The organism is Paenibacillus sp. FSL R5-0887, from assembly GCF_038002305.1.
Classification (GTDB): domain Bacteria; phylum Bacillota; class Bacilli; order Paenibacillales; family Paenibacillaceae; genus Paenibacillus_AQ; species Paenibacillus_AQ odorifer.
In genome coordinates this window covers 2,133,396-2,190,039 of record NZ_JBBOCE010000001.1, presented here as the reverse complement: position 1 = coordinate 2,190,039, position 56,644 = coordinate 2,133,396, and the positions used below count along the sequence as shown (strand labels likewise).

At 44.2% G+C, this 56,644-nt stretch carries 66 protein-coding genes (2 of these 66 only partly in view); 63 read left to right on the top strand and 3 right to left on the bottom strand.

Annotation, left to right across the window (positions count from 1 at the left end; genetic code table 11):
• The 5 genes from ffh to trmD all read left to right on the top strand — a co-directional run.
• Window positions 1–13, top strand: partial view of a signal recognition particle protein gene (gene ffh, locus MKY14_RS09850; protein WP_248548846.1) — the 3' end only. Its footprint begins 1,376 nt before the window's first position; only the last 13 of its 1,389 coding nucleotides appear in the window; its start codon lies beyond the left edge, outside the window; it ends in the stop codon at window positions 11–13.
• 54 nt (window positions 14–67) lie between these two features.
• Window positions 68–340, top strand: a complete 273-nt coding sequence (rpsP, locus tag MKY14_RS09845; protein ID WP_340976386.1) for a 30S ribosomal protein S16 — start codon at window positions 68–70, stop codon at window positions 338–340.
• 22 nt (window positions 341–362) lie between these two features.
• A complete protein-coding gene (locus MKY14_RS09840) occupies window positions 363–593 on the top strand; it encodes a KH domain-containing protein (protein WP_036688600.1) in 231 nt (76 codons plus the stop codon).
• Between the two features lie 89 nt (window positions 594–682).
• A complete protein-coding gene (rimM, locus tag MKY14_RS09835) occupies window positions 683–1,207 on the top strand; it encodes a ribosome maturation factor RimM (protein WP_076190860.1) in 525 nt (174 codons plus the stop codon).
• On the top strand, window positions 1,207–1,998 hold the full coding sequence (gene trmD / locus MKY14_RS09830) for a tRNA (guanosine(37)-N1)-methyltransferase TrmD (protein WP_076307759.1): 792 nt from the start codon (window positions 1,207–1,209) through the stop codon (window positions 1,996–1,998). The genes rimM and trmD overlap by 1 nt, the downstream gene beginning before the upstream one ends.
• A gap of 602 nt (window positions 1,999–2,600) precedes the next feature.
• On the opposite strand, the gene MKY14_RS09825 is transcribed toward trmD, so the two are convergent.
• The gene (locus MKY14_RS09825; protein ID WP_155288145.1) at window positions 2,601–2,777 is read right to left on the bottom strand and encodes a hypothetical protein; all 177 of its coding nucleotides are present in this window, start codon (window positions 2,775–2,777) and stop codon (window positions 2,601–2,603) included.
• Window positions 2,778–2,982: 205 nt separating this feature from the next.
• Here MKY14_RS09825 and MKY14_RS09820 point away from each other — a divergent pair, with 205 nt between their 5' ends.
• Window positions 2,983–3,213 carry a hypothetical protein gene (locus MKY14_RS09820; RefSeq protein WP_036688596.1) on the top strand — a complete coding sequence of 77 codons (231 nt, stop codon included), beginning with the start codon at window positions 2,983–2,985 and terminating at the stop codon, window positions 3,211–3,213.
• A gap of 59 nt (window positions 3,214–3,272) precedes the next feature.
• On the opposite strand, the gene MKY14_RS09815 is transcribed toward MKY14_RS09820, so the two are convergent.
• Entirely contained in the window at window positions 3,273–4,223 is a 951-nt protein-coding gene (locus tag MKY14_RS09815) for a hypothetical protein (RefSeq protein ID WP_076143833.1), read from the bottom strand.
• Window positions 4,224–4,635: 412 nt separating this feature from the next.
• Between MKY14_RS09815 and MKY14_RS09810 the strand changes: the two genes are divergently transcribed.
• From MKY14_RS09810 to MKY14_RS09755, 12 genes are all read left to right on the top strand, one after another.
• Entirely contained in the window at window positions 4,636–4,926 is a 291-nt protein-coding gene (locus tag MKY14_RS09810) for a hypothetical protein (protein ID WP_051491579.1), read from the top strand.
• Window positions 4,927–5,073: 147 nt separating this feature from the next.
• On the top strand, window positions 5,074–5,418 hold the full coding sequence (rplS, locus tag MKY14_RS09805) for a 50S ribosomal protein L19 (RefSeq protein WP_036688590.1): 345 nt from the start codon (window positions 5,074–5,076) through the stop codon (window positions 5,416–5,418).
• A gap of 298 nt (window positions 5,419–5,716) precedes the next feature.
• On the top strand, window positions 5,717–6,325 hold the full coding sequence (lepB, locus tag MKY14_RS09800; RefSeq protein ID WP_036688589.1) for a signal peptidase I: 609 nt from the start codon (window positions 5,717–5,719) through the stop codon (window positions 6,323–6,325).
• A gap of 29 nt (window positions 6,326–6,354) precedes the next feature.
• Complete coding sequence (ylqF, locus tag MKY14_RS09795) at window positions 6,355–7,215, top strand: ribosome biogenesis GTPase YlqF (protein ID WP_036688587.1); 861 nt, start codon at window positions 6,355–6,357, stop codon at window positions 7,213–7,215.
• 187 nt (window positions 7,216–7,402) lie between these two features.
• Window positions 7,403–8,014: a ribonuclease HII gene (locus MKY14_RS09790; protein ID WP_076100429.1), complete on the top strand. Its 612-nt coding sequence runs from the start codon at window positions 7,403–7,405 to the stop codon at window positions 8,012–8,014.
• Window positions 8,015–8,132: 118 nt separating this feature from the next.
• Window positions 8,133–9,617 (top strand): hypothetical protein, encoded by a 1,485-nt coding sequence (locus MKY14_RS09785; RefSeq protein WP_340976385.1) that lies wholly within the window; start codon window positions 8,133–8,135, stop codon window positions 9,615–9,617.
• On the top strand, window positions 9,572–10,303 hold the full coding sequence (locus MKY14_RS09780; RefSeq protein ID WP_340976384.1) for a hypothetical protein: 732 nt from the start codon (window positions 9,572–9,574) through the stop codon (window positions 10,301–10,303). The genes MKY14_RS09785 and MKY14_RS09780 overlap by 46 nt, the downstream gene beginning before the upstream one ends.
• A complete protein-coding gene (locus tag MKY14_RS09775) occupies window positions 10,300–10,602 on the top strand; it encodes an EscU/YscU/HrcU family type III secretion system export apparatus switch protein (RefSeq protein WP_038571992.1) in 303 nt (100 codons plus the stop codon). The genes MKY14_RS09780 and MKY14_RS09775 overlap by 4 nt, the downstream gene beginning before the upstream one ends.
• Complete coding sequence (locus MKY14_RS09770; protein WP_076127091.1) at window positions 10,599–10,985, top strand: YraN family protein; 387 nt, start codon at window positions 10,599–10,601, stop codon at window positions 10,983–10,985. The genes MKY14_RS09775 and MKY14_RS09770 overlap by 4 nt, the downstream gene beginning before the upstream one ends.
• A gap of 154 nt (window positions 10,986–11,139) precedes the next feature.
• Complete coding sequence (locus tag MKY14_RS09765) at window positions 11,140–11,556, top strand: hypothetical protein (RefSeq protein WP_081383206.1); 417 nt, start codon at window positions 11,140–11,142, stop codon at window positions 11,554–11,556.
• Between the two features lie 174 nt (window positions 11,557–11,730).
• Window positions 11,731–12,240, top strand: a complete 510-nt coding sequence (locus tag MKY14_RS09760) for a metallophosphoesterase (RefSeq protein WP_036688580.1) — start codon at window positions 11,731–11,733, stop codon at window positions 12,238–12,240.
• A gap of 207 nt (window positions 12,241–12,447) precedes the next feature.
• Complete coding sequence (locus MKY14_RS09755) at window positions 12,448–14,127, top strand: YifB family Mg chelatase-like AAA ATPase (protein WP_340976382.1); 1,680 nt, start codon at window positions 12,448–12,450, stop codon at window positions 14,125–14,127.
• Between the two features lie 369 nt (window positions 14,128–14,496).
• Here MKY14_RS09755 and MKY14_RS09750 read toward each other — a convergent pair whose 3' ends face one another.
• Window positions 14,497–14,925, bottom strand: a complete 429-nt coding sequence (locus MKY14_RS09750) for an organic hydroperoxide resistance protein (protein ID WP_036688575.1) — start codon at window positions 14,923–14,925, stop codon at window positions 14,497–14,499.
• Window positions 14,926–15,067: 142 nt separating this feature from the next.
• Between MKY14_RS09750 and MKY14_RS09745 the strand changes: the two genes are divergently transcribed.
• The 45 genes from MKY14_RS09745 to MKY14_RS09525 form a co-directional block, all read left to right on the top strand.
• Window positions 15,068–15,556: a MarR family winged helix-turn-helix transcriptional regulator gene (locus tag MKY14_RS09745; RefSeq protein ID WP_235219564.1), complete on the top strand. Its 489-nt coding sequence runs from the start codon at window positions 15,068–15,070 to the stop codon at window positions 15,554–15,556.
• A gap of 352 nt (window positions 15,557–15,908) precedes the next feature.
• Window positions 15,909–17,069, top strand: a complete 1,161-nt coding sequence (sucC, locus tag MKY14_RS09740) for an ADP-forming succinate--CoA ligase subunit beta (RefSeq protein WP_038571984.1) — start codon at window positions 15,909–15,911, stop codon at window positions 17,067–17,069.
• A gap of 62 nt (window positions 17,070–17,131) precedes the next feature.
• Window positions 17,132–18,061, top strand: a complete 930-nt coding sequence (sucD, locus tag MKY14_RS09735) for a succinate--CoA ligase subunit alpha (RefSeq protein ID WP_036688571.1) — start codon at window positions 17,132–17,134, stop codon at window positions 18,059–18,061.
• A 224-nt stretch (window positions 18,062–18,285) separates the two neighbouring features.
• Complete coding sequence (gene dprA / locus MKY14_RS09730; protein ID WP_340033269.1) at window positions 18,286–19,404, top strand: DNA-processing protein DprA; 1,119 nt, start codon at window positions 18,286–18,288, stop codon at window positions 19,402–19,404.
• Window positions 19,405–19,440: 36 nt separating this feature from the next.
• The gene (gene topA / locus MKY14_RS09725) at window positions 19,441–21,540 is read left to right on the top strand and encodes a type I DNA topoisomerase (protein WP_076190872.1); all 2,100 of its coding nucleotides are present in this window, start codon (window positions 19,441–19,443) and stop codon (window positions 21,538–21,540) included.
• Window positions 21,541–21,548: 8 nt separating this feature from the next.
• Window positions 21,549–22,931, top strand: coding sequence for an FADH(2)-oxidizing methylenetetrahydrofolate--tRNA-(uracil(54)-C(5))-methyltransferase TrmFO (gene trmFO / locus MKY14_RS09720; RefSeq protein WP_076100371.1), 1,383 nt, complete (start codon window positions 21,549–21,551; stop codon window positions 22,929–22,931).
• A 17-nt stretch (window positions 22,932–22,948) separates the two neighbouring features.
• Complete coding sequence (gene hslV / locus MKY14_RS09715; RefSeq protein ID WP_036688562.1) at window positions 22,949–23,491, top strand: ATP-dependent protease subunit HslV; 543 nt, start codon at window positions 22,949–22,951, stop codon at window positions 23,489–23,491.
• 33 nt (window positions 23,492–23,524) lie between these two features.
• Window positions 23,525–24,925: an ATP-dependent protease ATPase subunit HslU gene (gene hslU, locus MKY14_RS09710; protein ID WP_036688559.1), complete on the top strand. Its 1,401-nt coding sequence runs from the start codon at window positions 23,525–23,527 to the stop codon at window positions 24,923–24,925.
• 388 nt (window positions 24,926–25,313) lie between these two features.
• Window positions 25,314–25,721, top strand: a complete 408-nt coding sequence (gene flgB, locus MKY14_RS09705; protein WP_036688558.1) for a flagellar basal body rod protein FlgB — start codon at window positions 25,314–25,316, stop codon at window positions 25,719–25,721.
• Window positions 25,722–25,727: 6 nt separating this feature from the next.
• Window positions 25,728–26,174 carry a flagellar basal body rod protein FlgC gene (flgC, locus tag MKY14_RS09700; protein ID WP_340976381.1) on the top strand — a complete coding sequence of 149 codons (447 nt, stop codon included), beginning with the start codon at window positions 25,728–25,730 and terminating at the stop codon, window positions 26,172–26,174.
• Window positions 26,175–26,207: 33 nt separating this feature from the next.
• Window positions 26,208–26,519: a flagellar hook-basal body complex protein FliE gene (gene fliE, locus MKY14_RS09695; protein ID WP_036688553.1), complete on the top strand. Its 312-nt coding sequence runs from the start codon at window positions 26,208–26,210 to the stop codon at window positions 26,517–26,519.
• 34 nt (window positions 26,520–26,553) lie between these two features.
• Window positions 26,554–28,140, top strand: a complete 1,587-nt coding sequence (gene fliF, locus MKY14_RS09690; RefSeq protein ID WP_076182681.1) for a flagellar basal-body MS-ring/collar protein FliF — start codon at window positions 26,554–26,556, stop codon at window positions 28,138–28,140.
• Between the two features lie 4 nt (window positions 28,141–28,144).
• The gene (gene fliG, locus MKY14_RS09685) at window positions 28,145–29,161 is read left to right on the top strand and encodes a flagellar motor switch protein FliG (RefSeq protein WP_036688550.1); all 1,017 of its coding nucleotides are present in this window, start codon (window positions 28,145–28,147) and stop codon (window positions 29,159–29,161) included.
• The gene (locus tag MKY14_RS09680; protein WP_036688548.1) at window positions 29,154–30,002 is read left to right on the top strand and encodes a FliH/SctL family protein; all 849 of its coding nucleotides are present in this window, start codon (window positions 29,154–29,156) and stop codon (window positions 30,000–30,002) included. The genes fliG and MKY14_RS09680 overlap by 8 nt, the downstream gene beginning before the upstream one ends.
• Window positions 29,995–31,308: a flagellar protein export ATPase FliI gene (gene fliI / locus MKY14_RS09675; protein ID WP_036688546.1), complete on the top strand. Its 1,314-nt coding sequence runs from the start codon at window positions 29,995–29,997 to the stop codon at window positions 31,306–31,308. Before MKY14_RS09680 ends, fliI begins: the two co-directional genes overlap by 8 nt.
• A 9-nt stretch (window positions 31,309–31,317) precedes the next feature.
• Window positions 31,318–31,761: a flagellar export protein FliJ gene (gene fliJ, locus MKY14_RS09670; RefSeq protein ID WP_036688544.1), complete on the top strand. Its 444-nt coding sequence runs from the start codon at window positions 31,318–31,320 to the stop codon at window positions 31,759–31,761.
• Between the two features lie 39 nt (window positions 31,762–31,800).
• On the top strand, window positions 31,801–32,718 hold the full coding sequence (locus MKY14_RS09665; RefSeq protein WP_076127908.1) for a MotE family protein: 918 nt from the start codon (window positions 31,801–31,803) through the stop codon (window positions 32,716–32,718).
• A 24-nt stretch (window positions 32,719–32,742) separates the two neighbouring features.
• Window positions 32,743–34,221 carry a flagellar hook-length control protein FliK gene (locus MKY14_RS09660; protein ID WP_340976380.1) on the top strand — a complete coding sequence of 493 codons (1,479 nt, stop codon included), beginning with the start codon at window positions 32,743–32,745 and terminating at the stop codon, window positions 34,219–34,221.
• Window positions 34,222–34,254: 33 nt separating this feature from the next.
• Window positions 34,255–34,752 carry a flagellar hook capping FlgD N-terminal domain-containing protein gene (locus MKY14_RS09655; RefSeq protein WP_036688543.1) on the top strand — a complete coding sequence of 166 codons (498 nt, stop codon included), beginning with the start codon at window positions 34,255–34,257 and terminating at the stop codon, window positions 34,750–34,752.
• Window positions 34,749–35,132, top strand: coding sequence for a TIGR02530 family flagellar biosynthesis protein (locus tag MKY14_RS09650; protein WP_036688541.1), 384 nt, complete (start codon window positions 34,749–34,751; stop codon window positions 35,130–35,132). Before MKY14_RS09655 ends, MKY14_RS09650 begins: the two co-directional genes overlap by 4 nt.
• Before the next feature lie 104 nt (window positions 35,133–35,236).
• Window positions 35,237–36,055 carry a flagellar basal body rod protein FlgG gene (gene flgG, locus MKY14_RS09645; protein WP_036688538.1) on the top strand — a complete coding sequence of 273 codons (819 nt, stop codon included), beginning with the start codon at window positions 35,237–35,239 and terminating at the stop codon, window positions 36,053–36,055.
• 89 nt (window positions 36,056–36,144) lie between these two features.
• Window positions 36,145–36,369, top strand: coding sequence for a flagellar FlbD family protein (locus MKY14_RS09640; RefSeq protein WP_036688535.1), 225 nt, complete (start codon window positions 36,145–36,147; stop codon window positions 36,367–36,369).
• The gene (locus MKY14_RS09635; RefSeq protein ID WP_076100380.1) at window positions 36,366–36,833 is read left to right on the top strand and encodes a flagellar basal body-associated FliL family protein; all 468 of its coding nucleotides are present in this window, start codon (window positions 36,366–36,368) and stop codon (window positions 36,831–36,833) included. The genes MKY14_RS09640 and MKY14_RS09635 overlap by 4 nt, the downstream gene beginning before the upstream one ends.
• A 39-nt stretch (window positions 36,834–36,872) precedes the next feature.
• On the top strand, window positions 36,873–37,871 hold the full coding sequence (fliM, locus tag MKY14_RS09630; RefSeq protein WP_036688529.1) for a flagellar motor switch protein FliM: 999 nt from the start codon (window positions 36,873–36,875) through the stop codon (window positions 37,869–37,871).
• Window positions 37,861–39,165, top strand: coding sequence for a flagellar motor switch phosphatase FliY (fliY, locus tag MKY14_RS09625; RefSeq protein ID WP_076182668.1), 1,305 nt, complete (start codon window positions 37,861–37,863; stop codon window positions 39,163–39,165). Before fliM ends, fliY begins: the two co-directional genes overlap by 11 nt.
• Window positions 39,166–39,191: 26 nt before the next feature.
• Window positions 39,192–39,557 carry a response regulator gene (locus tag MKY14_RS09620; protein ID WP_076127811.1) on the top strand — a complete coding sequence of 122 codons (366 nt, stop codon included), beginning with the start codon at window positions 39,192–39,194 and terminating at the stop codon, window positions 39,555–39,557.
• A gap of 9 nt (window positions 39,558–39,566) precedes the next feature.
• A complete protein-coding gene (locus tag MKY14_RS09615; RefSeq protein ID WP_076127813.1) occupies window positions 39,567–40,091 on the top strand; it encodes a flagellar biosynthetic protein FliO in 525 nt (174 codons plus the stop codon).
• The gene (gene fliP, locus MKY14_RS09610; protein WP_340976379.1) at window positions 40,088–40,849 is read left to right on the top strand and encodes a flagellar type III secretion system pore protein FliP; all 762 of its coding nucleotides are present in this window, start codon (window positions 40,088–40,090) and stop codon (window positions 40,847–40,849) included. Before MKY14_RS09615 ends, fliP begins: the two co-directional genes overlap by 4 nt.
• A 21-nt stretch (window positions 40,850–40,870) precedes the next feature.
• On the top strand, window positions 40,871–41,140 hold the full coding sequence (gene fliQ, locus MKY14_RS09605) for a flagellar biosynthesis protein FliQ (RefSeq protein ID WP_340976378.1): 270 nt from the start codon (window positions 40,871–40,873) through the stop codon (window positions 41,138–41,140).
• Between the two features lie 9 nt (window positions 41,141–41,149).
• Window positions 41,150–41,935, top strand: coding sequence for a flagellar biosynthetic protein FliR (gene fliR / locus MKY14_RS09600; protein ID WP_340976377.1), 786 nt, complete (start codon window positions 41,150–41,152; stop codon window positions 41,933–41,935).
• A gap of 22 nt (window positions 41,936–41,957) precedes the next feature.
• A complete protein-coding gene (flhB, locus tag MKY14_RS09595; protein ID WP_340976376.1) occupies window positions 41,958–43,052 on the top strand; it encodes a flagellar biosynthesis protein FlhB in 1,095 nt (364 codons plus the stop codon).
• 17 nt (window positions 43,053–43,069) lie between these two features.
• Window positions 43,070–45,103, top strand: a complete 2,034-nt coding sequence (flhA, locus tag MKY14_RS09590; RefSeq protein ID WP_340976375.1) for a flagellar biosynthesis protein FlhA — start codon at window positions 43,070–43,072, stop codon at window positions 45,101–45,103.
• On the top strand, window positions 45,100–46,485 hold the full coding sequence (gene flhF, locus MKY14_RS09585; RefSeq protein ID WP_340976373.1) for a flagellar biosynthesis protein FlhF: 1,386 nt from the start codon (window positions 45,100–45,102) through the stop codon (window positions 46,483–46,485). The genes flhA and flhF overlap by 4 nt, the downstream gene beginning before the upstream one ends.
• The gene (locus tag MKY14_RS09580; RefSeq protein ID WP_076190887.1) at window positions 46,482–47,363 is read left to right on the top strand and encodes a MinD/ParA family protein; all 882 of its coding nucleotides are present in this window, start codon (window positions 46,482–46,484) and stop codon (window positions 47,361–47,363) included. The genes flhF and MKY14_RS09580 overlap by 4 nt, the downstream gene beginning before the upstream one ends.
• A gap of 33 nt (window positions 47,364–47,396) precedes the next feature.
• Window positions 47,397–48,728, top strand: coding sequence for a protein-glutamate methylesterase/protein-glutamine glutaminase (locus MKY14_RS09575; RefSeq protein ID WP_076127819.1), 1,332 nt, complete (start codon window positions 47,397–47,399; stop codon window positions 48,726–48,728).
• A gap of 34 nt (window positions 48,729–48,762) precedes the next feature.
• A complete protein-coding gene (locus MKY14_RS09570) occupies window positions 48,763–50,838 on the top strand; it encodes a chemotaxis protein CheA (RefSeq protein WP_248548837.1) in 2,076 nt (691 codons plus the stop codon).
• Between the two features lie 27 nt (window positions 50,839–50,865).
• Entirely contained in the window at window positions 50,866–51,327 is a 462-nt protein-coding gene (locus MKY14_RS09565) for a chemotaxis protein CheW (protein ID WP_036688501.1), read from the top strand.
• A 36-nt stretch (window positions 51,328–51,363) separates the two neighbouring features.
• Window positions 51,364–51,957 carry a chemotaxis protein CheC gene (locus MKY14_RS09560; RefSeq protein WP_282579874.1) on the top strand — a complete coding sequence of 198 codons (594 nt, stop codon included), beginning with the start codon at window positions 51,364–51,366 and terminating at the stop codon, window positions 51,955–51,957.
• Window positions 51,950–52,447, top strand: a complete 498-nt coding sequence (locus tag MKY14_RS09555; RefSeq protein ID WP_036688499.1) for a chemotaxis protein CheD — start codon at window positions 51,950–51,952, stop codon at window positions 52,445–52,447. The genes MKY14_RS09560 and MKY14_RS09555 overlap by 8 nt, the downstream gene beginning before the upstream one ends.
• Window positions 52,448–52,449: 2 nt before the next feature.
• Window positions 52,450–52,860, top strand: coding sequence for a hypothetical protein (locus tag MKY14_RS09550; RefSeq protein WP_370510671.1), 411 nt, complete (start codon window positions 52,450–52,452; stop codon window positions 52,858–52,860).
• A gap of 90 nt (window positions 52,861–52,950) precedes the next feature.
• Window positions 52,951–53,739 carry a FliA/WhiG family RNA polymerase sigma factor gene (locus tag MKY14_RS09545; protein ID WP_076127824.1) on the top strand — a complete coding sequence of 263 codons (789 nt, stop codon included), beginning with the start codon at window positions 52,951–52,953 and terminating at the stop codon, window positions 53,737–53,739.
• Window positions 53,740–53,768: 29 nt separating this feature from the next.
• Complete coding sequence (locus MKY14_RS09540) at window positions 53,769–55,172, top strand: DUF342 domain-containing protein (protein ID WP_036688497.1); 1,404 nt, start codon at window positions 53,769–53,771, stop codon at window positions 55,170–55,172.
• Window positions 55,173–55,223: 51 nt separating this feature from the next.
• On the top strand, window positions 55,224–55,538 hold the full coding sequence (locus tag MKY14_RS09535; RefSeq protein WP_076127826.1) for a hypothetical protein: 315 nt from the start codon (window positions 55,224–55,226) through the stop codon (window positions 55,536–55,538).
• A 49-nt stretch (window positions 55,539–55,587) separates the two neighbouring features.
• A complete protein-coding gene (locus MKY14_RS09530) occupies window positions 55,588–56,166 on the top strand; it encodes a hypothetical protein (protein WP_076279614.1) in 579 nt (192 codons plus the stop codon).
• A protein-coding gene (locus tag MKY14_RS09525) for an endolytic transglycosylase MltG (protein ID WP_340976371.1) crosses the window boundary here: on the top strand, window positions 56,163–56,644 show its 5' portion. The gene runs 175 nt beyond the window's last position; 482 of the gene's 657 nt are visible here — the first part of the coding sequence; it begins with the start codon at window positions 56,163–56,165; the stop codon falls past the right edge of the window. The genes MKY14_RS09530 and MKY14_RS09525 overlap by 4 nt, the downstream gene beginning before the upstream one ends.

Sequence of the window (56,644 nt, the reverse complement as noted above, 5' to 3'; positions counted from 1 at the left end):
CCCTTTTAAATGATCTTGAATGTCTGACCAACTAATGTTGGAAACTATTATAAGGAGGTGATTTTTCGTGGCAGTACGTATTCGTCTAAAAAGAATGGGAGCGCATAAAGTGCCTTTCTATCGTGTAGTGGTTTCCGATTCCCGGTCCCCTCGTGACGGTCGTTTTATCGAGGAAATCGGTTATTATAATCCGATTGAACAACCGGCAGTAGTTAAGATCGATGAGGAAAAAGCTCTTAAATGGCTTCAAACAGGTGCGCAAGCATCTGATACCGTCCGCAACTTGCTTTCCAAAGCAGGCGTGATGAAGAAGTTTCATGAGCTTAAGCAACAGAAATAATGACTGATTGCGAGGGTCCTCTATGGAAGAATTAGTTGGAGTAATTGCTAAGGCTTTAGTGGATCATCCAGAAGATGTGACGGTACGGGCTGTGGAGAAAGAGCATTTGATTGTCTATGAGCTGTCCGTACATCCAGATGATGTAGGAAAGGTCATCGGCAAGCAAGGCAGGATCGCCAAGGCGCTCCGTACAGTAGTCACATCTGCAGCAGTCAAGAGCGATAAACGCGTAACTGTAGATATTTTATCTTAAATAATGCGTACAATGAGGGGCTAGGGATAGTATATCCCGGCTCCTTTTTGTTCAAATATATAGATGAAGCTTGTAGAGGAGAGGGTTATATGACGGAAGAATTAACCGTAGGCCGGCTTGTGAATACACATGGAATTCGCGGGGAGATTAAAGTATTATCCCATACCGATTTTCCTGAGGTTCGTTTCGCTAAAGACAAGAAGCTGTTCGTCATTCCTGCGGATGGCAGTGCAAAATTCGAAGTGACTGTAGAATCCGCTCGAGAGCATAAGGGTATGTTTATCGTTAAGCTTAAGGGATATACCAATATTAACGAAGTGGAAAAGTATAAGGGAAGTTTGCTTAAGGTGCCAAGTAATGATCTGGTTGAACTGCCAGAGAACGAATATTACTTCCACCAAATCGTTGGCTGTGAAGTTTATACGGATGATGCTGGAAGTGAACCGCTTGGCACAATTACGGAAATTTTACAGCCAGGTGCAAATGACGTGTGGGTTGTTAAGCCTGCTAAAGGTCAAGACATCCTTATCCCTGTAATTAACGATGTAGTGCTGAACGTGGACATTGAGGCCAAACGAATTACGGTTCACTTAATGGAAGGACTATTGCCATGATCAGAATTGATGTGCTAACGCTCTTTCCGGAGATGTGCGAAGGCGTATTTAGCACAAGTATTCTTGGTAAGGCACGCGAAAAAGGGATTGTATCTTTGAATGCTGTGAACTTTCGTGATTTCTCAGGAAATAAGCACAACAGTGTGGATGATACACCGTATGGCGGGGGCGGGGGTATGGTACTAAAGCCTGACCCGATCTTTGCAGCGGTAGAACATGTATTGGGGATCGAGGCTAGTCCTTTGGAGAAGGGTTCTGAATCTGCAGTCCCGTCGCCTTCCTCTGTGAAGCCACGCATCATTCTTATGTGCCCACAAGGAAAGACCTATAATCAGAAGATTGCTGAGGAACTGGCACAAGAGCAGCATCTAATCTTTATATGTGGTCATTATGAGGGCTACGATGAGCGGATACGGGAGCATCTGGTTACAGATGAACTGTCGATTGGCGATTACGTGCTAACGGGTGGAGAACTACCAGCACTGACGGTTATTGATTCAGTAGTTCGGCTACAGCCAGGGGCGCTTGGAAATGAAACCTCTGCGATCACGGATTCGTTCAGTACAGGGCTGTTGGAATATCCTCACTACACTCGACCCGCTGAATTTCGCGGCTGGAAGGTACCAGATATGTTGCTGAGTGGCCATCACGCCAACATCGAAGTATGGCGGAGAGAGCAAGCGTTACAGCGTACACTTGAACGTAGACCTGATTTGCTCGAAAGTGCAGAACTAACATTGAAAGACAAGAAAACACTGGAACGTCTGAAAAATGAAATCAAGCCGGAGTAAAATTTTAATAAAACAGGCATATTTTACGTCTTTTTAACGTATCTTACGTTAAGGAGGCGTTTTTGTTATGTTTACTTAAGTATAAGAAGGGCTATAATCTCGTATTTTTTTGCGTAATTTCCAAAACAAATGAGCATAGGTGCGTTGAACTCTTCTATTTGGGGTAATAGATAGAGGTGGCGTAATACTATATGCAGCTTACGATGCAGCAAGCTTAACTATTGAAAGGAATGAACTGAAGTGACTACGAAGACGCGTGAGGAATTCAAGCCTAGCGTGGACACGATCCACAAAGATGCGGAGCCGCTCCGCACCGTGAATGATATTATCGATTATTATACAAATCGCAAATCGTAATTCCCATTCGCCCTTTAAAGCTTGAACATATAAGATTAATAATTAAGTATGAATAAGCAAGTCCAATAAAACCATTAGAGTATAGCGAACGAAAGTTCACTACATCTAATGGTTTTATTGTGCTCTACTAAGAGGTCAAACCCTGTGATTCTGATCAGAATGTAAACGCCCCCTCTTCAAGGAGAATTAAAAACTCTTTGGAAAGGGGGCGTTTGGTTAACTATAAAAATTCGTGGAGGCGCATTCTACTCTTTGCGAAAGAGGCGATATACTCCTGTAAGTAGAGCGTAAAGCGCAAAACATACGAGAACAGTAACTGCCCATGCATAGTTGCGAACGGTATAGGTAAGCGATGATAAAATAATAAAGATGGTAATACGCAGTACGCCTTCCTTAATAAACTGTTTACGTGCTACATTCATTCGATTGGCCTCCTTGAATGGATAGGATGGTACGGATAATAAGCCGAAAATATGTCTTTCCTTATATATAACCTTTGGGAATACAAAAAATGCAGAGAACGGAAAGTAAATATCGATCCAAACAAATGACCTATGTAACTTAGCCGTTACCGACCTGTACTCCTCACCATAGAGTATATCATTACGAATGAGGAGGAGTACACTAGTGGAGGCTTATTATAATTGCTTACGTTGTAAGAATAGAAGGGTACGTATCCTGACTACTGATGGCAGACAGCATGAAGGTGTGATTACAGATGTGGACAGATATAATGTTTACTTAAGAACAGGGTCCAATGGACCTGTGCAGACTTCTGCATTTTTTGGTTACCCTTATGCTGCTGACAATATTTTAACTCTCAGCTTGTTCACGCTGTTGGCTATTGCATTAATCTGATATGATGATGCAAAAACAGACCGTCCGCTAATCCGGACGGTCTGTTTTTTAGTGGTTGGTTACTCTACTGTAATTGCACCTATATCAGAGCTTAAGGACAACAAAGGACCTCCTCCGTTAACATCACGTTTGCCACCCTCAACCCCGGTGATCTGGCCTAGATCACTTTTAGCCACCAAGCTACATTTCACGCCATCGGCTAGAACAGCATTGAGGCTACCTACATTTGTTGTCGCTTTAAGACGGCTATCACTCTTCATTCCGGCTATATCCATACGTATGCTTCCTGTATTAGACTCTAGAGTGGACTTACCGGTGATGTTAGCTCCTTCGATATCAATAGCTCCAACGTTGCTGACGATGCGGTAATTTCCGTCCAGATTGCGGAGACGAATTTGCCCGACATTATTGGTGATTTGATATTCATCCATACGGGTGGGGATCTCAATGGTATAGTTAATGCTAAAATCTGAATAACCGTATTTGTCTTGAGCCCAAGTCCATAAATCCTTCTTCGGATTTGATTTGGAATTTGTAGATACCTTCAGAGTATCGCCACTAACGTCTATTGAAATCTCAGCGTCATCCAAAATTTTCTGGCGGTCAGCTTTATGAGCGGAGCCGTTATGGGCTAAGATTGTCGCACTCACATTAATTTGATCACCCGTAGTTGATGTAACTTCTATTTCTCCCACTGCATTGTTCATGCTAAGCACTGAAGCAGAGCCGATCTCTTTAGATAAGGATAGTTCTTTGCTAATGCTGTTTGCTTTAACTTCGTCGACCACCTTGGTAGCTGTATCCTGAACGGCCTGTTCCACGCTTGCAGCGGCTTTACCCAGCTCTTGCTTCACAGCCTCACCAATATTTTGCTGCACATCTTCAGTAATATTCTTTCCTAGTTCATTATTAGCGGATTGCCTACCCGGTAACTCTGTGCATCCTGCCAGAAGTACGATGGACAAGACGGCTACAGCTGCCATTACGCTAGTTGTATTACTCTTTTTCATTGAATAAAATCCTCCTTATTTTTGGGTATATGTGTTCTTCCCTAAGCGCTACGTTATGTACGTACTTCTGTAAGTATAGCCTATGGGGATTTATTGTAAAAACGGCTGTAGGCGGGTTAATATACTGGACCAAAGACTAGGTATTTAAAAAGTGTTCACTACACTTCAAATTTCAATTGTGCTAAAATGAAATATAGATCTTACGCTCACATTAAAATGGGTAAGGGTACATATAAAAAGAGCGAAGATGCTCTCATATATAATCTTCAGCAGCTACTGAAAAGCGCTTTTTATAGTGAGATGTGCTAAGGCTAGTTTGCGAATACGATATAGACCGTTGCCTTACTTGCATCACAGGGCGGTCTTTTTATTTTCTTACCTCAAGTAAATCATGAAGAGCGGAGGGAGCCAGATGAAATATGTAGTTATTTTGCTTGTCTTGCTAGCGCTGGGTGTTGGGTATTATATCGTTCAGAAAAAGAAAACAAGTAGCTCAAGCGATCCTTTGCGCACGACTAGCAGTAATGTGATCTCAATGGATAGTCATCGCAAAGCCAAACAGAGTCCAGGGGAGCAACCTTGCTCTTCTTGCAAGAAGAAGAATGGGAAGTTGATCTTCTACGCTCAAGACAATGGAACCGTGGTCGGCTTGTGTAAAGACTGCCAGTCTAAGGCAAAAAAAAGAGATATGTTACCGTTATAAAATAGAAAAATAAGTTGTATTAGCCCGTCCTTTATGATATTATTAACTCTGTTGTGTGGAATACGGTGGTCCGCTGCGGATAATGAGGGAGAGCTCAGATCTCTCCGGAAGAGGCAAGAACACCTGTACGGAAGGAGGAAGTCCTTAATGAATATCCTACAAGCTATTACGCAAGAGCAACTTCGTAAAGATATCCCTAGTTTTCGTCCGGGTGACACTTTGAAGGTGCATGTAAAAGTTATCGAGGGAACTCGTGAGCGTATCCAGTTGTTCGAAGGCGTTGTAATCAAACGTCGTGGCGGTGGAATCAGTGAGACTTTTACGGTTCGTAAAATTTCTTACGGTGTTGGTGTGGAAAGAACATTCCCAATCAACTCGCCTAAACTCGAAAAAATCGAAGTGGCTCGTCGTGGTAAAGTGCGTCGTGCTAAGCTTTATTACCTTCGTGAACTACGTGGTAAAGCAGCGAGAATTAAAGAAATTCGTCGCTAGAATAGTGACAGAGGAGAGGGGCTTGAGTTCAAGCCCCTTTCGCTTTATTTTTTTTTGAAAATATAAGAAAAGCATAAGTTTTACGTTATACATTATTCTTATATTTCTCGCATAAACGCATACCGTCCTTAAAAGGACGCTGAGGGCGTTTTAGCTTGGTATACAATGCGTGTGACATATACGCTTGGGGATAAGCTTCTCCGAAAAGGCCTCCTGAAGGAGTATCTGTGGAGGGGTTTTTGGCAGGAGTTTTTTTGTGTTGTATAGTAAGAGTAGTATTAAGAGAGGACGGTGAACTATGCAGCAGGAACAAAGCGAAACTTTGGAATCAAGCGAGCAGAACCCACGTAAACAGAAAAATGAAGTGCTGGAATGGGTCAAGGCCATTGCGATTGCTTTAGTTCTGGTTATACTGATTCGCTGGCTTTTATTCAAGCCTTTTATTGTAGATGGACCTTCCATGCAGCCTAATTTCCATACGGGAGAACGTGTTATCGTTAATGAAATTTTATACGATATAAGATCTCCGCAGCGGGGTGAGGTTATTGTATTCCACGTGCCATCTGAAGGCAGAGATTTTATTAAACGTGTAATTGGTGTGGCTGGAGATACTGTGAAAGTAGAAGGAGATGTAGTTACAGTTAACGGTGAGGTTGTTAACGAGACTTACATCCAAGGCGCTATTGATGCTGCGCATAGTAACAACGCTCTGTATAATAATAAAGATTTTCCAAATGAAAAATTCACGGATGGTACTGTACCAGAAGGACATATTTTCGTTATGGGGGATAATCGCTCGGATAGTACAGACAGCCGGATGATTGGCTATGTGCCGCTGGGTGATATTGTGGGTCGTGCAGATTTAATCTTCTGGCCGATAAAAGATATTACACTGATTAACCATTAAGTTGACAGAAGTCAAAGGAGGTGACGGCAATGGCCATTCATTGGTTTCCTGGTCATATGACGAAGGCTAGGCGGCAAATCGAGGATAAGCTGAAGCTGATTGATGTTGTTATAGAGTTGCTCGATTCCCGTCTGCCGCTTTCCAGCCGCAATCCGATGATTGACGATATTTTGCGGGACAAGCCGAGATTAATTATTTTGAACAAAGCGGATCTGGCGGATCCGGAAATTACTCGGAAGTGGCTGGCGTACTTTAAGGAACAAGGGCATGTTGCCCATCCTGTGGACGCATCTACTGGAACAGGCGTTAAGGAGATTCCGGAGCAGGTCAAGCTGCTGTTGAAGGAAAAAATTGATCGGCAGATCGCAAGGGGAATGAACCCACGGGCTATGCGCGCATTGATCGTCGGTATTCCTAACGTCGGTAAATCAACGCTGATTAATCGAATGGCTGGTAAGAGTATCGCTGCTACGGGTGATCGCCCGGGGGTTACTAAGGGCCAGCAGTGGATTAAAACAGGAGGTAATCTGGAGCTTCTGGATACTCCTGGTATCTTATGGCCGAAGTTTGAGGATCAAGACGTGGGTTACCGCTTGGCCGTGACGGGTGCGATCAAAGAAGAAATCCTGAACATTGAGGACATTGCTTTTTATGCAGTGAAGTATTTGGTCAAGGATTATGGTTCCAGATTTCAAGAACGCTTTGGTATTGAGAAGCTTCCTGAGGATCTTGAGAACCCTGATGAGATCGTTGCAGTTATGGAAGCCGTGGGCCGCAAACGCGGTTGTCTGATTAGCGGTGGACGTGTTGATCTGGAAAAAGCTTCACGTGCTTTGCTGCATGAGCTGCGGGCAGGTAAGCTTGGTCGTTTTACGCTGGAAACACCTTAAAGGCGTTTAAATGAATGGGTATGGAAGAGCCATCCGGAAATTTTCGGGGGCTCTTTTTTTTGCCGATTTGGATCAAATTGGAGTGGTTATTTGTACATGACCATGTGAGCTTTACTATGGTAAGCTGACTTATGTAGTTTATAGAATAATTTATAATTGGCGGTGACAGATCGTGAGTACGATAGATATGTTGAGTTATGAAAAAGAGGGCTGGGAACAGTCTTATCGCCGTATAGCCGGCGTAGATGAAGTAGGCAGAGGTTGTTTGTTTGGGGATGTTGTTGCAGCAGCGGTGATTTTGCCGGAAGGGCTTATTATTGATGGCGTCAACGACTCTAAGAAGCTTACAGCGAAAAAAAGAGATGCCTTATTCGAGATTATTATGGAGCAGGCGATAGCTATTGGTGTAGGTTATGTGGATTCCCGCATGATTGATGAAATTAATATTAAACAGGCTTCTCGTCTGGCGATGAAAAAAGCGGTAGAAGGTCTTAGTCATACCCCGGACTATATGTTAATCGATGCTGAAAAAGTTGATCTTCCGTTGCCGCAGCAGGCGATCATAAAAGGAGATGCAAACAGCCAGTCCATTGCGGCAGCTTCGATTATAGCTAAAGTAACAAGAGATAGACTGTGTGAAGGGGTGTGGGAGGAATTATACCCTGATTATGGGATTGCGATACATAAAGGTTATGCGACCAAGCTTCACAGGGAACAAATTACGGCGTTAGGTCCGACACCTATGCATCGGCGCAGCTTTATTGGGAAGATTCTTGCTGAACAGCAAACCCTTTTTTAGAAATATCAGAATATAAAAGACGCCAAAGGCGTTTAAGCTTGGATGAATTCACCGCTCAAAAAAGTCGGATTAATACCGATATAGTAAGAAGAGAGAAAATGGAGGGAGGAGAAACGGTATGAATATCGGAACATTGATCCGTGGATTGCTCGGGGATAATAAACCGGGAGCAGCCAAGTCTTTGGAATTGAAGGAAGGGCAGGTTGTACGTGGTGTTGTATTGTCTGTCTCGGATTCGGGAAAAGAAGCCGTTGTGCAGATTCAAGGTACACCTGTTCGTGCGGAGTTGGAAACACCACTACTGCCAGGAGAGACCCTGAACTTACAGGTTGGAGCACCCGGAGAAGGCGGATTGCCCGTATTGAAGCCGGTCTCCCTCGGCGAAACGGTGTTAGCCACCCCGCAAAACATGGGCGAGGCATTGGAATCGCTTGGGCTTACTGACTCCAAAGCGGGTCGGGAAATTGTGTTGGCGATGCAGTCGGGTGGTATTCCGCTTACCAAAGAGACAGCGGCGATTCTGGATGCTGTAATGAGTGCGAAACCTGCGGGCGTGCCGACCTCAGAGTGGCTTGATGCAGCTGTCATTTCTGTAAAGCGGGGCTTGCCGGTTACCCCTGAAAGTGTGAAAGGATTGCAGCAGGCGGTTTTTGGTCCGCAGCTTCATCAGCTTTTGTCAGCGCTCGAAGAACAGATTACGATTTGGGCAGGTCGAGTCGCCGGTGAAGAAACAACAACAGCCGAAGCTAAACCTGGAATGGGTACCCCAACCGGAAAGCTGAATGCTCCTGTAACGACAGGTACGGGCGCTGTGATTAACGGGGAAGCGGTATCAGCAGGTGATGCTGATGCGGAAATGGACCAGGTGGCGGTTAAAGGAACTGGACAACCTGTAAGTAAACCTGCTGAAGGTAGTGGTGGTGTTACTACTACAAGCGGAAGTGCTGCTGCAACAGGAGGGGCAACGGGAGCCGGAGTTATTTCTGATGAACCAATAATTCCTTTGAATTCAGTGAAATCAGAAATATCAGGAAGTGCAGCTGCAAGTACAGCTGAAACTCCTGAGAATGAAACCGGTATTGTAACTGCCAAGCCAGTGGTCCCCGAAGAGGCTGGTGAGGTAGCTCAGCTCTCGAAGAGTGGAAATACTGGTGAACCTTTGACTGGGAAAATAACTTCTACGCTTGCTTCAGGAACTCAGAGTAGTGCTGCTAACACGCAAGGGGACGGAATTGTAAGCAATCAAAATAGTTCTAATCAGAGCGAAACTCATGGCAATGAAATGAGTCTAAATAAAGATAGAGCGCAGGGTAGTGTCAGTGGCGCGATTACAAGCGCCACTGGATCAGCTGGTGCAGATAGCCAAGCTGGTGCAGCAAGCCAAGCTGCTGCGCCTAGCGGGGCTGCCCTGCTCGCGAAGCTGCAGGGCGTGCTCACCGAGCTGCGCGGCAGCATGCCGCAGCTCGCGAACGTCCCGCCCGCTGACGCGGCGGGACAAGATCCTGCCCCCGCGCCGGCGCGCCGCGCGGGGAGACCACGGCTGCTGCGGCTTCGCCGGTGCAGCCAGACACCGCCCCACCCGCGGATGCGGAGTCGTGGGTAGGGCGGGTGTTGAAGCTGCTCGGTGCGGAGCACGAGCAGCAGGCCGTGCGCGGCGGCGCTTTGCCGGCCGCGGAGACAGCGCGAGCGGCAGCGGGGACAGCTGCAGCCGCGCTAGGCAGTGTCGGCGGGGAGCAAGCTGCCGACACGTTGAAGGGCGTGCTGCTGCAGCTTATGAGCAGCAGCGAGGTGCCGCCCGCGGTAAAAGATGCCGCGAGCGGGCTAGTGCAGCAGCTGACAGGCCAACAGCTGCTGCTGAATACAGATCGGACTGCTCCCTTCGCGCAGGTTACATTGTTCTTGCCGCTGCAAGGTCCAGATGGGCAGGAAACTGCATCGGTTCATATCCAGTCCAGGCGGGGCCGCAAAGGGGAGTTGGATGCAGCTAACTGTCGATTGTGGTTCGATTTGGACATGAAGCAGCTAGGGCAGACATTGGTAGATGTGCAGGTTGTAGATCGAATCGTTAGTCTTAAGCTTCATAATGATCATCCGTGGGTGCTTGAGCTGCTGGAGACGCGGCGTGAAGATATAAAAACTGCGGTAGAATCCATCGGTTATCAATTATCAGGTTTAAGAACCGAACCCTTGCCAGAATTGAATTTGCCTAAAGAGCTTGCTGGCTCCAATACTAATAAGTTTGTTGATTATGTTCCTGAGGCTTACAAAGGAGTGGATTACCGTATATGAATGAGCCTGTACAGCCAATTTCACAAGGGCTCAAAAAAGCGGTCGCTCTCAAATATAGTCCCGGACAAAACGAGGCTCCTGTCGTAGTAGCCAAGGGACAAGGCGCGATAGCAGACCTTATTCTGCAAAAGGCTAAGGAGAGCGGGGTTGCTGTTCAGGAAGATGCAGCCCTCGTGGAGGTTCTTTCAAAGCTTGATCTGGACCAACAGATTCCGTCTGAGCTCTATCAGCTGGTGGCGGAAATCCTCAGCTTTGTGTATCAGAGCGATCGTTCCGCTGGTGAACGGGGACAAGAATGAAAGAGCCCTATGTAAGAAAGCACTATAACCGCAAAGAGAAAGGAACTGCTGCAGAGAACGGAGCTGTGCAGTACCTATCTTCTAGCGGGTATATGATATTGGAACGGAATTGGCGTTGTCGTACTGGAGAGCTTGATATCATTGCGGAGCGTGAAGACTGTATTGTTGTTGTCGAAGTTCGTAGCCGCAGTGGAGAGCTGCTTCAGGGAACTCCAGAAGAATCGGTGAATGCTCGCAAAATAAACCAGGTTCGGAGTACAACACAGGTTTATTTGCATATGAAGGGTTATGAGGAACGGCGGGTTTCTTTTGATGTAATTAGCGTCTTGTTAAATGACGATCTTAGCCTAGCTTCACTTAGTCATATTCGCGAGGCGTTTTAAGAGTAACTCTATTTTCTCATGCGATTCTTTATGAATTTGCTGCTGTTCTGATAAAAAAGTCTTTACATACCTTCCGCACTGTGGGTCATTTCTCAAAAGAAATGGGTAAACATTAGGAGTAACTTTTTAATGTCATCATGAGGAGGGCTGTCTAGTGAAGAATAAACCTTCTGAAATGCAGGTTAGTTTTACATGCCAATATTGCCAGCAGAAGATTGAAGTGGAATTTAAAGCAGAGCCAATATCTGTCGTCTGTTGCGATAATTGCAATAAGACCTTCACGGTAATGCGGCCCACTATAGCGGAGGAAATATTAATAGATTGGGAAAATGAAGCGTTATTTCAAAAAATCCGGGCTGAAAAGTCGCAAAACAGCAATAGCAGTCTCTTAGCGCTTGTAATTAGAGTTATTGAACTGCTTACATGGCGTGACAAAGGCAATGGACAGGTGGAAGCGATCAAGGAGATGCGTGGCTGGCTCATTGACAATGAGGAGGCGCCTCCTTTAGCTGAACTGATTCAGAGTGATGTTAATAAACGTTCGAGTAAGCGGCGCGACTGGGAAAAGTAACATTAACAATAAAGAGGTATTCCGTCATCGCCTCATGACATAGAATGATACGTATAATTTCGTGAGAAATTAGGCGGAAAAGTCCTCGGGGCTCCGAACTTCCTAGGGTTTATGGGTAGTCGGAGCTTTTTTCATACATACTGTCATTAGAATAGAAACAAAAGGAGGGTGCACATGGCTAAGGTTTTTTTCACATCTGATCATCATTTTGGGCATAAGTTGATCATTGATTTTGAATCCAGACCCTTCAACGATGTAGAGCAAATGAATGAAGTTATGATTGAAAGTTGGAATTCGGTAGTGAATCCGGACGACAAAGTATTTCATTTGGGAGACTTTTCTTTTCTGAATAAGGAGGCAACTCGTGCGATTGTGGCCAGACTGCATGGATACAAAATCCTGATCCTTGGCAATCATGATCGCGGCCGCAGCCGAAGTTGGTGGCTTGAGGCAGGTTTTGATGAGGTTAGTGAATATCCTTTGATTTATAAGGATTTCTTTTTCCTCTCACATGAGCCTATGTACATGAATAAACATATGCCTTACGTAAATGTGCACGGCCATATTCATGGGCAAAAATATGAGGGGAACAATCATTTTAACATTTGTGTAGAGCATTGGAACTATAAACCGTTGACTTTTGAGCAGATTAGGGACTCGGTCGTAGTTAAAGAAGGGGATTGATGTAGGTCTTTAGAGATGTGCTTTCGCTTTTATGTAAAACTTGAATTTCTTATTCTAAAGATAAATTGCTCACAGATTGCGTTAGGACACAACTTCTATAATGTACTTAACAGCTAATATATATTTGGAAAATAAGGAAGCACCTTTTTTCTTGAAGCTATGACACCCCAAATTAGGGTGTAATTCAGGAGATGAGGTGTTTTTATTATGTATGGGAAAATGTTTAGCGCGTGTCTGTATGGGATTGAAGGGGTAATGATCGGTGTGGAAATCGATCTTGCAAATGGACTGCCGCAGACGAATATCATTGGCTTACCAGATTCAGCGATTCGCGAGGCTGTTGAACGAGTTAGGGCTGCCGTTAAAAATTGCGGTTACCGCTATCCACAGCAGCGTATTACGATCAATCTTGCTCCAGCTGACCTGCGTAAAGAAGGTTCCGCTTTTGATCTAGCGATTGCTTTGGGGATACTGATAACTAGTGGCCAGTTGATTATGCCTTCAGCTCAAGAGATGCTTTTGATTGGAGAGCTTGCGCTCGACGGCAGTCTGCGTCCGGTTTCGGGTGTGCTGCCGATGGTTGAAGCAGCGCGTAAAAGCGGGTTTAAAGCCGTTCTGCTCCCGCAAGGCAATGCGGCAGAAGCCGCTTTAATCAGTGGCATGAATGTTTATACCATCGACCATTTGCAAGCGTTAGCGAATGCTGCTGAATCTGTGGCTAGCTTTGGTCCGATTATAGATAAGCTAGTTCCTCTAGAAGAATCTGAAGGATCACCACTTCCTTTTCCTGTATCCGTGAGTATGGGGACGGGGGCAAAAGAACAACCTCCGGTGCTTGTTCTTTCTGTAGAGCATCTCAAATATAACCCTAAATATTCTGATTCTGAGGCTGCTTCTTCCGAAGCGAATGAAATAATGGATGATTACAGTGATGTGCTTGGACAGCAACATGTGAAAAGAGCACTAACTATCGCGGCTGCAGGGATGCATAATATTATGCTCATCGGCCCACCTGGCACAGGCAAAACGATGCTGATCAAACGCCTTCCCAGTATCCTTCCGCAATTGTCGGACAGTGAGGCACTTGAGGTAACCAAAATTTTTAGTGCGGCTGGAAATTTGAAGGATGCACACAACGGTTTGCTGCGAAGTCGTCCATTTCGTTCTCCACACCACACGATATCTTCTGCCGGATTAATTGGAGGGGGCGGTATTCCCAAGCCAGGTGAGGTAAGTCTTGCGCATCGAGGTATTCTGTTTCTGGATGAATTGCCTGAATTCTCCCGGAATGTGCTTGAAGTGCTGCGACAGCCACTCGAAGATGGGGTGGTTACTATAAGTCGTGCCCGGGCTTCCTTTACTTTTCCTGCCAAATTCATGCTCGCTGCATCGATGAATCCGTGCAGCTGCGGCTTTTTTGGAAGCGGTATCTCCCAGCAAAATTGTACCTGTAGTCCATCAAGGATTGCCCAATATCGAACCAAAATATCCGGTCCATTATTGGATCGGATCGACTTACAGGTTGATGTTCCCCGCCCGAAGGAATGGAATCGGCAGGGGCATGTTTTATCGTCAGCAGATATGCGTGCGGAGGTGTTGGCTGCTCAGGCCATCCAAGCTAAACGTTACAAACGACTGGCGATTTCATGGAACAGTGAACTTTCCGGTGCTTCCCTTCGGAAATATGCAAGCCTAAACCGAGAGAGTGCTCAAATGCTGTATGATATTTTGGAGAATTTAGGTCTAAGCATGCGAGCGCATGATCGGATTATTAAGCTATCCCGTACCATAGCTGATCTGGAGGGTGCACAGGATATTTCTTCTGTACATCTCGCGGAAGCTGTGCAATACCGTAATCTGGATCGACAGGTATTAGCGGAGGAATAAAGATAAAAGAGCAGCGATTCCCGTTAATGAGAATCGCTGCTCTTACTATGGACCGGTAGTGACGAGCACCGCCGAACCATTATTATGCTCTGATGCTTATGGAACGGACCTAGAGGACGTTGTTTGCAAGTTTTTAGCCCTTGGAGCGTAGATTCGGACTCTGGAGACGCTATTCCTTCGGAAGAAGGTTATATTGGGTGGTTTTCATTCCAATAGCTGCTATGAGGTCCGATAGCATCCCAAATATGGGATTAAGTTGCGTTTAAGATCAACTGTGTCCGTTAGCGACTTCGAATGCAAAATGTCACGTATTCAAACGAAGGTTAGATCGTTTAGCAAATTTCACATACATTATTCTCTATAAATTTCTTACAGTACATTCAATTCTACTTCGATATTGCCACGAGTGGCACGGGAGTAAGGACATGCCCCATGGGCAGCTTCTACCAAAGATGCTGCGGTTTCTCTGTCAACGCCTTTAACCAGCACGTCAAGCTTAACTGCAATACCGAACCCGCCATCTTCAACTTTACCAAAGCTTACAGTAGCCGTAACTTCACTGCCTTCAATCTTCACTTTTCCAAGACGAGCAACCATGTTTAGAGCACTGTCAAAACAAGCGGAGTAGCCAGCTGCGAATAATTGTTCAGGATTAGTGCCTTCACCACCGGCACCCCCCATTTCACGTGGTGTACTGATCGTAAGGTTGAGTTTAGGGCTTTCTGATTCTATATAACCGTTTCTTCCCCCAACGGCTTTAACTGTGGTTTCATACATCTTTTGTTGAATTGTCATCATAATAAATCTCTCCTATTCATTAATTAGTTTGTGTACAATCTAATTTATCACAATTAATATAAAAGTCAAATTAATTTTTTGCTATTATTATGATATATGAGGGAATTATGATAAAATAAAGAGATAAGGCGGGTGAATAAATATGAAAATGAGTGAAGAAGATATGCAGAAAATGACTACAACCCCAGAGCTGCTGATCGAGAATCAGCTCTGTTTTACCATTTATGCTTGCTCGCGTGAGATTACAAAGCTGTACCAACCGTATTTGGATAAGATTGGTTTAACTTACTCCCAATACTTAGTAATGCTTGTGTTATGGGAACGGCAGCAATGTACAGTAAAAGAGATTGGTGAGGCGTTATTTTTGGATTCAGGCACGCTGACTCCGCTATTGAAACGCTTGCAAGCTGCAGGCCTAATTATACGTGAACGCTCGATGCAGGATGAGCGAAAGGTATTAATCTCACTAACGAAACAAGGCTGGGCACTTCAAAGTGATGCCGTGTGTATTCCCGGCAAAATGATGGAAGAAACGACACTGACAAATAATGAATCCATAGAGCTACTTGATCAGTTTAAAGACTTACTGAATCGTGTTCACGAAGCTAATATCCAAGATAGTAAAAAGTAAGCGTAGTAAGGAGTCAATGCGATCGTTCGCATTCCGGCATGAAATCAAGCGAAAAAATGTGTACAAATCATGAATATATTTAAGGTAAGCGTTTTAAAAACATGTTACACTATTCTGGGTTCCTTTGTATGGCATATAGGTAAATATAAGCTTAGTCTTATAGATTTACACAATGTCTCTTGCAGAAATAATGCCATTCTTTTTACGAGTGGTAGATCATTTTCTGCTGGTTCCGGAATAGTGCTGCATGTATAACATCAGCCTATCCCTAACCCCGCGGCAATCAAAACGGAAAGCGAGATGACAACAGGCTGCCTGTTTAGTCACCACGCTACTTTAGGAGGCTACCGCTATGAATATCCACGAGTATCAGGGAAAAGAAGTGCTTAAGAAGTACGGTGTAGCCGTACCGAATGGAAAAGTAGCTTATACAGTGGAGGAAGCGGTAGAAGCCGCAGAGTCACTGAGCACACCGGTTGTTGTAGTTAAAGCTCAGATTCACGCAGGTGGACGCGGTAAAGCTGGAGGAGTAAAGGTTGCTAAGAATATCGATGAGGTGCGTAGTTACGCAACTGAGATTCTGGGCAAGACTCTAGTAACTCACCAGACTGGACCGGAGGGTAAGGTAGTAAAAAGACTGCTCATTGAAGAGGGTTGTCAAATTGTTAAGGAGTATTACATTGGTATCGTAGTTGACAGAGGTACTGGCCGAGTGGTCATGATGGCTTCTGAAGAAGGCGGTACTGAGATTGAAGAAGTAGCTGCAACACATCCGGAGAAAATTTTTAAAGAGATCATTGATCCGGCAGTGGGTTTGCAGACTTTCCAGGCGCGTAAGCTGGCTTACAGTATCTCTATTCCTAATGAGCTGGTAGGCAAAACTGTGAAATTCATGCAAGCGCTATATTTAGCTTTCGTGGATAAAGATTGCTCTATTGCCGAAATTAACCCATTGGTAGTGACTGCGGATGGGAATGTGATGGCACTGGATGCCAAACTGAATTTTGATTCCAACGCCTTGTTCCGTCATAAGGATATTCTAGAGCTGCGGGATTTGGATGAAGAGGATTTAAAGGAAATCGAAGCCTCGAAGTATGACCTTAGTTACATTGCACTTGATGGCAATATTGGGTGCATGGTAAACGGTGCAGGTCTCGCGATGGCGACTATGGATATTATTAAGTATTATGGGGGCGAACCCGCCAACTTCCTGGATGTAGGGGGCGGTGCAACGACCGAGAAGGTAACAGAAGCCTTTAAAATCATTTTATCCGATGAAAAGGTGAACGGAATTTTTGTTAACATTTTCGGTGGTATTATGCGCTGTGATGTTATCGCTAACGGTGTTGTAGAAGCGGCTAGTCAACTGGGTTTGACCAAACCGCTGGTTGTGCGTCTTGAGGGAACAAATGTTGGATTGGGCAAGCAGATTTTGGCCGGATCGGGACTGAATATTGTTGCTGCTGATTCTATGGCGGACGGTGCCCGTAAGATTGTGTCTCTTGTGCAATAATGGCCTGATTTAGGAAGCCAGTTATCGTATTTGACAATATAAGTAGGGATGTGATTTAAGGCATGAGCATTCTTGTAGATAAAAATACGAAAGTTATCACGCAGGGAATTACAGGATCAACGGGTTTGTTCCATACTAAAGGTGCGCTGGATTATGGAACACAGATGGTTGGAGGGGTAACACCGGGTAAAGGTGGAACATCTGTCAACATCACGCTTGAAAATGGCAGTGAGGTTAGCCTTCCGGTATTCGATACTGTTGTAGCTGCTAAGGCGGCTACAGGCGCAACCGCTAGTGTAATCTATGTACCGCCAGCATTTGCAGCAGACTCCATAATGGAAGCCGTGGACGCAGAACTCGACCTGGTGATTTGTATTACCGAAGGGATTCCAGTACTTGATATGGTAAAAGTGTCCCGTTATATGGAGGGGCGCTCTACTGTATTGATCGGACCCAACTGTCCGGGAGTTATCACTCCTGGTGAGTGCAAAATAGGAATTATGCCGGGTTATATTCATATGCCAGGGTACGTAGGTGTTGTCTCGCGCAGCGGAACTCTAACCTATGAGGCTGTTCATCAGCTGACCACGCGTGGAATCGGGCAATCTTCAGCTGTAGGTATTGGCGGAGACCCTGTTAAAGGCTCAGAGTTTATTGATATTCTGAAGCTTTTTAATGAGGATCCGGGTACAAAGGCAGTCATCATGATTGGTGAAATTGGCGGAACCGCAGAGGAAGAAGCAGCAGAGTGGATTCGTGAGCATATGACTAAGCCGGTAGTAGGGTTTATTGGCGGCGCTACTGCACCTCCTGGCAAACGTATGGGGCATGCGGGTGCTATTATTTCCGGAGGCAAAGGCACAGCGAGTGAGAAAATTGCCGTACTTGAATCGTGCGGAATCAAGGTTGCTCCTACACCTGCCGAAATGGGCTCAACGCTAGTAAGTGTGCTTGAAGAACGCGGTATTCTTAGCGCTTTTACAACGCATTAATTATTTTATTTACTTGAAGGAATTCACTCTACGCGAGTGGGCTTCTTTCGTGTATAATTATTTCAGAGGTAAGCAACCTTTTGTTCCTATCCAAGGGATAAAAGGTTGCTTTTTTTGTTTTTTAACATAGAAAAATATTGAATTACAAGAAAATATTGCATTCCTCTAATTCATGTTACAAAATAGGGAAGGCTAACCCTTCCATTAAAGGAGAGTAAGCTTATATGGAAGAAAAAGATCTGCTGTTTGGTTTTAATGAAGTGGAGGGGATTGGCTGGAAGAGTATCGACAAGATTCGCAGAGCCGGCTTAATGTCAGAACGAGCATTTTCCTGTAGTGCAAAAGATTGGGAAACGATCGGATTGAACGGAAAGCTGTCGAATTATCTTGCTTCCATATATACATTAGAATGGATCACCAAAAGGCGCTTATTAATGGAAGAATGTGCAGTGAAGATGGTCACTGTGTTTGATGCGGCTTATCCTGTTTTGTTGAAGGAGACGGCACAGCCACCGTGGATCCTTTATTATCGAGGGCGTTTGGAACTGTTATCAACCCCTAGTGTGGCGATGGTTGGCACTCGTGTGCCAACAGCTTATGGACGAAAGGTAGGGGAGATTCTCGCGGAGGAGCTTAGTGCAGCAGGTCTAACGGTGGTTAGCGGACTTGCGAGGGGGATCGATAGCATTTGTCATGAAGCGGCGCTAAGAAGCGGTGGAGGGACCATAGCGGTAGTGGCAACAGGGTTGGACAAAGTCTATCCAACTGAGAATATTGAACTGGAGCGGCGTATCTCTCAGGATGGGCTTGTCATTACAGAGTATCCTCTTGGAACTAAAAGTCATCCTGGATTATTTCCACAGCGTAATCGGATCATAGCAGGTTTATCACGGGGGACAGTGGTCGTGGAGGCTGACAGTCGCAGTGGATCACTTATTACAGCCGATGCTGCCTTGGAAGCTGGGAGGGATGTCTTCGCAGTTCCCGGACCTATTACATCACCTAAGAGCAGAGGGGCGTTAGAGCTTATCAAGCAGGGGGCAAAGCTGGTAACCAGTGGATTAGATATTATAGAAGAATATACTTCTTATTTGCCGACAAACGTAATAAAAACAGGGAATAATAGCACTACCGAACAGACAGCAGACGACTTTATGATTGAAAAGAAATTGACAAATGAGGAGTCTCACCTATACCATATACTGCATCAAGGCCCTTTTATATTGGACGATCTGCTTGTAAGAACAGGATGGGATTTTGGACATTTGCATTCAGTTCTGTTATCTTTAATCATAAAAAAAGCGGTAACACAATTACCAGGAGCTATTTATAAGGTAATTTAATATAGAGGTGCGAGTGTTAACGAGGAGGAAGAGTCTATGGCAGATGCATTAGTTATTGTCGAGTCGCCTGCAAAAGCGAAGACAATTGGCAAATATCTAGGTAGTAAATATATTGTAAAGGCATCAATGGGACATATTAGAGATCTACCGAAGAGTCAAATTGGTGTTGAGGTGGAGAATGATTTCAGTCCCAAATATATTACTATCCGCGGTAAGGGATCTATATTGAAGGAATTGAAAGACGCTAGTAAAAAAGTTAAAAAAGTTTATCTCGCAGCTGACCCCGACCGCGAAGGGGAAGCAATTGCTTGGCATTTGGCGCATGCGCTGGATTTAGATAATACACAAGAATGCAGAGTTGTTTTTAATGAGATCACCAAACAAGCGGTAAAAGATGCTTTTAAGACACCGCGTAAGATTAATATGGATCTCGTGAATGCACAGCAGGCTAGACGTATTCTGGATCGACTGGTAGGGTACAAGATTAGCCCTCTATTATGGAAGAAAGTCAAAAAAGGTTTATCTGCTGGACGTGTACAATCCGTTGCCGTGAAGATCATTATGGATCGTGAGAATGAAATCTCCGCTTTTGTACCCACCGAATATTGGAGCATAACAGCGAAGCTTGGAATCCGGGATTCCGTCTTTGAAGCTAAGTTTCATAAGCTGAATGGTGTGAAAAAAGAACTGAACCAGGAAAGTGATGTTCAGGAGGTTCTTGAAGCCATTAAGAACGCATCTTTTAAGGTGAGTGATGTGAAGGAGAAGGAAAGACAACGTCATCCTTCAGCTCCTTTTACCACCAGTTCACTTCAACAGGAAGCAGCTCGTAAGCTTGGATTCCGTGCCGCTAAGACAATGTCCGTTGCACAGCAGCTATACGAAGGTGTGGAACTCGGTAAAGAAGGTACCGTAGGTTTGATCACTTATATGCGTACTGACTCCACGCGTCTCTCTGTCACCGCTCAGGATGAAGCTAAAGAGCTTATAACAGCTAAGTATGGTGAGAAGTTCTTGCCAGAATCCCCACGGCAGTATTCTAAAAAGGCAGCTGGAGCACAGGAAGCGCATGAAGCGATTCGTCCTACCTCGGCATTACGCGAACCTGAAATGGTCAAAGAGTTCTTGAGCCGTGATCAATTCCGTCTCTACAAGCTAGTGTGGGAGCGGTTCGTATCAAGTCAGATGTCTTCTGCCCTGCTGGATACGCTTTCGGTCGATATTGCTGCAGGTACTGCTACATTCAGAGCTGTTGGTTCGAAGGTTTCATTCCCCGGGTTCATGAAGGTTTACGTAGAAGGCAACGATGACGGAACTACAGATGAAGACAAGTATTTGCCGCCGCTTCAAGCGGGAGATGCTTTAAATAAGCAGGAGATCGAGCCTAAGCAGCACTTTACACAACCGCCTCCACGATATACGGAAGCAAGACTTGTAAAGACGCTTGAGGAGCTGGGTATAGGCCGTCCAAGTACATATGCCCCAACGCTGGAAACCATCCAGAAGCGTGGTTATGTGGCTATTGAAGAGAAAAAATTCATGCCAACCGAACTTGGCGAGCTTGTAATAGAGCAGATGGAGCAATTTTTCCCCGAAATCCTAAACGTTGAATTCACCGCGAACATGGAAGGGGATCTTGACCATGTGGAAGAGGGCTCAGAAGACTGGGTAAAGGTTCTTGCAGAGTTTTACGAATCGTTTGAGAAGCGTTTGGTATTCGCGGAAGAAGAGATGAAAGAAATTGAGATTGAAGATGAAGTCTCTGATGAGATCTGTGAGAAATGCGGCAAACCTCTCGTGTATAAGCTGGGTCGCTTTGGGAAATTCCTAGCATGCTCTGGCTTTCCGGATTGCCGAAACACGAAACCGATTATCAAGGATATTGGCGTAACTTGCCCTAAATGTCATGAAGGTAAGGTTGTGGAGCGACGCAGTAAAAAAGGGCGTGTTTTCTATGGCTGCGACCAGTACCCTGGTTGTGATTTCGTTTCATGGGATAGACCTTCTATAAAACCATGTCCATCATGTGGATCTTGGATGATTGAGAAACGTAATAAGCAAGGAGCCAAGCTACAATGTACGTCTTGTGATCATACAGAGGCGGTTCTAGACAACGAAGAAGAATTAGCAGATTAATAGTCTCTATGGGAGGAAAAAAGACAGTGTCAGATACAGCAAAAGTAACAGTAATTGGAGCGGGTCTCGCAGGAAGCGAAGCCGCTTGGCAAATAGCATCACTAGGAGTACCGGTAAGATTATATGAGATGAGACCCGTAGTAAAGACACCAGCCCATCACACGAATCAATTTGCTGAACTGGTATGCAGCAACTCCTTGCGTGCGAATGGATTAGGAAATGCTGTAGGTGTATTGAAGGAAGAAATGCGGCGTTTGAACTCTCTTGTATTAGGTGCTGCTGACCGACACGCGGTACCCGCAGGAGGAGCACTCGCCGTAGATCGTGACGGATTCTCAGGTGAGATCACCCATACTTTGCATAATCATCCGCTCGTTGAAGTCATAAATGAAGAACTTACGCATATACCGGAGGAAGGGATTGTTGTTATTGCAACGGGCCCACTAACTTCACCGGCATTATCTGCTGAAATAAAAGGGCTCCTGGGTGAAGAGTATTTCTACTTCTATGATGCAGCAGCACCGATTGTTGAGAAAGACACCATTGATATGAACAAGGTGTATTTGGCTTCCCGTTATGATAAGGGAGAAGCGGCTTATCTGAATTGTCCGATGACAGAAGAGGAGTTCGACGTGTTTTATGATGCGTTGATTTCTGCTGAGACAGCAGCACTCAAGGATTTTGAGAAAGAGATATACTTTGAGGGCTGTATGCCTATTGAAATCATGATGAAACGCGGCAAGCAAACAGCGTTATTTGGCCCAATGAAGCCAGTAGGACTTATCAATCCGCATACAGGTAAACTTCCTTACGCGGTTGTGCAACTCCGTCAGGATAACGCTGCTGGCACACTTTACAATCTTGTTGGTTTTCAGACCCATTTGAAATGGGGCGAGCAGAAGCGTGTATTCTCGCTGATCCCTGGTCTTGAGAATGCTGAATATGTTCGTTATGGTGTGATGCACAGAAATACATTTATTAATTCTCCTAAGCTTCTGCACCCAACCTATCAGATGAAAGGCAAGGAAAGACTCTTTTTTGCTGGACAGATGACAGGTGTAGAAGGTTATGTGGAATCAGCTGCTTCCGGGCTCATTGCTGGCATTAATGCTGCACGGGCAGCACTCGGACAGGAAGGACTGATCTTCCCGCAGGATACTGTTCTAGGCAGCATGCCAGCTTATATTACTTCTGCCGATCCAGAGCATTTTCAGCCTATGAATGCCAATTTCGGTTTGTTGCCGAAGGTAGAGAAGAAGATCCGCAATAAGAAGGAAAAGAATGAAATGTTAGCTCATCGCGCTCTGGACAGTCTTGCCGAGTATGCCAACCGTACAGGACTCGCTTATTCGGAGCCGGAGGTTGTCGATAGCGAACAAAGCCCATCTTAAGGAGGTAACTTACAATCATGGTACCCAGCTTTCATGCGACTACAATTTGTGCTGTAAGACATAACGGACAGGCAGCTATAGCAGGTGATGGACAGGTTACATTCGGAGAGAGTGTTATTATGAAGACGACGGCCAGAAAAGTCCGTCGCCTGTACAGAGGACAAGTAATAGCAGGCTTTGCGGGGTCCGTTGCGGATGCTATTACCCTATTCGAAAAATTCGAGGGCAAGCTGGAGGAGCATCATGGGAACCTGCAGCGGGCTGCAGTTGAATTAGCGAAGGATTGGCGTCAAGATCGTATTCTTCGGAAGCTTGAAGCTTTGATGATTGTTATGGATAAGGAAGGAATGCTCCTGATCTCCGGAAATGGTGAAATTATCGAACCGGATGATGACGTTCTTGCGATTGGTTCCGGTGGTAATTTTGCGCTGGCTTCAGGTCGAGCACTCAAACGTCATGCACCCAATCTCTCCGCTGCGGATATTGCTAGAGAATCGCTTCAGGTAGCATCTGAAATTTGTGTGTACACTAATTCCAACATTATTGTTGAACAATTATAGACTCAGTGCCATAGAGACAAGGAGGAATTCACGATGGTGAATCAATCGCTTACACCCCGTCAAATTGTAGCCGAATTGGATAAATATATCGTAGGTCAGAAGCAAGCCAAGAAATCGGTAGCCGTTGCGCTTCGTAACCGGTATCGGCGCAGTCTGCTAGCAGAGGAACTGCGTGATGAAGTCGTTCCTAAGAACATCTTGATGATCGGACCTACAGGTGTGGGAAAGACAGAAATCGCCCGGCGTCTAGCAAAGCTTGTTAATGCACCGTTCATCAAAGTGGAGGCCACTAAATTTACTGAAGTCGGTTATGTAGGTCGAGATGTGGAATCTATGGTTCGTGATCTGGTAGAGACTTCTATTCGTATGGTGAAGCTTGAGCGTACGGAGAAGGTTAAGGATCGTGCGGAAGAACTGGCTAATGAGCGGATTGTTTCTATATTGGTCCCTTCGTCTTCCAAAAATAAATCACAAAAGAATCCTTTCGAGATGATTTTTGGAGGGAATTCTGCCCAAGAGGACTCTAAAGAAGACGCTGAGCAGGATGGAAGCCTAAGTGAACGCCGCCGTGGGGTTAGATTTAAGCTGTTAGCTGGTCAGCTGGAAGATGACATCATTGAAATTGATGTTGAGGATACAGCGCCAACTATGATGGATATGTTTGCAGGTCAAGGAAATGACCAGATGGGTATGAATATGCAAGAGATGTTCGGCAGTTTGCTGCCTAAGCGGACGAAGAAACGTAAGCTTCCTATTCGCGAAGCGCGCAAGGTACTCATTCAGGATGAGGCGGCCAAGCTGATTGATATGGATGATGTGATCCAGGAATCCGTGACTCGGGCTGAACAATCAGGCATTATTTTTATCGATGAAATCGATAAAGTAGCGAGTCAGGGAAAAGGGTCTGGACCGGATGTGTCGCGTGAAGGCGTGCAACGGGATATTTTGCCGATTGTAGAAGGCTCGACCATTATGACGAAATACGGTCCTGTGAAGACAGACTATGTACTCTTTATGGCTGCCGGAGCTTTCCATATTGCTAAGCCTTCAGATTTGATTCCAGAACTTCAAGGTCGTTTTCCGATTCGCGTAGAGCTGAGTAGTCTAACGTTAGAGGATTTCGTTTCTATTTTGACGGAACCAGAGAATGCTTTAACTAAACAATATGTGAATCTGCTTAAAACAGAAAATTTAGAAGTGGAATTCCAGAAGGATGCTATACATGAGATCGCCAAAATAGCGGCTTCAGTGAATCAAAATATGGAGAACATAGGTGCCCGGCGTCTTCATACTATTTTGGAGAAGCTGTTAGAGGATCTTTCTTTTGAAGCACCTGAGCTGACTTTAGAAAAAATGGTTATTACCCCGGAGTATGTGCGCGAGAAATTGGCAAGTATAGCTCAGGATCGTGATTTAAGTCAGTATATTCTTTAAAGCGACAAAAAAACAAAAAATCTATGTATTTTGAATTTGGGCATAACGGATTAGATAAATTACAAATTGGTGTCGTGAAAACGTAAAATTATGTCAAAACATGCAATTAAAAAGAAAAAAATGAGTTGAAAATGTAAATAAATAGTAATAAAGTGCTAAAAGCCCTGTCTTTTCTAAAAAGATAGGGCTTATTTCTTATTGTAATAATATACAAATTAAATGAAAATCAATGTATGTGAAAATGCTAAGTGTTATTCATTGCGACAGCGTTCGACGGAATACCGTAAATTTAGAGTATTTTTTTCTTTATTTGTCGAAAGCAAGCAGGTTTTTTGATGGAAGTTGTGGAATTCTTTTCATTATGATAGCTTTGAAAGGAGGAATTGTCTTGGGATTGCTGAATAGTGTCAGTTTTCAACGATTGCAGGGAGGCATTGATGCTGCCTATAAACGACAAAATGCTCTAGCAAATAATGTGGCTAATCAAGATACGCCCAATTTCAAACGTTCTGATGTTTCATTCGAAAGTATCCTACAACAACAGGAAAGTGGAATCCAATCTACACTTAGAGCGAAAGTTTCGGATACCCGGCATTATCAATTTGGCAGCAACACAATTGTTCCCGCTGCTGTTGAAAATACTGATGAAACTACCTCTATGAACAATAACGACAACAATGTGGATGTAGATCGCGAAATGGCGTTAAGCGCAGAGAATCAGCTTAGGTATAGTTCTTATGTTGAACAGATTAACAGTCAGATTTCGATGATGCGAGCCGTAATTCAAGGAGGATAAGAGAGTATGAACTTTGGAAGTAGTTTTGGGATCAGCGCATCTGCATTAACGGCTCAACGGTTGCGGATGGATGTAATTTCTTCCAACGTAGCCAATGCTGAAACTACAAGAGCATCCGTGGTGGATGGCAAGGCTGTTCCTTACCGACGTAAGTTGGTTGTTTTGGAAACGAACGAAAGTAATAAATTCTCGAATATACTAAATTCGAAAATGAATAATAGCAATGAAGGGGTTAAGGTGCAGTCGATCATAGAAGACACTTCACCATTGAAGCCGGTATACAATCCGAGCCATCCCGATGCGGATGCTGAAGGATATGTCTATATGCCAAACATAGACATTACCAAAGAAATGGTTGATATGTTATCTGCATCACGCTCTTATGATGCCAATGTTACGATGCTTAATGCATCCAAAGCTATGGTAAGCAAGGCACTCGAAATTGGTAGATAAATGAATGTTAATTAACTTAAGGGGGGGAAACAGTTGATACAGAATATATCTAATGGGGTTCAGGCTGTACAGCAGCTTGCAATGAAACCGACATCTTCCGAAGTTTCATCCACTCCTGCTAATTCGATGGAGAGCTTTGGCTCTTATCTTGAGGATGCGCTCAATAAAGTGGCTGATCAGGAACAACAAGCTAAGGATATGAGTAATAAATTTGTATTGGGAGAAGTGAACATTGACGAAGTGATGATTTCTTCCCAACAGGCTCTACTGAGTTTACAGTTGACTACACAAGTCCGGAACAAAGTGATTGAAGCCTATCAAGAAATTATGAGAACTCAAATATAATAAATCCTAGCTTAGTTTCGGATGGGGTGACACTGTGAATGAAAGATTTGCCCAATATCGGGAGAAGGTTCTCTTGTATTGGAACAGATTTAGTGGTAAACAGAAGATTTTATTCTTTTCAACATTGTTTATCATTCTAATAATAATCGTAGTTATGACCATGCAGCTTTCAAAAACAGAATATGAAGTAGCATTTCAAGATTTGGACAGTACGGATTCGGCTGGAGTAATGAAGGCCTTAGATTCAGCAGGTGTTTCATACCGATTAAGTCAAGATGGAAAGAGTATTTCTGTACCTAGTACAGAAGCAGCTCGGGTCAAGGTGGATATCGGTTCTCAGGGGATTGTTCAAGGTGGCTCTATCGGATATAAAGTCTTTGACGAAAATTCGTCAATGATAGGTACAACAGATAGCGAGTTTAACGTGAAGTACAATAATGCATTAAACGGTGAAGTTGAACAGTTAATGAGACGTATGCAAGGGATTAAAGATGCAAAAGTGCTGATTAATTTGCCTAAAGAGACAGTTTTTGCCTCACAGGCTGATCAGGAGCAGGCATCTGCATCCGTTGTGCTTTCATTTGATCCAGGATTTAGACCTACCCAAGACAATATTGACGGGTATTTCAATCTTGTGAAAACTGCTGTGCCTAATTTACCAATTGACAACATTACCATTGCAAATAATGAAATTGAATTAATGCCAACAGCTAAAGGTGGACAGGCTGGTGTCACAAACCAAGTTGAAGAAAACTTCGCTCTTCAGAAGAAATTCGAAGAAGAAGTAAAGAAAAATGTGAAACAATTCCTTAGCACTCTTACCGGTCCTGATAAAGTGGATGTTCTTGTGTTCTCAAAGTTGAACTTTGACAAGGAAAACCGGAAGGAAGATCTTGTTACCCCTGTGGATACAGAGAACATGAGGGGGATTGAGATCAGTTCACAAATAATTAGTAATTCGTATTCGGGTCAAGGTAACACGACTGGCGGAGTGGCTGGCACTGGTTCTCAAGATGTTACGGGCTATCCTTCTAATGCGGGTGCGGATACTTCTACCTCGGAGGAATCTTCGGAAACGAGGAACTTCGAAGTTAACCGAATTACTAAAGATGTTATTGCTAGTCCGTATACTGTTAAAGACTTAACCATAAATGTTGCAGTTGAACCACCTTCAGGAGAAAAAAGTTTAGATGATGCAACATCAGCTGCAATTCAAAATATTTTGGTGAATATTGTTCGCGCTTCTCTTGCAGATTCAGGTACTACATATACAGACGCTGATTTGACCAAAAAGGTTTCGGTCTACTCGCAACAATTTGGTGGCACCGATGCCAACACCGTTAAAGGTGGTCTCGCTTCTTGGATGATATGGGCTATCGGAGCAGCAGCATTGCTGGTTGGAGCAGGTGGAGGATATCTAATCTACCGGAGTCGTAAACAGACTGTGGAAGAGGAAGATGAAGACATTCCATTGCAGGTTCCTACTGAATTTCCTTCTATTAACTTGGAGAGCGTGACGAATGAAAGTCAAGTTCGTAAGCAATTGGAAAGTTTGGCCAAGAAGAAGCCAGACGAATTCGTAAATCTGCTGCGTACATGGCTTGCAGACGAACAGAGGTGAACTAATGGCAAAGGCTAGCCAGCAGGGACTTAGTGGCCGTCAAAAAGCTGCGATCCTGCTTATCACACTAGGGCCCGAGGTATCGGCGCAAATTTTCAAACATTTAAGAGACGAGGAGATTGAACAGCTGACTCTTGAAATTGCTAATGTTCGCAAAGTGGACAGCGGTGAAAAAGAGTCGATCATGTCTGAATTCCATCAGATATGCCTCGCCCAGGAATATATATCACAAGGCGGTATTAACTACGCTAAAGAAATTCTGGAGAAAGCGCTTGGGTCAACAAAAGCAATGGAGGTCATTAATCGTCTGACTGCAACATTGCAAGTAAGACCTTTCGATTTTGCACGAAAAGCGGATCCTAATCAGATTCTCAACTTTATCCAGAATGAAAATGTACAGACTATTGCACTTGTATTGTCTTATCTGCAATTTGAACAAGCTGCTGCAATCCTTTCCTCGCTTCCTCAAGAGAAGCAGGCAGAGGTGGCTAGAAGAATTGCTGTGATGGACAGTACCTCTCCAGAGGTAATTACGCAAATTGAACGTGTGCTGGAGCAGAAGCTTTCCGCTACAGTAACCCAGGATTATACAAATGCCGGTGGTATCGAATCAATTGTACAAATCTTGAATGGGGTTGACCGGGGGACAGAACGTACGATTCTGGATTCTCTCGAAATTCAAGATCCAGAGCTTGCCGAAGAGATCAAAAAACGGATGTTCGTATTCGAAGATATTGTTAATGTTGACAATCGTTCAATACAGCGCATTGTTCGTGATATCGATAATGCGGATTTACAGCTTGCACTCAAGGTTGCCAGCGAAGAAGTACGGGATGTTATTTTCAGAAATATGTCCAAGCGTATGGCAGAAACGTTCCGAGAAGAAATGGAATACATGGGTCCTGTGCGGCTGCGTGATGTTGAAGAAGCACAGACTCGTATTGTAGGCACGATCCGCAGACTCGAAGAGTCTGGTGAAATTATCATCGCTCGTGGCGGAGGAGATGACATCATTGTCTAAGCTGATCAAACACTCCCAGTATGTTCCGGTTGATGTCTTTAAGAGACTGGAACAGGCCCGGCAATATGCGGGCCTAACTGAGGAGCCCGTTCCCGAGGAGACTTTAAGCGAGACTGACTATCATGATCCCGCACGTGAAGAGGCAGAAGAGACGCGTAAGCAAATGCTTAAGGACGCTCAGGATTTTGCTGAAGAGCAGGTTCGGAATGCATCTCTTGAAGCGGAACAGATTGTAGAGTCCTCGAAAGCGGAGGCTGAAGAGTGGTGGAAACAACGGCGTGAGCAGGATGAACATCTGATCGAAGCTATCAAAGCTGAAGCTCATCAGCAAGGTTATGAGGAAGGTGTTTCTCAGGCTGAGGAAGAGATGAAGCATAAGATCGCAGAGATGATGGAAGAAGCGCGTGCTGTTTTGACTGAGGCGTATAAAGCAAGAGAAGTGATTATTCAGGAAGCAGAGCCTTTTTTAGTAGAGTTAAGCTGTGATATTGCAGAGAAAATTGTGGACAAGCAGTTAACGGTAGAACCACAATTCGCAATGGACTTAATTCGCAAAAATCTGGCTCGTAAGCGAGAACAGGGTTTGATCTCACTTTGTGTATCCCCAGCGCAGTTCGCTTTTGTGAATGCTGCTCGGGAAGAATTATCACTAGCTGTTGATTCACAGGCCGAACTGCAAATCTTACCCGACTCAACGGTAAAAGACCAAGGATGTGTTATCCGCTCTTCCTTTGGCAGCATTGATGCTCGAATCGACACACAGCTCGCAGAGATCAAGAAAGAGCTGGTAAGAATTGCGCTGGACACCGATGAGCAGAGAAATGGGGAAGACGATGCTTAATAGCAACCGTTATAAGGAGCAACTTCGTAATCTCGATCCGGTGAGGATCAATGGGAAAGTGACGCAGGTAATCGGTCTAATGGTTGAATCGGAAGGTCCTGACGCAAGTATAGGTGATGTATGCTACATCTACCCTTCTAAAGGAAACAAACCGCTGCAAGCTGAGGTCGTTGGTTTCCGTGATAACAAGGTACTATTGATGCCACTTGGTGAACTGCAGGCGATTGGACCTGGTTGTGATGTAGTGGGCACTGGTAAGCCGCTTAGCGTGCAAGTAGGTTCTGAATTGTTAGGAAAAGTACTGGATGGTCTGGGGCAGCCGCTTGATGGCTCTCTCATTCCAGCACGAATGCCACATAGCTCTACCTTTAATATTCCTTCCAATCCACTTAATAGACCGCGGGTGCAGGAACCCATCAGTATTGGTGTGAGAGCGATTGACGGTTTGCTAACGATTGGCAAGGGACAACGGGTCGGTATTTTTGCTGGCTCGGGGGTCGGCAAGAGTACTTTGATGGGGATGATTGCCCGGAATACATCGGCCGACGTAAATGTTATTGCTCTGATTGGTGAGCGTGGCAGAGAAGTATTGGATTTCATCGAACGTGATTTGGGACCAGAGGGCTTGCAGCGATCCGTAGTAATTGTTGCTACCTCTGACCAACCTGCATTGATTCGCATAAAAGGTGCGCTTATCGCTACAACGATTGCCGAGTATTTCCGCGATCGTGGCCTTAATGTAATGCTGATGATGGATTCGGTCACCCGTTATGCCATGGCCCAACGTGAAGTTGGACTTGCAGTTGGAGAACCGCCAGCCATGCGGGGATATACACCTTCGGTGTTTGCCAGCTTACCCAAACTGCTGGAACGCGCCGGTACAGGTCCTACAGGCTCTATAACAGCCTTCTATACGGTACTGGTTGATGGTGATGACATGAACGAGCCAATCGCAGATGCAGTCAGAGGAATACTTGACGGACATATTGTACTCAATCGAAATATTGCTAACAAAGGACACTTTCCAGCAATAGATGTTCTTTCCAGCATAAGTCGAGTAATGAAGGATATTGCTCCAGAAGAACAGATTGCAGCAGCGGAGAATGTGAAACGCCTTATGGCCGTTTATAAAGATTCAGAGGATTTGATTAATATTGGAGCTTATCAAAGAGGCTCTAATGCTCAAATTGACGAGTCGATGGAATTTATCGACAGTATATGGGATTTCACCAAACAAAAGGTGAATGAAAAAGTTACGCTGGCTGAAGTTCAACAGTCTTTAATTTCACAGTTCTCAAGGAGTTGATTCGGTATTATGAGGTTTCATTATACTTTTCAAAAAGTCGTTGACTTGAAGGGCAATGAGAAGACACAGGCAGAATGGATGCTCTCAAGCGCGCTTGGAGAATTGCAGGCACAGGAAAGAAGCCTGGATGAACTCATCTTTCAGCGGAGTGCTATCATGCTATCCTTACAAAATGCCGCAGAGCAAAAGACACCTATGATTAAGATTCGTGAAATGCAGGAGTATGTGGAATATCTGGATAAATGCATTGCCCGTAAGCATACGGACATTAGCCGTGCACATCAAGAAGTCCAGAAGAAACAAGATCAGTTAAGCACTAAGGTTTTAGATGAAAAAGTATGGTTGAAGGCAAAAGACAAGGCTGAGACACTGTTTCAGCAAAGTATGATTTTACGGGAACAAAACGAACTGGATGAGATGGCAACCGTCCGCTTCGCGATGAAATCCCTCTAACCCGGGAGGTTTCCGCTAGTGGCTAATATTGATAATGATATGGAACTTGAAAATGAAGGGTCAGCGGGGAAATTTGAGCGGTTCTTATTCTTAATGATACCGATTATCTTCACGCTAGTACTGCTTGGAGTACTGTTGACGCTTTTTAATATGGACATTCGTAATAATGTGCTTGAAGTTGCGAATAAAATTCCTATCCTGGAAAAATGGGTTCCTGATCCGCCTGCAGATCCTTCTAAACCGAAGGAAGAAAGCAAAAAGCAGGAAGTGAGCTCAGCGACAACGATTAAGGAGCTTAAAGCTCAGCTCGCCCAGCAGGAAGAAAACCTGAAGAAGGTTACAGATGAAAAAACAGCCCAGGATACCAAGGTTCAGGCGCTAGAGTCACAGATTGAGGGTATGAAGAAGGAAGCTGAAACCGCAGAGGCAAGCACAGAAGAAACTGAAGATCCTTATCAGAAACAGGTTTCTGATTTGGCTAAGCTGTATGCGGGCATGAAAGCTTCGAAGGCTGCACCGATCATGGAGAATTTAACTACAGAAGAAATGGTACAGATCTTCAGTGTCATGAATAAAGCGAGTAAAACTGCGATTTTGGAAAAAATGGATCCGCAAAAGGCTGCAGATGTAACGATTAAGTTAAAAGAAACCACATCTTCGAGTGACATGGCGATCGCAGCCCTTCAATCTAGATTGAAGAAAGATGCCGGCACAACAGCAACAGCAACAACCAGTAAGAATTTGGATAAGGAAAAGTTGAATCAGACCTTCAGCTCAATGACTCCTGCTAATGCGGCATCGTTACTAGGAGAAATGTACAAGATTAGCCCTGATAAGGTCGTGACGATTATGAATACCGTAAGTGATAGTGTTCGTTCATCTATTTTGGGAGAAATGACTAAAAATGATAGCGCGCAAACTGCGAAAATTGTTAATCGTCTGATGGGTGCTAAATAGATAGGGAAAGGAGGTGAAAAATAAATGAGTTTAGTCGTTCAATCGCTTGTCAGTGCAAACGCAACTGCAGTAAACGGGAGTTCATCGACTACAACGGGCACAACAACGACGGCTGCACCATTTGCTCAAACCTTGGTACAAACCATGGGAGGCAATACCAACACCTCGTCGACTCCAGCTGAACCCCTATTGGGAAATCTAGCTTCTTTGCTGCAAGGCCTGTTAAAGGAAGTGCAGCCGACTGGAGAAGAGCAAGCAGGGCAAGACACTCAGAAGGGTGAGCTCCTTGAAAAACTTGCTGCTGATGTTGAGAAACTGGATGAAAGTATCAGTAGTGATCCAGCTCTGTTGGTAGCCTTGCAAGCTTGGATTCTTCAGGTATCTGCACTTCTATCTGGAAGCCATGCTGCAGAGAATACTACTACAACGGAAGCAGAAGTGGCTGGAAGCTTGTCACCATTGGCACAGAATGCTGATACATTAAGATTTGCAGTTCAAGATGACTTGCAAAGTTTAGTTTCTATGATTCAAGAAGCTGCAGTAAGTGGCAATGAGGAAGTTGCAACTAAGGGAATCAGTTTATTGAATAATTTCACAGCGCTTTTAGAAGAGTCCTCCTCTAACACTAATAAGGGGAAGGGAAAGACCAGCAATGTGAGTATTAATTCTGATTCTTCCTTACAACAGCCCGTTATTACTGAAAGCAAAAATAACCAAACGGATAAAACAATTCAGAATGTGAGCAGTCGTTCCGGAGAAGCTGTTGTAGTGAAAAATGATACGGTTGTAAGCTCGCCTGTGACATCAGGAACTGTGCAAGAAGCTGAAGCAGAGACTGCGAACACACCGTTAATCAAGACAGGCGTAACCGGTGAAACGAAGACAACAGAATCTGCTCAAGATTCCCCGCTAGGAAGTACAGCTAACGAAGGGGATCATGAGGTTGTTACTGCGGGGCAGTTATCTCTGCGCGGAGGAATTACAGCACCGCTGAAGGCTGAAGTGCCAGCAGCACCTGTTCCGGTTCAGCAATTTGCTCAGGAAATGACAGGTTTCATTACAGGCAAATTAGAGATTGTGCAAAAAGGTGGAATCGCTGAAGCGACTATATCCCTTTTTCCAGAAAATCTCGGACAAGTTGATGTTAAGATCACCATGCAAAATGGTCATTTAGTTGCCCAGTTCATGACTGAACATACCGGCGCTAAAGATATGCTGGAACAACAAATGAACCAGCTTCGCGCTGCATTGCAATCTCAAGGTCTTCAAGTGGAGAAGCTGGAAGTTACGCAAAATAATACCCCACTCAATTCGCAATGGGGGCAGGAAGGACGCCAACCTAATTCCGGAAGTGGACAGCAGGGTAGACGTTCCAAAGAAAGCAGAGAGGAAGCCAGTGATGCTGTTCTAGCCGCAGAGCTGAATGGTGAATGGAAGGACTGGGTTTCAAATGCGGGACAAGAAGATCAGTCCCAAGGTGGATCTTTTTCTGCTAAGGCTTAACTTTAATAACAAAGGAAAGAGAGGTGAGTGGTTATGGCGACAACAGTTCCGGTCTCTACTAAAGATCAGTGGAATTATACAACTCCCGACTCTAGTGCACGCACAACGGGTAATTCTACTTTAGGTAAGGATCAGTTTTTGAAGATTTTGATTACTCAGCTGCAAAATCAAGATCCGATGCAACCGATGGAAGATAAAGAATTTATTGCGCAAATGGCCCAGTTTACATCCGTGGAGCAATTGATGAATATCTCTACTCAGCTTAATGCTATGAATCAGTCCCTTGGATCTGTATCCGGGTTGATTGGTAAAGATATTACTTGGACAGACACCGCCACAAAGCTGCCTAAGACAGGTAATGTTGAATCTATCGTTGTTAGCAATGGTATTCAATATGCGGTTGTGGGAAAAGACAGAATTGCTTTAACCGATATTACACAAATTCAGAATGCCGCAGCAACACCAGAAAGCGGTTCTGGTACAGATAGTAATACTCCGGAGAATAGCGGAGGAAGCGGGGCGAGCATATGAGTGACAGGCTTACTATAGGCCAACTGTATCCTGCGTCCCTGCATTCTACAACGTTACAACGATCTTCGCTGCCTAAGCAGTCTGTGGCGGGGGAAGCTTCTTTTGAGAGTTTACTGCAACAGAAACTATTAAAATTCAGCAATCATGCTGCTAAGCGCCTAGAACAAAGAGGGATAGAGCTTGGAAGCGGTCAGTTGGATCAAATTTCATCTGCTGTGGACAAAGCTGCTGCTAAGGGAAGTAAAGAATCCTTGATATTAATGAAGGATTTGGCGTTTATCGTTAGCGTTCCTAATCGCACAGTAGTTACTGCTATGGATGGTAACTCGATCAAAGATAATGTATTTACACAAATCGATAGTGCAATAGTGATTTCATAATAGGCTGGTCCTAACGGAAAGCCGAGGCGGCCGCTGACCGACTGACGCGGTCCCAATTCACTTGGAAAGTTATTAGGACTCTATAATCTGGGAGGACATTAAACATGTTAAGATCAATGTATTCAGGGGTTTCAGGAATGAGAGGCTTTCAAACTAAGCTTGATGTAATCGGTAATAATATTGCTAACGTAAACACTATCGGGTTTAAATCCGGACGTGTTATGTTCAAGGATATTATGAGCCAAACCGTTTCTGGTGTTACTGCACCGGGTGAGGATGGTCAAGGTGGGGTAAATGCGAAACAAGTTGGACTAGGTGTTAGTATTGCTTCTATAGATACCCTACATTTGGCTGGTAGTGCTCAAACCACCAACAACCCAACAGATTTACGTATCGATGGAGATGGTTTTTTCCTGGTTAAGCTTACTGAGGATCAAGATACTGCATTTTTGACCCGCGCCGGAGATTTCCACATTGACGCTGCGCGTAATCTGGTTACCGCTGACGGACTTCATGTTTTAGATTCCGACGGTGGGATCATTCAATTAGGTGACGATGTAACGGCGTTTTCTATCTCTAATGATGGAACAATTGTTCAGACCATGGAAGATGGAACGACTGGAGCTGGGGTGAAGATTGGTGTAGCCAAGGTTACTAACCCATCTGGTCTGGAGAAAATCGGAGGCAATCTGTATCGTATGACACTTAATGCGAATGCAGAAGGCGAACTAGTTCCGACTACAGCGAACAATACAGAAGATGGCACCGGGGCAATCATCTCTGGACAGCTGGAAATGTCCAATGTGGATCTTACCAATGAATTTACAGAAATGATCGTATCACAGCGTGGATTCCAGGCGAATTCCCGTATCATCACAACTTCTGATGAAGTGCTGCAGGAAGTAGTAAACCTGAAGCGTTAATTTAATCAATAAATTTTATATTTTCTTAAATGGTTCATGCGGAGTCGTGGGGGAGTTACTCCTCCCCCTATTTTGTTAGGAGGCCTGTTATGATATCGGTAACAAGATTAAATGGAACACCGATGTGGATCAATGCCCTACTGGTCGAAATGGTAGAAGAAAGCCCGGATACATATATTACGCTCGTAACCGGAAAAAGACTGATCGTTCTCGAAAAAGCCGATGAGGTTATTACGAAGATCCGGGATTATAACAGGGACATAGGCACATATGCTGCCACCATTAAAATCCAGTCAATGGAGGAGCTAACATGAAAAAGATGATGCCGTGGCTCATCACGATATTACTAGCGATTACTCTGATCGTGGTCGCCGCATTTTTACTAATGGACAGGATCTTTCCGAAAGATACGAACGAGGTAAGTGCTGCTGTTCAAAATGTGGAAACAAAACATTTAACTGCAGATGAAATCGTCGAATTGACGGCAGAGATCATTGATATCAAAACAAATCTTGCTGATCCCGATTTTATCCTTCAAGTAGATTTCGCCTTCCAACTGAGTTCTGCGAAATCAAAGGAAGAATTCGAAAAAATAAAAGAGATCAAAATCAAACCAATAATTATCAAGACGCTTGCAGATACCAAACCTGAGGACCTTAATGGAGCGAATGGAAAAGATCAGCTTAGCAGTAAGCTTATTAATCTGATCAATAAGACATTGACTGAGGGCCAAATTACTCAGATCGAAATCACCAAATTCCTTTTGGCTTCTGTGTAGCTTTATTCCTGATAATTCTTTGATGGGGGGGTGATTGAATTGGTTGATGTACTATCACAAAACGAAATTGATGCTCTACTTGCTGCACTTTCTTCAGGTGAGATGGACGCCGATGAACTTAAAAAGGAAGAAACTCAGAAGAAAATCCGCTCTTATGACTTTAAACGGGCTGTCCGCTTTTCCAAAGATCATATCCGCAGTCTTACACGGATACATGACAATTTCGCCCGTTATCTTACAACGTATTTTTCAGCCCAATTGCGCACCTTCGTTCAGATTAATGTCGTTCAAGTAGAGCAGCTCCCTTATGATGAATTTATTCGCTCCATACCGAAAATGACGATATTGAACATTTTTGAAGCAGAACCTTTAGAGGGCCGCATGGTAATGGAAGTTCATCCTAACATTGCTTTTGCTATGCTGGACAGGTTGCTTGGAGGCTTTGGAACTGCACCTTCTAAGATTAATGCTCTAACTGAGATCGAAACAACGATTATGGAGCGCATCTTTAGTAGATGTTTTGAGAGTCTGCAGGAGGCTTGGAAAACGGTGCTGGATATTCATCCGCGGATGGAAGCTCTTGAGACGAACCCGCAGTTCATGCAGATTGTATCGCCCAATGAGACCATTGCATTAATCTCTCTAAGTACCAAAATTGGAGACACAACAGGCATGATCAATCTTTGTATACCGCATGTCGTTCTAGAGCCTATCATGTCCAGACTTTCTGTTCACCAATGGTTTGTGACAGAGAAGAAGACGCGGGATGAAGATGAGCTTCTGGCCATTAGAGCTAGAGTTCATAAAGCGAAGCTGCCGATTGTTGCTGAACTTGGAGAATCGAGCTTATCCATATCTGAATTCCTAGGGCTTAGCGTCGGTGACGTGATTTCTCTCAATAGAAACGTAGATTCTGGACTGTCGATTAAGGTAGGGGAGAAGCTTAAGTTCATCGGAAGTCCCGGAATGGTTAAAGATCGGGTAGCCGTGCAAATAGACGAAATTGTCAATGAAGGAGTTGAAGAATTTGACGAGTAAAGATTATTTATCCCAAGAAGAAATCGACGCCCTTCTGAGACAATCTGCGGAGGGCTCATTAGCTCCTACGGAGAAAACGGTAGATGACTATCTAACACCGTTTGAACAGGATGCTTTGGGCGAAATTGGTAATATAACGTTTGGCAGTGCAGCAACAGCACTTTCCACTTTACTAGGGAAAAAAGTAGATATTACAACCCCTCAAGTTTCGATCATTACACGCGGGGAGTTTGAAATCGCTTTTCCTAAACCGCATGTAGCTGTTCACGTTCAATATGTGGATGGGTTTCAAGGGATTAACTCACTTGTTATTAAGATTAGGGATGCGCAGGTTATTGCCGATCTGATGCTTGGCGGTGCTGGCGAACCTAAGGATGAAGAGTTGAATGAAATTCATATTAGCGCTGTGCAAGAAGCTATGAATCAAATGATGGGTTCTTCTGCTACATCGATGTCTACGATTTTTAATCGGTTTGTTAATATCTCACCTCCGGGTATCGACATTTTAAATATGTCCAGCGGAGAAGGAGTAGGCAGTCTGCCAGACGATGAGACCCTAATTCGTATTTCGTTCCGGCTTAAAATTGGTGATTTGATAGATTCTACTATTATGCAGCTCTTGCCTGTTCAGTTCGCAAAAGATATGGTATCCATGCTTCTTGGTGATGTTAGTCCTGCAGAGGAGGAGGCAGCGGTCACAATGGCTGAAACACCTGCCGTGACTAATTCTGCTGAGACACCACCTCCAGCACCTCCGGTGCAACAGGCGCCCTCACAGCCTGCAGGAGGAACGCAACCACCATATCCACCGCAGGGTATGCCACCGTATCCAGGGATGCCAGAAGGCGGGTATTATTATCCTCCAGCGGGTATGCCAGCATACGGAATGCCTGGGATGCCACCATACGGTATGCCACCGCAAGGGATGCCATATGGACAGACACCACCGCTTAATTCTGAGGCAAATCGCAATGTAAATGTACAGCCTGTGCAATTTGCAAATCTGAATGGTGGGGCCTTTGGTCATATTGATGAAAATAATTTAAATTTATTGATGGACATACCGCTTAGAGTAACCGTAGAATTAGGAAGGACCCAGAAGCAGATCAAAGATATTTTAGAAATGTCACAAGGCTCAATTATTGAGCTGGACAAGCTCGCAGGTGAGCCTGTAGATATTTTGGTTAACAACAAGCTTATTGCCAAAGGTGAAGTCGTTGTTATCGACGAAAACTTTGGCGTACGCGTTACGGATATCGTCAGCCAGTGGGACCGAATTCAGAAATTACAATAAGCATACTTAGGGAGGATTTTGTAAAAATGGCTAACCGAATTCTAATCGTGGACGATGCAGCATTTATGAGAATGATGATCCGTGACATTTTGTCGAAAAACGGATTTGAAGTAGTGGGCGAAGCTCAGGACGGTTCTCAAGCGATAGAAAAATTCAAGGAACTGCGTCCGGACCTCATCACGATGGATATTACTATGCCTGAGATGGACGGAATCGCCGCCCTGAAAGAAATCAAAAAAGTAGATCCGGCTGCAAAGGTTATTATGTGTTCAGCCATGGGCCAGCAGGCTATGGTTATCGATGCAATCCAAGCAGGAGCTAAAGACTTTATTGTGAAGCCTTTCCAAGCTGACCGGGTTATCGAAGCTATTAACAAAACGTTGGGCGCGTAGGATAAAGTCATGTTATATTCCGAAGCGTTCGGAAGCAGTAACACCCTGCTGAATTTGTTTAAAGTTATTATTGTCCTGGCGATAATCATTGTACTTATAGTGGTACTAATTCGTTTTCTTGGACGACGTAATCAGACCTTTATGAGCAACCGTTCCATAAGAACGCTTGGTGCAATTGGGCTTGGACCTAATAAGTCGATGCAGGTTATCGAACTGGGAAGCAGTCTTTACTTAATCGGGATTGGTGAGAATATATCCATTTTGGATAAAGTCACCGATCCGGATGAGGTAGCATTGATCATTGCGGCATTTGAGGATCAGTCCTCTAACCAGAATAATTTCCTCGCACCGCTTATTGCCAAGGTAAAGGTAAAGCTGCGTGGGGAGGTTCCATCTCAGGAAATTGAACTTAGTGAAACATCATCTTTTTACGAGACTCTGCAATCCAAGCTTCGTTCTGCACCAGAGCGTAAAGAGAAAATGGAAGAGCTGCTTCGGGATGATGTTACTAAGGATGAGTCGAGGAATATATGAAAAAGAAGCTAATTCTTGCTATTCTGCTGTTCGGTATTATCAGTGTGGTTATGATGACGCCGATACATGCTGATCCTATACCTAATGTTAATATTCAGGTCGGTAATGAAGGTTCAAGCAGTGGTACCAGTTCCATATCAATTCTTCTTCTTGTTACGGTTCTGAGTATTGCTCCGGCGTTTCTGGTTCTTATGACTAGCTTTACTAGAATTGTAATCGTATTAGGTTTTGTGAGAACCTCGCTGGGTACTCAGTCTATGCCTCCGAACCAGGTGCTGGTAGGACTTGCTCTGTTTCTGACCCTGTTCATTATGTCACCAACGCTGGCCACAGTGAATGAAAACGCGTTGCAGCCGTATATGAAGGGGACAATCACCCAGACGGAGGCTTTTGATAAAGCTGCTGATCCGATGAAAGAATTTATGTTTAAACAGACGAATACCAAAGATCTTCTGTTATTTATGAAATACACCGGTTATACCGGATCTACTAAACCGGCTACATACAGTGATATTCCACTGACGGTGATGGTGCCAGCTTTTGCGATAGGTGAACTGAAAAAAGCTTTTACAATGGGCTTCTTAATTTTCATACCATTTCTGATTATTGATATTGTTGTGGCGAGCACGCTGATGGCCATGGGAATGATGATGCTTCCCCCGGTTATGATTTCATTACCTTTTAAAATAATGCTCTTCGTACTGGTAGACGGCTGGTACTTAGTCATTAAATCACTACTTCTTAGTTTTAACACCTGACCTAAAGAGGAGGCATGAGGGATGAGTACGGAGTTTATAATTGGTCTGGCAAGCCAAGTCGTATATTTAGTGCTGGAAGTCAGCGCACCCATGCTGATTCTTGGTCTGGTGGTAGGGCTAATAATCAGTATTTTTCAGGCTACGACACAGATTCAGGAACAGACGCTAGCGTTTGTTCCCAAAATCGTCGCAGTGCTATTGGCTTTATTAATATTTGGTCCGTGGATCATCACGAAGCTGGTTGACTTTACAAGCCAAATTTTGGGTAATCTCTATATGTATATTGGTTAAACAATGAGCATGGAGACCTTACTGCAAAGTTTACCCGTCTTTTTGCTTATTTTTTGTCGAATAACCGCTTTTTTTGTTGTCGTTCCTGTATTTTCTTCACAAGGGGTCCCGACAACCTTTAAGATTGGCATTTCATTTTTTGTAGCATTGGTTGTCTTTAGTGCTAATGGAACAGCGCTAACGATCCCCCAGGATTTCAGTTATATTTTGCTGATTGCCAGAGAGATATTAATAGGATTATTACTAGGTTTCGTTGGATATTTGTTGTTTATGGCGATTCAGACAGCAGGTTCATTTATTGATATTCAGATTGGCTTCGGTATTGCTAATGTTATCGATCCTATGACTGGAACGTCTGCACCAATTCTTGGTAATTTCAAATATATGATAGCCCTGCTAATGTTTCTAAGCATGAATGGTCATCACCATCTGCTAGATGCTATTGTGTACAGTTATAAATGGGTTCCTATGAATAACGATTTATTTCTAGGCATGATTGACGGTAGTTTGTCAGAGTTTCTGGTTCGAACATTTGCTCAGTCCTTTGTACTCGCTTTTCAAATGTCGGCTCCTTTAGTAACTGCGCTGTTTCTGACTGATGTTGGCCTTGCTTTCTTGGCGAGAACGGCTCCGCAATATAATGTATTTGTTATTGGGGTTCCGCTCAAAATCATAATAGGTCTTGCACTTCTTTTAGTGCTGATGCCTGGTCTGGCTGTGCTGTTTCAGAATCTCTTCGATATCATGTTCGAATCCATGGAGAATTTATTGAGTCTCATGGGGAAGAGTCCGTAGGTGACCGTAAGGGGAGCGTATTATGCCTAAGACGAAGCGGTATAGACTGGATCTTCAACAATTCGCCGGTGAAAAAACGGAAAAAGCAACCCCGAAGAAACGGCAAGATGCTCGTAAAAAGGGTCAAGTAGCCAAAAGTTCTGAGCTATCCGGTGCAGTTGTATTGTTATCAGCAGTAGTAAGCTTGATGATGTTTGCTGGATTTATGAAAGAGCGCTTAATGAAGCTGTATATGGACGTATTTCAGAATCAAATGACACTGGAGGTTACTCCTGAGAATATAACACTGCTATTTAATCAATATGGACTACAGATACTGATTTTGCTAGCTCCATTATTTGGAATAGTTTTTGTTATGGCGCTGGTAAGCAATTTGGCACAGGTGGGCTTTATGACCACGGGAGAGGGTATCACCCCTAAATTCAGCAAGCTTAATCCGATAAAAGGGTTCAAAAATATTTTCTCCATGCGTTCGTTTGTCGAGTTCCTGAAATCCATATTTAAGCTTCTAATTATCGCTTATCTGGTATATAGCACTTTATGGGGAGAAAAGAAGAACTTTGCATCCTTGTCGCATATCAGTGCGGAGGGAATTTTTAAATTTGCTTCCAAGCTGACAATGAATCTTGGTTTGAAAATTGGGGCGGCCCTATTGGCAATGGCTTTTTTAGACTACATGTATCAGAAGTACGAGCATGAAAAAAGTCTGAAGATGTCCAAGCAGGATATCAAGGATGAATACAAAAAAATGGAGGGTGACCCTCTAATCAAAGGTAAGATCAGGGAACGCCAACGTAGAATGGCCATGCAGCGTATGATGCAGGAAGTTCCAAATGCGGATGTAATCATTACGAATCCTACGCACTTTGCTGTTGCGCTTAAATATGACGGTACCAAGATGGAAGCACCGCAGATTATAGCGAAAGGGCAGGATTATGTAGCACTTCGCATCCGGGAGCTGGCTAAAGAGCACGGCGTCATGACTATGGAAAACAAACCGCTGGCACGGGCATTATTCCAAAGGGCAGAGATCGGAGATGTCATTCCAAATGATCTGTTCCAGGCTGTGGCTGAGGTGCTGGCATATGTATATAAGCTTAAAGGTAAGAGGAGATAAGGCGGGGGGTTAGGACATTGAAAGCTAAAGATTTAACAGTTTTGCTAGGTATCATCGGGATCGTGCTTATGATGATTCTGCCTATCCCGTCCTGGCTATTGGACGTTTTGCTTGTTATTAATATCTCAATCGCATTAATTATCATTTTGGTTGCTATGAATACGAAAAATGCGCTCGAATTTTCAATTTTTCCTTCACTGCTCCTAGTAACCACACTGTTTCGTCTGTCACTTAATATCTCGACTACAAAACTGATCCTGACTTACGGAGATGCCGGTTCAGTGGTTTCTACTTTCGGTAGTTGGATCGCTGGTGGACAGATTGCGGTTGGATTTATCGTGTTTCTAATTTTGGTAGTAGTACAGTTTATTGTTATTACCAAAGGTTCAGAGCGTGTTGCTGAGGTAGGCGCTAGATTTACCTTGGATGCAATGCCCGGTAAGCAAATGAGTATTGATGCTGATCTTAACGCAGGCATGATTAACGAAACCCAGGCACGTGAGCGTCGTCGTAATGTAGAGCGCGAAGCGGATTTTTTCGGATCCATGGACGGTGCGAGTAAATTCGTAAAAGGAGACGCGATTGCGAGTATTATCATCTTGCTGATCAATCTCATCGGTGGATTTATCATCGGTATGATGGTTCATGGGATGGACTTTGCTACTGCGTTATCCACGTATTCTGTATTGACAATCGGGGACGGTCTCGTCAGCCAAATTCCAGCTTTGCTGATTTCGACAGCAGCCGGCTTAATTGTTACTAGAGCTTCTTCGGAAGGTAATCTGGCAGAAGATTTGACAGGACAGTTGTTGTCCTATCCGAAATTGTTGTATATTGTCGCAGTTACGGTAGCGTTTCTTGGACTCTTTACACCCATACATATGATTACAACGCTCCCATTGGCCGGATTGCTGGCTTTTGCAGCCTACCGTATGGGACAAAATTTAAATAAGAAACAGATTGCCGAAGAGCAACTTGTTGAAGAGAAGCAGATTGAAGAGGTACGAAGTCCGGAAAGTGTCATTAATTTGCTGTCGGTTGATCCCATTGAATTCGAGTTTGGTTATGGTCTTATTCCTTTGGCGGATACAGGTCAGGGAGGCGATCTGTTAGATCGTATCATCATGATTCGACGGCAATGTGCCCTAGAAATGGGTCTTGTAGTACCTGTTATTCGCATTCGCGACAATATTCAACTAAAACCGAATGAATATGTCATAAAAATTAAAGGAAATACAGTCGGCGGTGGTGAATTATTACTTAATCATTACCTTGCAATGAGTCCAGGATATGATGATGAATCTATAAATGGTATTGAGACCATCGAACCATCCTTTGGGCTTCCAGCATTATGGATTGATGAATCGGTTAAAGAGCGGGCTGAATTGTCCGGCTATACTGTAGTAGACCCTCCATCTGTTGTCGCAACACATCTGACGGAGTTAATCAAACGTCATGGACATGAGCTGATAGGAAGACAGGAAACTAAGATGCTGGTGGACAACCTTAGGGATAATTATCCAGTGCTCGTCGACGATCTTATTCCTTCTGTATTGGCGATTGGGGATGTGCAGAAGGTGCTTGCTAAGCTGCTTCGTGAAAAGATATCGATCAGAGATTTGGTTACGATTTTTGAAACATTGGCGGATTATGGGACATACACCAAGGATCCGGATATTCTCACTGAATATGTTCGTCAGTCCTTGTCCAGACAGATTACTCAGCAATTCTCACAAGTAGGAGAGACACTGAAAGTTATCACGGTTGGACCTAATCTTGAAAAGAAAATTTCTGAGAGTGTGCAGCAATCTGAACAGGGAAGTTATTTGGCCCTAGATCCAACTTCGACACAAACGATCTATCAGCGGTTAAGTGAACAGATCAATCGATTGCTGCAGACAGGGCAACAGCCAATAGTGCTCACATCACCAACCATTCGTATGTATTTGCGGCAGGTGATTGAACGAACGATGCAGGACATTCCTGTACTGTCTTATAGCGAGCTAGAGCCTAACATTGAAATACAAAGCGTCGGAGTGGTGAATTTATGAGAGTGAAGCGTTACGTGGTCGATTCGATGCCTGACGCCATGCTTTCCATTCGCAACGAGCTTGGGAGCGAGGCCGTCATTTTAAGTACAAAGGAAATCAAAATCGGCGGATTTTTAGGGTTATTTAAGAAGAAAAAAATAGAAGTTGTAGCAGCAGTAGAAAAGGCAGAGAAGAATAATGTTCCAAAAAAGCCGGCTGCGCCAGCGATGAACATTCCACGGAGTGCAGTACCACAGGCTTATCAAAAAGCGTCATCTGCTTCCACTACACCTTCTATACCTACCGTACCTTCTGTTTCATTAGAAAAGCCAGAAGAGTCACGGACGTTTGCTGAGATTGCCGCAGCCTTATCGGAAGCTATCAATGTACAAGAATCGATAGCCAAGCATCCGGAGCCAGTACCTGAGCAAAAACTTCCTGAATTAAATCTGGAAGATGCACCTTCTGTATCAGCGTTGTATGAATCATTAGGATTAGAACAATCGCCAGAGGTTGCCACTGCTCTCGAAAATGATGTTCTTCGTGAGATTAGAGATATGAAGCTCTGGATGGAGCGAATTGCCAGACAATCCTCAGGTGGAAGAGAACTTCCAGACAGTCTGCAGGAGCTACGGGATCTTTTATTAGAGCAAGAAATGGATGCTGTGCTTGTTGAGGAATGGATCAGTAACATCTCGGAACGTTGGGTAGATGAAGGGCGTACTTGGGGACCAGAGAAATTTATGGGATCTCTTAAAGAACAGATTGATGGTTTCCTGACGGGACGAATTGCTGATGGAATTGCCCAGGATACTCAAATTGTATATATTGCCGGACCCACTGGAGTTGGAAAGACCACAACCATAGCTAAGCTTGCGGCAGAACAGCTATTTAAGCACGGACGCAAGGTAGGTTTTATCACCTCCGATACGTATAGAATCTCAGCTGTTGAACAGTTGCGAACCTATGCTGCTATCCTCAATGTTCCACTGGAGGTTGTCCAATCGCCAGGAGATTTGCAAAGAGCACTCTTTCGCTTGGAGAGTTGTGATCTAGTATTAATGGATACAGCTGGCCGAAATTATCGCAATGATATGCTAGTAGCAGAACTGCAAAGCTTGCTTGCGAAGGAATTGAGAAGTGAAACCTATCTTGTGCTTAGCCTGACCTCCAAAAGCCGTGATATGAAACTTATTGCAGAGCATTTCGGCAGATATAGACTGGATAAGGTTATTTTCACAAAGCTGGATGAGACGGGGAGTTACGGCCCGCTCTTTAATGTCCTGAATGACTTCCCACTTACCTTGTCTTATATGACTGATGGTCAAAATGTACCTGATGATCTGCTTATGGCTACCAAAGGACAGCTTAGTGAGTTGCTTCTTGGAACAGGTGAAACATGATGGATCAGGCACAATCCTTAAGACAGCTTGTATCCAGTCAGGATTCTAAAGTAGCTGTAAGAGGGGGATCATCCGCCAGGATCATTACGGTGTGTAGTGGTAAAGGGGGCGTTGGTAAGTCGAATTTTACACTTAACTTCGCTCTAACTTTAAAGGCTATGGGCAAACGGGTTTTGCTGTTCGATGCAGATATCGGCATGGCTAATATAGATGTGTTGATGGGCGTATCGGCGAGATATAATCTTTATCATTTGTTAAAAAGAGAAGCGGATATCGAGCAGATTATTCAATACGGTCCGAATTCGCTCCCTTTTATAGCTGGTGGCTCTGGAATGGATGAGCTATTTACTCTTTCAGAGTCTGATCTTGATTATTTCACAAATCAGATAGCACTTATCGCGGACAGCATGGATTATATTTTGTTCGATACAGGTGCTGGATTATCTAAGGAAACGATGAAGTTTATAACTTCTGCCGACGATTGCTTAGTCGTTACTACACCAGAACCAACAGCTATCACAGATGCATACGCATTAATGAAGGTTGTGAATCGTACCTATCCTGAGACTTCCTTTAAATTGATTGTGAACCAGGCAGGTGATGAAAGGGAAGCTATATCGACAAGCGACAAGATCCGAATGGCCGCCAGTCGTTTTTTGCAATTAGATATTTCTTATCTTGGTCATATAAGCTCAGATGCCCATGTAGTGCAGGCTGTCAAAAGGCAAACGCCTTTCACATTGGCTTTTCCAAACAGTATTGCTGCAAAGGATATACATCGGCTTGCCCTAAGTTATTTGACCATTGATTCTAAAAAGACCACAAAAGTCCAAGGGATTAAAGGCTTTATCCATAAATGGTTAAAGCGAAGTAAATAGTTGTTCTGAATTTGGGACAGAGGTGGAAATGATATGAAGCCATATAAAGTATTGGTTGTTGATGATTCGGCATTTATGCGCAAGATCATTTCCGATTTAATTGAAAATGACGCTGACTTTCAGGTGACGGCAACAGCAAAAAACGGTCGTGAGGCTATCGAAAAAATCAATGAGCTTCGTCCAGATCTGGTTACTATGGATGTAGAAATGCCAGAAATGAACGGCCTGGAAGCGCTGAAAATAATAATGGCCTCAGACCCTCTGCCAGTGATTATGCTGTCAGGGATCAATGAAGAGGGCATGAAGGAAACCATTCTTGCACTGGAATGGGGCGCTTTTGACTTTATTCGTAAACCTTCGATTACCAACTCTCAGGATATCATGGGAGTGGGAGAATCCTTAAGGGAACAAATGAAAGAGGCTATGATGGCCCGGGAGCAGCGCGAAGCACGTGCTTCTGCATTTAAGTTGCCAGACATACCGCCAGTAGAAGTCGCACCGCCAACTGTACCGAGAGTGATGCCCGGCAAACCCAAGGTAGAACCTAAAGCTTCACTCAAAAATGAAGTGACCAAAAAACCGCGGGTGAAGCAACCGTTAGATCATACTGTTCCTAAAAGAGCAGCAAAACCATTAATCTCTACTCCACCACCTTTATCAGAAAAGAGTAATGCAAGGTCAAGAGTAGAGAATAACGCTACCCCACCAAAACCGTTGCCTAAACCTAAAGTGGAAGTGTCTTCTGACGCTCCTGCAAATCCTCAGGTCCGGAAGTATGGGAGTAATGATCTGCAAAAGTTGGTTGCCGTGGGGTGCTCTACAGGTGGACCACGTGCTCTAAAGGTATTTCTGGAGAAGATTCCTGCAGATTTTCCAGCGCCTATTGTTATTGTGCAGCATATGCCGCCTAACTTTACCAAATCACTAGCCCAGCGACTGAATACCTTCAGCCCGCTAGAAGTGATTGAAGCTGAGCAGGGGATGATATTGCAAAAAGGAACTGCTTATATAGCACCTGGAGGCTATCATTTACAAGTTGTCCCATCCTCTAGAGGGCAATATGCGGTTGTACTCACAAAGGAGGAGGCACGTAATGGCCATCGACCTTCTGTGGATGTTTTATTTGAATCATTGCTGCCGCTCACATCGTTAGAACGTCATTTGTTACTAATGACAGGGATGGGTAGTGATGGGGCAAGAATGATGAAATCCTTATACGACTCTGGGGTAACCTCAACCTTTGCTGAAAGCGAAGAAACTTGTGTCGTATATGGAATGCCGCGATCTGCGGTGGAATTACAGTGCGTCCAGCACGTACTGCCTTTGCAAGAAATTGCTCCAAGGCTGGTGCAAGCTGTTAAATAACAGAAAAGCGAACTCAAAGGGGAGGTGCTCACTGATGGACATGAACCAATATTTATCCATGTTTATTGATGAGTCGAACGATCATCTGCAGTCATTGAACGAGAGCATGATGGGGCTGGAAGCGAATCCTGAGGACATTAGTATTGTACAGGTAATATTCCGCTCTGCGCATACCTTAAAAGGTATGGCAGCAACTATGGGCTTTGAAGATTTGGCTTCACTCACACACCAAATGGAAAATGTTCTTGATTTGGTACGCAACAACAAACTGCGCATGCAGGATTTCATTTTTGATACGTTGTTCAAAAGTTTGGATGCCTTGGAGTCTATGGTTGAGGATATTACGGGAGGAGGCGAGGGTAAAGCGGATGTTTCGTCTATCGTCTCCTCCTTACAGGCTATAGTCCGGGGAGAGATTCCTGTTGCGGGTGGTGAGGCAGCTTCTGTCTCAGGACCTGCTGCACAAGCGGTTGAAACCCCGATTCATTTAGATGAGTTTCAATTTTCTGTTCTAGAACAGTCGATTCAAGAAGGACATCAAGTATTATATGTGGACGTAACCATTCGCAAGGATTGTCAGCTTAAGGCAGTACGTGCATATATGGTGTTTGATCTTTTGGAGCGTTCAGGTGAAGTGGTTAAATCCTTCCCATCCGTTCAGGATATTGAACAAGAGAAATTTGATCAAAGCTTCTCTCTCTATTACATAACTCAAAAAAGTGCTGATCAAATTCAGGCTATGATACTAAATCTGTCTGAGATTGATAAGGTATCGGCAGTAGCATTGGATCAAGACTCTCTGCAACAGCTGGGTCAAGAAACAGCAGCAGCAGCCTCTGAAGTGGCTGCCACGACTACTGAGGCTCCAGCAGCAGCTGCACCTGCGGCTTCTGCCGCTAAACCCCTGCCAACCAAAGAAGAGGGCAACAAACCGGCAGCTCATAAAACAGGTGGGGCACCATCACGTACCATTCGTGTAGATATTGAACGTTTGGACGTGTTGATGAATTTATTCAGTGAACTTCTTATCGACCGTGTCCGATTGGAACAGCTGGCTTCTGAGGTTCAAAATGGTGATCTTACAGAAACGGTTGAGCATATGGGCCGGGTAAGCGGAGATCTCCAGAATATTGTAATGAAGCTGCGGATGGTTCCAGTAGATACAGTATTTAACCGATTCCCACGTATGATTCGTGATCTTGCCAAGTCACTAGACAAAAAAGTAGATCTTATCATCACAGGAGCAGAAACTGAGCTAGACCGAACGGTCATTGACGAAATCGGGGATCCGCTGGTGCATTTATTGCGTAATGCAGTTGACCATGGTATTGAATCCATTGCGGATCGTGTTGCTGCTGGTAAGCCGGAGACCGGAACGGTCTATTTGCGGGCTTTCCACAGTGGTAATCACGTCTTCATTGAGATCGAGGAAGATGGAACAGGGATTTATCCGGAGAAGGTTCTGAAATCTGCTGTGAAGAAGGGTGTTATAACACAAGAGCAGGCAGCCAATATGTCAGACGATGAAGCTTTTCAGTTGTTATTTGCCCCAGGCTTCAGTACAGCAGAGGTCATTTCTGATGTTTCAGGCCGCGGGGTAGGGCTGGATGTAGTGAAATCTAAGATTTCTTCTTTAGGCGGCAATGTAACGATTTATTCTGCTCCAGGTAAAGGAACAAATTTCTCAGTGCAGCTGCCTTTAACTCTATCAATCATTGCTGCAATGCTTATCCGATTAGGTTCCGAGAAGTATGCCATTCCTTTGACCTCTATAGTGGAAACCGGAATCGTGAAGCAATCTCAGATCCGTACAATCCATGGCAATAAAATGGTAGAATTCCGTGATTCGCATATTCCTCTGGTTTCGCTAAGTCGTCTCTTTTCAGTACCAGATTATGATGAGAGTACCGAAGAAGAAACAGAAATCGTAGTGGTGCGCAAGGGAGAAAGATTAGTTGCCTTAGCAGTACAGGATTTTATTGGCCAGAACGAGGTTGTGATTAAGAATCTGGGTAAATATTTGCCTGATGTACAAGGAATATCTGGCGCAACCATTCTTGGTGATGGTCAAGTAGCACTTATTATTGATCCGAACGCTTTTATTAAATAACTAGGATAGAACAGGGAGGTTCATTCCATGGCTGAAGATATTAAAGTGATAGTGTTTAAATTAGGCGTAGAGGAATATGGAATTGAAGTTGAAAAGGTACAAACTATTGAGCGCATGATGCCCATTACTCGTGTACCTAAGACCTATTCATTTATCAAAGGTGTAATTAATTTACGTGGGGTTGTTATTCCTGTAATTGATCTACGGGGCCGTTTCGGCATCGAAGAGGCTGAACACACCGATCAGACAAGAATCATCATCGTGTCTGTTAATGAAATGGAAGTAGGCTTCATTGTAGACTCTGCAAATGATGTTATAGATTTGAACAGAGATTCTATTGATACACCTCCTGATGTTGTTGGCGGCATCAAGGCAAAGTATTTGGATGGGGTGGCCAAGATTGGAGACGAGCGCTTACTGATTATGCTTAACTTGTCAGAAGTGCTTAACAAAAGCGAAATCGTTCAATTAGAAAGCCTAGAGGGCTAACCTGTGGAACTATTTAAGCACTATAAGGATTTCAAAATGGATGTGCTTAAGGAAGTTGGGAACATTGGAGCTGGAAATGCAGCCACCGCATTATCACAGCTCTTGAATAAGCCGATAGATATGGCTGTTCCTAAGGTACAGCTCCTTAACTTTGAAGAAATAACAGATAAAGTTGGCGGAGCCGAAGAACTTGTATATGCGGTGTTTCTACGTGTGGAGGGTGAAGCTCCAGGTAACCTGTTTTTCATTCTGTCACCAGAAGCGGCTATGAACTTGCTTAGTCGTATTGCGGGCATTGAGCTATCGAGTAATGAAGAGCTTGGAGAAATGGAACTCTCTGCACTAAGCGAAATTGGCAATATTTTGGCAGGATCGTATCTTTCTTCTCTAGCAGATTTCACCGCACTTTCTATGTATCCAACGGTGCCGGCCCTTGCTATGGACATGGCTGGCGCTATCCTTAGCTACGGTCTGCTGCAATTCGGGCAGATGGGGGACGATGCATTGTTGATCGACACTACCTTCTTCGAAGGGAAAAACGAAATTGAAGGGCAATTTTTCCTTATTCCCGATCCGGAATCATTCCCGAAAATCTTCAAATCGCTAGGAGTTCCTTTTGAAAATGATTGAAGAACAAAGCATTATTAAAGTAGGGATGGCGGATCTTAACGTGGGTAGCCAAGACAGTTTAATTCGTACCACAGGTCTTGGCTCCTGCGTGGGATTAACATTGTTTGACCCTGGAAAAAAGCTTGCAGGGATGGCGCATGTAATGCTCCCATCATCTGAGATTGCTAGGGAAGGGCAGTTAAACATCGCTAAGTTTGCAGATACTGCAGTGCCGGAGCTCTTATCCCGTCTGCTAGAGCTTGGGGCGGTTCGGAGCCGGATCGTAGCCAAGATGGCCGGAGGTTCACAAATGTTTGCCTTTGCCGGGGGGAGCGACACCATGAGGATCGGGCCTCGTAATGTTGAATCTTGTAAACTAGCACTTGAAAATTTAAAAATTCCGTTAATCGCAGAAGACACAGGCGGCAATTATGGCCGTACGATAGAAATAGCCTGCAACACTGGTATATTGTTTATTCGCAGTGTGCAAAAAGGCGCTAAGGAACTATAATTATGAATATGATTGGAAACATTTTGATAAACTTGGTGTCGGGTTTGGTAGGTTTCATATTTACCTTTTTTGTAACCTACAGTAACAATGTATTGGGTACTAGTTTATTAAGAAGCCTAATTGCATTTATCATCTGGTTTCTGCTTGCTTTCCTCGTAAGATGGGTATTGGGTTTTATTATGATTCAAACATCGCCTCCGGATGAAGTGGATACTGGTGGTGAAGAACTTGGGGCGAAGCTGGATATCAGCACGCCTAATGAGGATGAAGAATTAATCAATCTACTAAAACCGAAGCCAGGACAAGGAAACGAAAATAGCGAGGGATTTAAGCCTCTTACACCTCCTAAGCTAGTTTCGATGAAGGATCCTGAAGAATTGGCCAAGGCCGTTCGTCACCTGAAAGAAGAATAAGTGAGGGCTGAGGCGGAATCGGTGATCTTATTGGAAGGTACATTTCGCCGCGAATGCTCGCTGACTAAACTTTGGGAAGGGTGAAAGCTATTGAACGAGCGTAAAGCTTCTCAATTGGAAACTGACGAGCTATGGGAACAGTGGAAAGAACACAGAGACCCTGATGCCAAAAAGAAGCTGATAGAGAGTTATCTCCATATTGTTGATTATGTATCCAGTCGTTTGGCTGTGGGATTACCCAAAAATGTATCCAAAGATGATTTAGCCAGTAATGGGGTTATGGGACTAATTGATGCGATTGAGAAATTCGACTACAAACGAGGATTGCAATTTCAGACCTATGCGTCCTGGCGTGTGCGTGGTGCGATATTAGATTCATTACGCCAAAGTGATTGGGTACCTAGATCCGTTAGGGAAAAAGCTAAAAAAATTGAGGACGCTTATCAGCAGCTGGAGCAGAAGCACTTAAGGTCAGTTAGTGACGAGGAAATGAGCCAATACCTTAATATTAGTGAACTGGAATTTCAAAATATGTTGCAGGATGTGGCTGTGATGTCACTTTGTTCACTGGAAGACCCGATTCGTGAAGAGGAATCAGAGACCCGAATGTCCATACTGGTGGACGATAAAGCTAAGAATCCGGATAGCAAGGTAAATGAATTCTACTTGCGCGAAGCGCTCACCAAAGGTATTGAGAAATTAACGGTGAAAGAAAGGACCGTTGTGTCCCTTTTATATTATGAAGATTTATCTTTAAGTGAGATTGCTGAGGTCATGTCGTTATCTCCTTCAAGAATTTCGCAGTTGCATTCCAAAGCTATTTTGCGGCTGAGGGGAACGCTCGAGAAGAACCGTGATCTCCTTATGCAGAACGATTAACCGTTAGCGGTGACAAGGGGGAGCAAAATTTGATCGGTCAATATGCTTTGAATCAGTACTTGAGTATAACTTTTTCGGAGGACAAAGGAATCGCGTATTTGCAGTTCTCCAAAAAGGATGAGAATTTTTCCTGCTCATCTACAGAACTGGAAGCCTTCCTGCACAGTCACAATATTCGCTACGGTATCAAGAGTGATGTTGTCGAACGTATTAGTAGTCATCCTGAGGAGTTTTTTTGGAGTAAAGTTCCGATTGCTGCAGGTTATCCTGCTGTGCATGGCACGGATGGACGAGTTATGCTTACAGTTGATCTGGAAGAGGACCGCAAACCGCTTGAGAAAGCGGACGGTAAGGTCGACTACAAGGACTTGGTCCGGCTTCGTAATGTGCTTAAAGGAAAGTTAATAGCTAAAATTATCCCTGCCCAGCCTGGAAAGTTAGGGATGACTGTAACTGGTGATGAGCTTGCTTTCAAGGCTGGAAAGGAAGCTCATTTTAAAATCGGGAAAAATGTACTCATTGATAACGATGGCACTTCGATGTACGCAGCGATTGATGGACTGGTCACGTTAACTGATAACGGGAAAATCAATGTGTTTCCTGTATATGAAGTGAATGGTGATGTCGATTACGGCACTGGAAATATTGATTTTGTAGGTACAGTCGTCATACGTGGGAATGTCCTTTCAGGCTTTACGGTAAAGTCTGCCGGTGATATTCGGGTTGTAGGCGGCGTTGAAGGTGCAGAGTTAATCTCTGGGGGCTCCATTGAAATTACTGGTGGAATTATCGGATATAACAAAGGCCAAGTTACCGCTGGAAAAAGTGTGAAGGTTTCTTTCATTCAAGATGGAAACGTAACCGCTGGGGAAGATGTAATTGTTTCTCAGAGTATTATGCACTCCAATATACGTGCTGGTAGAGATGTTATCTGTAACGGCTCTAAAGGTTTGATAGTGGGTGGAATCGTTCAGTCTGGAGAAAGAGTTGTAGCAAGAACTATAGGTAACACCATGTCCACTGCGACTGTGATTGAGGTAGGCGTGGTTCCAGAGCTTAGAAATGAGATTAACGAACTTCGTCAAGAGCTGCGGCAGCTGCTGGAGAACGAGGATAAAACCTCTAAAGCTTTGTATCTATTAAATCAATTGGCTACTAACGGTCAGCTCCCTGCAGATAAAGTGGCGCTTCGCGTCAAATTAAATGCTACTAAACAATCCCATCAACGTGAAGAAAAAAGAATTAAAGAACGAGTGCTAGAGATAGAAAGAATGTTAGAAGATACAGGTAGAGCGAGAGTTGAGGTTATCAAAACCATTTATGGCGGTTCAAAGATCATGATCGGCAGATATACCCGATTTGTTAAGGATGCTACGGAGCGGGTTGTGTTTATTTACAGTGATGGGGATATATCTTTAACGCCGTACAATTAATCGGGCGGGCAGCATTTGCGGCCGGCCATTACTTGTGAGAGAAGGGTTAAGATGAGCCTAAAACCGGTGGAACTGCAAATTGCTTTGCCTCGCACCACGGAGGCGGGCAAGCTTCAGAATGAATCTCAGCAACGTCCTGCTATCGACCAACATCAATTGGCTGGGCAAAATGTAAAACAAAGTCAGGAATTGGCCATGCGGAGCACTGAAGTGGATGAGTCTTCTGAATCAGCTTTACGGGATGGCGGTGGAAAAGGCAATCAGCATTCAGGTGGCAATTCTTCGTCAGATAAACATTCGAACCCGCCTGCAACCCGTGATGCTGAGCATCCTTACAAAGGCCAACGCATTGATCTAAGTCTTTAATAAGAATCTACACGAATCTACATCTGATATGTAAAAGGAGATAAGGCACTTGCAACCATGGGTTTATATTGTGCTAGTAGGTGTCGCCGCTATTCTTTATGCCCTTTTACTTCCCGCACGTGTAAAGGAAGGAAAAGCTAATCAGCAAAGCCTCAAAGAAACAGAGGCTGCGCTTGAGCTATATATGGCAGACATAGAGCGCGAGAATGAGGAACTGGTACAATTAGTTAGTAGTATTAAACAACAATCGCAAACTAATCATAATGTACTGCAGGGACAGGTTAATGAATTACAGAGTCAAGTGGTAGAGTTGCAGAACAGCTCTTTAAAGCTAGAAGCACGAGTGGCCGAGGAAGAGAAGAGTTTGAAAGAACTTGCAGTGTCGGTTGAACAAGGTTCGAAGGTTAAAGTTGGTGTAAACGAAGATCCGTCTCTCCCAGCAGAGATGAGTTCAGTGTCGCCAGATGTGAAAGCGAAACCTATTAGTTCGATAAAATTACGTTACCCAAGATTGTTTGAACTGCATGAGCAGGGCAAATCGATAGACTCCATTGCCAAGACAGCTGGACTTCAGCGAGGGGAAGTGCAACTGATTCTGCAACTTGCCAAACAGGAGGAATCGGTATGATTAAGAACCGTTCATTCTTGTTCGGGCTAGGCACAGGACTAATTACTGGCGCTTTATTACTTCAATTAATGATCTCCGGTGGAGCGGCTCCACTTACCAAAGAACAAGTTCTACAGGGTGCGGAGAAACTGAATATGAAAGTCATCGATGAAGCTGCAGTACCTTCCTCAGGGGAAACTGAGAATGATAATAAAGAGGAAGTCACAGAGACCGGGGGGCCGACAGCAGAAAGCAAGGAGAACGTCAGCCCCTCTGCGCCGGCGGCTGCAGCCTCCCCCACGCCGGCAGTGTCACCTACAACGCCTGAGAGCTCTGATAAAGCCATTGCGCCGAACAAGCCATCTACGCCTACTAACGGCAAGGTTGAGCAGCCAAAGGTCACTCCAAAGGCCAGTGCCGCTCCAACCGCTGTAGCTCCTGTAACGCCTAAAGTCACAGCAAATGCTAGTGTTTCTGTTCGAATTCCATCTGGCAGCAC

What these genes read in the sequence shown, in the direction of transcription:
- MKY14_RS09840 (WP_036688600.1), top strand. Translation starts at nt 363, where the DNA reads ATGGAAGAATTAGTTGGAGTAATTGCTAAGGCTTTAGTGGATCATCCA.
- rimM (WP_076190860.1), top strand. Translation starts at nt 683, where the DNA reads ATGACGGAAGAATTAACCGTAGGCCGGCTTGTGAATACACATGGAATT.
- MKY14_RS09825 (WP_155288145.1), bottom strand. Translation starts at nt 2,777, where the DNA reads ATGAATGTAGCACGTAAACAGTTTATTAAGGAAGGCGTACTGCGTATT.
- MKY14_RS09815 (WP_076143833.1), bottom strand. Translation starts at nt 4,223, where the DNA reads ATGAAAAAGAGTAATACAACTAGCGTAATGGCAGCTGTAGCCGTCTTG.
- MKY14_RS09810 (WP_051491579.1), top strand. Translation starts at nt 4,636, where the DNA reads ATGAAATATGTAGTTATTTTGCTTGTCTTGCTAGCGCTGGGTGTTGGG.
- rplS (WP_036688590.1), top strand. Translation starts at nt 5,074, where the DNA reads ATGAATATCCTACAAGCTATTACGCAAGAGCAACTTCGTAAAGATATC.
- lepB (WP_036688589.1), top strand. Translation starts at nt 5,717, where the DNA reads ATGCAGCAGGAACAAAGCGAAACTTTGGAATCAAGCGAGCAGAACCCA.
- ylqF (WP_036688587.1), top strand. Translation starts at nt 6,355, where the DNA reads ATGGCCATTCATTGGTTTCCTGGTCATATGACGAAGGCTAGGCGGCAA.
- MKY14_RS09790 (WP_076100429.1), top strand. Translation starts at nt 7,403, where the DNA reads ATGTTGAGTTATGAAAAAGAGGGCTGGGAACAGTCTTATCGCCGTATA.
- MKY14_RS09785 (WP_340976385.1), top strand. Translation starts at nt 8,133, where the DNA reads ATGAATATCGGAACATTGATCCGTGGATTGCTCGGGGATAATAAACCG.
- MKY14_RS09775 (WP_038571992.1), top strand. Translation starts at nt 10,300, where the DNA reads ATGAATGAGCCTGTACAGCCAATTTCACAAGGGCTCAAAAAAGCGGTC.
- MKY14_RS09770 (WP_076127091.1), top strand. Translation starts at nt 10,599, where the DNA reads ATGAAAGAGCCCTATGTAAGAAAGCACTATAACCGCAAAGAGAAAGGA.
- MKY14_RS09760 (WP_036688580.1), top strand. Translation starts at nt 11,731, where the DNA reads ATGGCTAAGGTTTTTTTCACATCTGATCATCATTTTGGGCATAAGTTG.
- MKY14_RS09755 (WP_340976382.1), top strand. Translation starts at nt 12,448, where the DNA reads ATGTATGGGAAAATGTTTAGCGCGTGTCTGTATGGGATTGAAGGGGTA.
- MKY14_RS09750 (WP_036688575.1), bottom strand. Translation starts at nt 14,925, where the DNA reads ATGATGACAATTCAACAAAAGATGTATGAAACCACAGTTAAAGCCGTT.
- MKY14_RS09745 (WP_235219564.1), top strand. Translation starts at nt 15,068, where the DNA reads ATGAAAATGAGTGAAGAAGATATGCAGAAAATGACTACAACCCCAGAG.
- sucC (WP_038571984.1), top strand. Translation starts at nt 15,909, where the DNA reads ATGAATATCCACGAGTATCAGGGAAAAGAAGTGCTTAAGAAGTACGGT.
- sucD (WP_036688571.1), top strand. Translation starts at nt 17,132, where the DNA reads ATGAGCATTCTTGTAGATAAAAATACGAAAGTTATCACGCAGGGAATT.
- dprA (WP_340033269.1), top strand. Translation starts at nt 18,286, where the DNA reads ATGGAAGAAAAAGATCTGCTGTTTGGTTTTAATGAAGTGGAGGGGATT.
- topA (WP_076190872.1), top strand. Translation starts at nt 19,441, where the DNA reads ATGGCAGATGCATTAGTTATTGTCGAGTCGCCTGCAAAAGCGAAGACA.
- trmFO (WP_076100371.1), top strand. Translation starts at nt 21,549, where the DNA reads ATGGGAGGAAAAAAGACAGTGTCAGATACAGCAAAAGTAACAGTAATT.
- hslV (WP_036688562.1), top strand. Translation starts at nt 22,949, where the DNA reads ATGGTACCCAGCTTTCATGCGACTACAATTTGTGCTGTAAGACATAAC.
- hslU (WP_036688559.1), top strand. Translation starts at nt 23,525, where the DNA reads ATGGTGAATCAATCGCTTACACCCCGTCAAATTGTAGCCGAATTGGAT.
- flgC (WP_340976381.1), top strand. Translation starts at nt 25,728, where the DNA reads ATGAACTTTGGAAGTAGTTTTGGGATCAGCGCATCTGCATTAACGGCT.
- fliG (WP_036688550.1), top strand. Translation starts at nt 28,145, where the DNA reads ATGGCAAAGGCTAGCCAGCAGGGACTTAGTGGCCGTCAAAAAGCTGCG.
- fliI (WP_036688546.1), top strand. Translation starts at nt 29,995, where the DNA reads ATGCTTAATAGCAACCGTTATAAGGAGCAACTTCGTAATCTCGATCCG.
- fliJ (WP_036688544.1), top strand. Translation starts at nt 31,318, where the DNA reads ATGAGGTTTCATTATACTTTTCAAAAAGTCGTTGACTTGAAGGGCAAT.
- MKY14_RS09665 (WP_076127908.1), top strand. Translation starts at nt 31,801, where the DNA reads ATGGAACTTGAAAATGAAGGGTCAGCGGGGAAATTTGAGCGGTTCTTA.
- MKY14_RS09660 (WP_340976380.1), top strand. Translation starts at nt 32,743, where the DNA reads ATGAGTTTAGTCGTTCAATCGCTTGTCAGTGCAAACGCAACTGCAGTA.
- MKY14_RS09655 (WP_036688543.1), top strand. Translation starts at nt 34,255, where the DNA reads ATGGCGACAACAGTTCCGGTCTCTACTAAAGATCAGTGGAATTATACA.
- MKY14_RS09650 (WP_036688541.1), top strand. Translation starts at nt 34,749, where the DNA reads ATGAGTGACAGGCTTACTATAGGCCAACTGTATCCTGCGTCCCTGCAT.
- flgG (WP_036688538.1), top strand. Translation starts at nt 35,237, where the DNA reads ATGTTAAGATCAATGTATTCAGGGGTTTCAGGAATGAGAGGCTTTCAA.
- MKY14_RS09640 (WP_036688535.1), top strand. Translation starts at nt 36,145, where the DNA reads ATGATATCGGTAACAAGATTAAATGGAACACCGATGTGGATCAATGCC.
- MKY14_RS09635 (WP_076100380.1), top strand. Translation starts at nt 36,366, where the DNA reads ATGAAAAAGATGATGCCGTGGCTCATCACGATATTACTAGCGATTACT.
- MKY14_RS09620 (WP_076127811.1), top strand. Translation starts at nt 39,192, where the DNA reads ATGGCTAACCGAATTCTAATCGTGGACGATGCAGCATTTATGAGAATG.
- MKY14_RS09615 (WP_076127813.1), top strand. Translation starts at nt 39,567, where the DNA reads ATGTTATATTCCGAAGCGTTCGGAAGCAGTAACACCCTGCTGAATTTG.
- fliP (WP_340976379.1), top strand. Translation starts at nt 40,088, where the DNA reads ATGAAAAAGAAGCTAATTCTTGCTATTCTGCTGTTCGGTATTATCAGT.
- fliQ (WP_340976378.1), top strand. Translation starts at nt 40,871, where the DNA reads ATGAGTACGGAGTTTATAATTGGTCTGGCAAGCCAAGTCGTATATTTA.
- fliR (WP_340976377.1), top strand. Translation starts at nt 41,150, where the DNA reads ATGGAGACCTTACTGCAAAGTTTACCCGTCTTTTTGCTTATTTTTTGT.
- flhB (WP_340976376.1), top strand. Translation starts at nt 41,958, where the DNA reads ATGCCTAAGACGAAGCGGTATAGACTGGATCTTCAACAATTCGCCGGT.
- flhF (WP_340976373.1), top strand. Translation starts at nt 45,100, where the DNA reads ATGAGAGTGAAGCGTTACGTGGTCGATTCGATGCCTGACGCCATGCTT.
- MKY14_RS09580 (WP_076190887.1), top strand. Translation starts at nt 46,482, where the DNA reads ATGATGGATCAGGCACAATCCTTAAGACAGCTTGTATCCAGTCAGGAT.
- MKY14_RS09575 (WP_076127819.1), top strand. Translation starts at nt 47,397, where the DNA reads ATGAAGCCATATAAAGTATTGGTTGTTGATGATTCGGCATTTATGCGC.
- MKY14_RS09570 (WP_248548837.1), top strand. Translation starts at nt 48,763, where the DNA reads ATGGACATGAACCAATATTTATCCATGTTTATTGATGAGTCGAACGAT.
- MKY14_RS09565 (WP_036688501.1), top strand. Translation starts at nt 50,866, where the DNA reads ATGGCTGAAGATATTAAAGTGATAGTGTTTAAATTAGGCGTAGAGGAA.
- MKY14_RS09560 (WP_282579874.1), top strand. Translation starts at nt 51,364, where the DNA reads ATGGATGTGCTTAAGGAAGTTGGGAACATTGGAGCTGGAAATGCAGCC.
- MKY14_RS09555 (WP_036688499.1), top strand. Translation starts at nt 51,950, where the DNA reads ATGATTGAAGAACAAAGCATTATTAAAGTAGGGATGGCGGATCTTAAC.
- MKY14_RS09550 (WP_370510671.1), top strand. Translation starts at nt 52,450, where the DNA reads ATGAATATGATTGGAAACATTTTGATAAACTTGGTGTCGGGTTTGGTA.
- MKY14_RS09535 (WP_076127826.1), top strand. Translation starts at nt 55,224, where the DNA reads ATGAGCCTAAAACCGGTGGAACTGCAAATTGCTTTGCCTCGCACCACG.